This window comes from Pseudomonas sp. Irchel s3a10 (assembly GCF_900187525.1).
Lineage (GTDB): Bacteria > Pseudomonadota > Gammaproteobacteria > Pseudomonadales > Pseudomonadaceae > Aquipseudomonas > Aquipseudomonas koreensis_G.
Window position 1 is genome coordinate 1 of record NZ_FYDR01000001.1, and the last position, 55,737, is coordinate 55,737.

55 protein-coding genes and 1 tRNA gene (1 of these 56 only partly in view) are annotated in these 55,737 nt (G+C 60.0%); 29 read left to right on the plus strand and 27 right to left on the minus strand.

Annotated elements, in window-relative coordinates:
* Window positions 1–149: 149 nt before the first annotated feature.
* The 3 genes from CKW11_RS00005 to CKW11_RS00015 form a co-directional block, all read right to left on the minus strand.
* Window positions 150–1,079 carry an alpha/beta hydrolase fold domain-containing protein gene (locus tag CKW11_RS00005; RefSeq protein ID WP_095136735.1) on the minus strand — a complete coding sequence of 310 codons (930 nt, stop codon included), beginning with the start codon at window positions 1,077–1,079 and terminating at the stop codon, window positions 150–152.
* A 90-nt stretch (window positions 1,080–1,169) separates the two neighbouring features.
* The gene (locus tag CKW11_RS00010) at window positions 1,170–2,432 is read right to left on the minus strand and encodes an MFS transporter (protein WP_095135276.1); all 1,263 of its coding nucleotides are present in this window, start codon (window positions 2,430–2,432) and stop codon (window positions 1,170–1,172) included.
* Window positions 2,433–2,479: 47 nt separating this feature from the next.
* A complete protein-coding gene (locus tag CKW11_RS00015) occupies window positions 2,480–3,412 on the minus strand; it encodes a DMT family transporter (protein ID WP_256581998.1) in 933 nt (310 codons plus the stop codon).
* A gap of 99 nt (window positions 3,413–3,511) precedes the next feature.
* Between CKW11_RS00015 and CKW11_RS00020 the strand changes: the two genes are divergently transcribed.
* Complete coding sequence (locus CKW11_RS00020; protein WP_095135278.1) at window positions 3,512–4,378, plus strand: LysR substrate-binding domain-containing protein; 867 nt, start codon at window positions 3,512–3,514, stop codon at window positions 4,376–4,378.
* Between the two features lie 48 nt (window positions 4,379–4,426).
* On the opposite strand, the gene proP is transcribed toward CKW11_RS00020, so the two are convergent.
* On the minus strand, window positions 4,427–5,929 hold the full coding sequence (proP, locus tag CKW11_RS00025; RefSeq protein WP_095135280.1) for a glycine betaine/L-proline transporter ProP: 1,503 nt from the start codon (window positions 5,927–5,929) through the stop codon (window positions 4,427–4,429).
* 230 nt (window positions 5,930–6,159) lie between these two features.
* Here proP and CKW11_RS00030 point away from each other — a divergent pair, with 230 nt between their 5' ends.
* On the plus strand, window positions 6,160–8,364 hold the full coding sequence (locus CKW11_RS00030) for an OsmC domain/YcaO domain-containing protein (protein ID WP_095135282.1): 2,205 nt from the start codon (window positions 6,160–6,162) through the stop codon (window positions 8,362–8,364).
* A 174-nt stretch (window positions 8,365–8,538) separates the two neighbouring features.
* The gene (locus CKW11_RS00035) at window positions 8,539–8,979 is read left to right on the plus strand and encodes a hypothetical protein (protein ID WP_095135284.1); all 441 of its coding nucleotides are present in this window, start codon (window positions 8,539–8,541) and stop codon (window positions 8,977–8,979) included.
* Window positions 8,980–9,002: 23 nt separating this feature from the next.
* Here the strand turns inward: CKW11_RS00035 and CKW11_RS00040 are convergent, their stop codons facing one another.
* Window positions 9,003–9,893, minus strand: a complete 891-nt coding sequence (locus tag CKW11_RS00040) for a LysR family transcriptional regulator (RefSeq protein ID WP_095135296.1) — start codon at window positions 9,891–9,893, stop codon at window positions 9,003–9,005.
* Between the two features lie 110 nt (window positions 9,894–10,003).
* Between CKW11_RS00040 and CKW11_RS00045 the strand changes: the two genes are divergently transcribed.
* From CKW11_RS00045 to mdeB, 5 genes are all read left to right on the plus strand, one after another.
* Window positions 10,004–11,008 carry a zinc-binding alcohol dehydrogenase family protein gene (locus tag CKW11_RS00045; protein ID WP_095135298.1) on the plus strand — a complete coding sequence of 335 codons (1,005 nt, stop codon included), beginning with the start codon at window positions 10,004–10,006 and terminating at the stop codon, window positions 11,006–11,008.
* A 93-nt stretch (window positions 11,009–11,101) separates the two neighbouring features.
* A complete protein-coding gene (locus tag CKW11_RS00050; RefSeq protein ID WP_095135300.1) occupies window positions 11,102–12,109 on the plus strand; it encodes a zinc-binding alcohol dehydrogenase family protein in 1,008 nt (335 codons plus the stop codon).
* 57 nt (window positions 12,110–12,166) lie between these two features.
* Window positions 12,167–13,351 carry an L-dopachrome tautomerase-related protein gene (locus CKW11_RS00055; RefSeq protein WP_095135301.1) on the plus strand — a complete coding sequence of 395 codons (1,185 nt, stop codon included), beginning with the start codon at window positions 12,167–12,169 and terminating at the stop codon, window positions 13,349–13,351.
* A 29-nt stretch (window positions 13,352–13,380) separates the two neighbouring features.
* Window positions 13,381–13,689 (plus strand): putative quinol monooxygenase, encoded by a 309-nt coding sequence (locus tag CKW11_RS00060; RefSeq protein ID WP_095135303.1) that lies wholly within the window; start codon window positions 13,381–13,383, stop codon window positions 13,687–13,689.
* Window positions 13,690–13,738: 49 nt separating this feature from the next.
* Window positions 13,739–16,402: an alpha-ketoglutarate dehydrogenase gene (gene mdeB, locus CKW11_RS00065; RefSeq protein ID WP_095135305.1), complete on the plus strand. Its 2,664-nt coding sequence runs from the start codon at window positions 13,739–13,741 to the stop codon at window positions 16,400–16,402.
* Window positions 16,403–16,412: 10 nt separating this feature from the next.
* Here the strand turns inward: mdeB and CKW11_RS00070 are convergent, their stop codons facing one another.
* Both CKW11_RS00070 and CKW11_RS00075 read right to left on the minus strand, forming a co-directional pair.
* A complete protein-coding gene (locus CKW11_RS00070; protein ID WP_095135307.1) occupies window positions 16,413–17,063 on the minus strand; it encodes a hypothetical protein in 651 nt (216 codons plus the stop codon).
* Window positions 17,064–17,257: 194 nt separating this feature from the next.
* Entirely contained in the window at window positions 17,258–17,539 is a 282-nt protein-coding gene (locus CKW11_RS00075; RefSeq protein ID WP_095135309.1) for a hypothetical protein, read from the minus strand.
* An 88-nt stretch (window positions 17,540–17,627) separates the two neighbouring features.
* Between CKW11_RS00075 and CKW11_RS00080 the strand changes: the two genes are divergently transcribed.
* Entirely contained in the window at window positions 17,628–18,125 is a 498-nt protein-coding gene (locus CKW11_RS00080) for an ATP-binding protein (protein ID WP_095135311.1), read from the plus strand.
* On the opposite strand, the gene CKW11_RS00085 is transcribed toward CKW11_RS00080, so the two are convergent.
* Together CKW11_RS00085 and CKW11_RS00090 are read right to left on the minus strand one after the other, a co-directional pair.
* Window positions 18,097–18,612: an AAA family ATPase gene (locus CKW11_RS00085; protein WP_095135313.1), complete on the minus strand. Its 516-nt coding sequence runs from the start codon at window positions 18,610–18,612 to the stop codon at window positions 18,097–18,099. The genes CKW11_RS00080 and CKW11_RS00085 overlap by 29 nt on opposite strands.
* A 57-nt stretch (window positions 18,613–18,669) precedes the next feature.
* On the minus strand, window positions 18,670–19,146 hold the full coding sequence (locus CKW11_RS00090; protein WP_095135315.1) for a hypothetical protein: 477 nt from the start codon (window positions 19,144–19,146) through the stop codon (window positions 18,670–18,672).
* 320 nt (window positions 19,147–19,466) lie between these two features.
* On the opposite strand from CKW11_RS00090, the gene CKW11_RS00095 reads away from it, so the two are divergent.
* Window positions 19,467–21,386, plus strand: coding sequence for a tyrosine-protein phosphatase (locus tag CKW11_RS00095; RefSeq protein WP_095135317.1), 1,920 nt, complete (start codon window positions 19,467–19,469; stop codon window positions 21,384–21,386).
* Between the two features lie 1,073 nt (window positions 21,387–22,459).
* On the opposite strand, the gene CKW11_RS00100 is transcribed toward CKW11_RS00095, so the two are convergent.
* A complete protein-coding gene (locus tag CKW11_RS00100; protein WP_095135320.1) occupies window positions 22,460–23,431 on the minus strand; it encodes a helix-turn-helix transcriptional regulator in 972 nt (323 codons plus the stop codon).
* A gap of 315 nt (window positions 23,432–23,746) precedes the next feature.
* Here CKW11_RS00100 and CKW11_RS00105 point away from each other — a divergent pair, with 315 nt between their 5' ends.
* From CKW11_RS00105 to CKW11_RS00120, 4 genes are all read left to right on the plus strand, one after another.
* The gene (locus CKW11_RS00105; RefSeq protein WP_095135322.1) at window positions 23,747–24,643 is read left to right on the plus strand and encodes an EcsC family protein; all 897 of its coding nucleotides are present in this window, start codon (window positions 23,747–23,749) and stop codon (window positions 24,641–24,643) included.
* A 335-nt stretch (window positions 24,644–24,978) separates the two neighbouring features.
* Window positions 24,979–25,692 (plus strand): DUF5343 domain-containing protein, encoded by a 714-nt coding sequence (locus tag CKW11_RS00110; protein ID WP_095135324.1) that lies wholly within the window; start codon window positions 24,979–24,981, stop codon window positions 25,690–25,692.
* A gap of 4 nt (window positions 25,693–25,696) precedes the next feature.
* The gene (locus CKW11_RS00115; protein WP_095135326.1) at window positions 25,697–26,206 is read left to right on the plus strand and encodes a DUF4145 domain-containing protein; all 510 of its coding nucleotides are present in this window, start codon (window positions 25,697–25,699) and stop codon (window positions 26,204–26,206) included.
* Window positions 26,207–26,294: 88 nt separating this feature from the next.
* On the plus strand, window positions 26,295–26,672 hold the full coding sequence (locus CKW11_RS00120; protein WP_143499867.1) for a hypothetical protein: 378 nt from the start codon (window positions 26,295–26,297) through the stop codon (window positions 26,670–26,672).
* A gap of 583 nt (window positions 26,673–27,255) precedes the next feature.
* Here CKW11_RS00120 and CKW11_RS00125 read toward each other — a convergent pair.
* A complete protein-coding gene (locus tag CKW11_RS00125) occupies window positions 27,256–28,335 on the minus strand; it encodes a ParA family protein (protein WP_095135330.1) in 1,080 nt (359 codons plus the stop codon).
* Window positions 28,336–28,649: 314 nt separating this feature from the next.
* Window positions 28,650–29,012: a DUF6124 family protein gene (locus tag CKW11_RS00130; protein WP_095135332.1), complete on the minus strand. Its 363-nt coding sequence runs from the start codon at window positions 29,010–29,012 to the stop codon at window positions 28,650–28,652.
* A 458-nt stretch (window positions 29,013–29,470) separates the two neighbouring features.
* On the opposite strand from CKW11_RS00130, the gene CKW11_RS00135 reads away from it, so the two are divergent.
* The 3 genes from CKW11_RS00135 (at window position 29,471) to CKW11_RS00145 (ending at window position 32,183) form a co-directional block, all read left to right on the plus strand.
* Window positions 29,471–30,343 carry an AraC family transcriptional regulator gene (locus CKW11_RS00135; RefSeq protein ID WP_177439961.1) on the plus strand — a complete coding sequence of 291 codons (873 nt, stop codon included), beginning with the start codon at window positions 29,471–29,473 and terminating at the stop codon, window positions 30,341–30,343.
* Between the two features lie 116 nt (window positions 30,344–30,459).
* A complete protein-coding gene (locus tag CKW11_RS00140; protein ID WP_095135334.1) occupies window positions 30,460–31,728 on the plus strand; it encodes a DUF1479 domain-containing protein in 1,269 nt (422 codons plus the stop codon).
* Between the two features lie 107 nt (window positions 31,729–31,835).
* Window positions 31,836–32,183 (plus strand): hypothetical protein, encoded by a 348-nt coding sequence (locus CKW11_RS00145; protein WP_095135336.1) that lies wholly within the window; start codon window positions 31,836–31,838, stop codon window positions 32,181–32,183.
* Here the strand turns inward: CKW11_RS00145 and CKW11_RS28600 are convergent.
* Entirely contained in the window at window positions 32,180–32,506 is a 327-nt protein-coding gene (locus tag CKW11_RS28600; RefSeq protein ID WP_177439960.1) for a hypothetical protein, read from the minus strand. The genes CKW11_RS00145 and CKW11_RS28600 overlap by 4 nt on opposite strands.
* Before the next feature lie 36 nt (window positions 32,507–32,542).
* Here CKW11_RS28600 and CKW11_RS00150 point away from each other — a divergent pair, with 36 nt between their 5' ends.
* The 7 genes from CKW11_RS00150 to CKW11_RS00180 all read left to right on the plus strand — a co-directional run bounded on the left by CKW11_RS00150 (window position 32,543) and on the right by CKW11_RS00180 (window position 37,351).
* The gene (locus CKW11_RS00150; RefSeq protein WP_256582000.1) at window positions 32,543–32,956 is read left to right on the plus strand and encodes an SMI1/KNR4 family protein; all 414 of its coding nucleotides are present in this window, start codon (window positions 32,543–32,545) and stop codon (window positions 32,954–32,956) included.
* Between the two features lie 135 nt (window positions 32,957–33,091).
* Entirely contained in the window at window positions 33,092–33,355 is a 264-nt protein-coding gene (locus CKW11_RS00155; RefSeq protein ID WP_095135338.1) for a PAAR domain-containing protein, read from the plus strand.
* A gap of 221 nt (window positions 33,356–33,576) precedes the next feature.
* The gene (locus tag CKW11_RS00160; RefSeq protein WP_095135340.1) at window positions 33,577–33,972 is read left to right on the plus strand and encodes a hypothetical protein; all 396 of its coding nucleotides are present in this window, start codon (window positions 33,577–33,579) and stop codon (window positions 33,970–33,972) included.
* Window positions 33,973–33,996: 24 nt separating this feature from the next.
* On the plus strand, window positions 33,997–34,380 hold the full coding sequence (locus CKW11_RS00165; RefSeq protein ID WP_095135342.1) for a DUF1801 domain-containing protein: 384 nt from the start codon (window positions 33,997–33,999) through the stop codon (window positions 34,378–34,380).
* 137 nt (window positions 34,381–34,517) lie between these two features.
* A tRNA-Gln gene (locus CKW11_RS00170) sits at window positions 34,518–34,592 on the plus strand.
* A 172-nt stretch (window positions 34,593–34,764) separates the two neighbouring features.
* On the plus strand, window positions 34,765–35,145 hold the full coding sequence (locus tag CKW11_RS00175) for a RidA family protein (protein WP_003224376.1): 381 nt from the start codon (window positions 34,765–34,767) through the stop codon (window positions 35,143–35,145).
* Between the two features lie 217 nt (window positions 35,146–35,362).
* A complete protein-coding gene (locus CKW11_RS00180; RefSeq protein ID WP_047602089.1) occupies window positions 35,363–37,351 on the plus strand; it encodes a U32 family peptidase in 1,989 nt (662 codons plus the stop codon).
* Between the two features lie 27 nt (window positions 37,352–37,378).
* Here CKW11_RS00180 and CKW11_RS00185 read toward each other — a convergent pair whose 3' ends face one another.
* From CKW11_RS00185 to CKW11_RS00210, 6 genes are all read right to left on the minus strand, one after another.
* A complete protein-coding gene (locus CKW11_RS00185; protein ID WP_095135344.1) occupies window positions 37,379–38,347 on the minus strand; it encodes a Dyp-type peroxidase in 969 nt (322 codons plus the stop codon).
* Between the two features lie 68 nt (window positions 38,348–38,415).
* Complete coding sequence (locus CKW11_RS00190) at window positions 38,416–39,681, minus strand: FAD-dependent oxidoreductase (RefSeq protein ID WP_095135346.1); 1,266 nt, start codon at window positions 39,679–39,681, stop codon at window positions 38,416–38,418.
* Window positions 39,682–39,683: 2 nt separating this feature from the next.
* Window positions 39,684–41,261 carry an aldehyde dehydrogenase (NADP(+)) gene (locus CKW11_RS00195; protein WP_095135348.1) on the minus strand — a complete coding sequence of 526 codons (1,578 nt, stop codon included), beginning with the start codon at window positions 41,259–41,261 and terminating at the stop codon, window positions 39,684–39,686.
* Between the two features lie 58 nt (window positions 41,262–41,319).
* Window positions 41,320–42,267 carry a dihydrodipicolinate synthase family protein gene (locus CKW11_RS00200; RefSeq protein WP_095135350.1) on the minus strand — a complete coding sequence of 316 codons (948 nt, stop codon included), beginning with the start codon at window positions 42,265–42,267 and terminating at the stop codon, window positions 41,320–41,322.
* 50 nt (window positions 42,268–42,317) lie between these two features.
* Entirely contained in the window at window positions 42,318–43,244 is a 927-nt protein-coding gene (locus CKW11_RS00205; RefSeq protein ID WP_095135352.1) for a 4-hydroxyproline epimerase, read from the minus strand.
* 22 nt (window positions 43,245–43,266) lie between these two features.
* Window positions 43,267–44,895, minus strand: a complete 1,629-nt coding sequence (locus tag CKW11_RS00210) for an APC family permease (protein WP_095135354.1) — start codon at window positions 44,893–44,895, stop codon at window positions 43,267–43,269.
* A gap of 200 nt (window positions 44,896–45,095) precedes the next feature.
* Between CKW11_RS00210 and CKW11_RS00215 the strand changes: the two genes are divergently transcribed.
* Window positions 45,096–45,869, plus strand: a complete 774-nt coding sequence (locus tag CKW11_RS00215) for an AraC family transcriptional regulator (protein ID WP_095135356.1) — start codon at window positions 45,096–45,098, stop codon at window positions 45,867–45,869.
* 10 nt (window positions 45,870–45,879) lie between these two features.
* Here the strand turns inward: CKW11_RS00215 and phnE are convergent, their stop codons facing one another.
* The 7 genes from phnE to CKW11_RS00250 all read right to left on the minus strand — a co-directional run bounded on the left by phnE (window position 45,880) and on the right by CKW11_RS00250 (window position 51,012).
* The gene (gene phnE, locus CKW11_RS00220) at window positions 45,880–46,647 is read right to left on the minus strand and encodes a phosphonate ABC transporter, permease protein PhnE (protein WP_095135358.1); all 768 of its coding nucleotides are present in this window, start codon (window positions 46,645–46,647) and stop codon (window positions 45,880–45,882) included.
* Window positions 46,644–47,471: an ABC transporter permease gene (locus CKW11_RS00225; protein ID WP_095135360.1), complete on the minus strand. Its 828-nt coding sequence runs from the start codon at window positions 47,469–47,471 to the stop codon at window positions 46,644–46,646. The genes phnE and CKW11_RS00225 overlap by 4 nt, the downstream gene beginning before the upstream one ends.
* Entirely contained in the window at window positions 47,465–48,262 is a 798-nt protein-coding gene (locus CKW11_RS00230; protein ID WP_095135361.1) for a phosphonate ABC transporter ATP-binding protein, read from the minus strand. The genes CKW11_RS00225 and CKW11_RS00230 overlap by 7 nt, the downstream gene beginning before the upstream one ends.
* Entirely contained in the window at window positions 48,259–49,122 is an 864-nt protein-coding gene (locus CKW11_RS00235) for a putative selenate ABC transporter substrate-binding protein (RefSeq protein WP_095135363.1), read from the minus strand. Before CKW11_RS00235 ends, CKW11_RS00230 begins: the two co-directional genes overlap by 4 nt.
* Before the next feature lie 190 nt (window positions 49,123–49,312).
* Window positions 49,313–49,903, minus strand: coding sequence for an HD family hydrolase (locus CKW11_RS00240; protein ID WP_095135366.1), 591 nt, complete (start codon window positions 49,901–49,903; stop codon window positions 49,313–49,315).
* Window positions 49,904–49,980: 77 nt separating this feature from the next.
* On the minus strand, window positions 49,981–50,538 hold the full coding sequence (locus tag CKW11_RS00245; RefSeq protein ID WP_095135369.1) for a helix-turn-helix transcriptional regulator: 558 nt from the start codon (window positions 50,536–50,538) through the stop codon (window positions 49,981–49,983).
* A gap of 75 nt (window positions 50,539–50,613) precedes the next feature.
* On the minus strand, window positions 50,614–51,012 hold the full coding sequence (locus tag CKW11_RS00250) for a RidA family protein (RefSeq protein WP_095135371.1): 399 nt from the start codon (window positions 51,010–51,012) through the stop codon (window positions 50,614–50,616).
* A 122-nt stretch (window positions 51,013–51,134) separates the two neighbouring features.
* Here CKW11_RS00250 and CKW11_RS00255 point away from each other — a divergent pair, with 122 nt between their 5' ends.
* Together CKW11_RS00255 and CKW11_RS00260 are read left to right on the plus strand one after the other, a co-directional pair.
* Window positions 51,135–52,079 carry a LysR family transcriptional regulator gene (locus CKW11_RS00255; protein ID WP_095135373.1) on the plus strand — a complete coding sequence of 315 codons (945 nt, stop codon included), beginning with the start codon at window positions 51,135–51,137 and terminating at the stop codon, window positions 52,077–52,079.
* Between the two features lie 74 nt (window positions 52,080–52,153).
* On the plus strand, window positions 52,154–53,314 hold the full coding sequence (locus tag CKW11_RS00260) for a radical SAM protein (RefSeq protein WP_095135375.1): 1,161 nt from the start codon (window positions 52,154–52,156) through the stop codon (window positions 53,312–53,314).
* Here the strand turns inward: CKW11_RS00260 and CKW11_RS00265 are convergent.
* Window positions 53,296–54,183 carry a LysR substrate-binding domain-containing protein gene (locus tag CKW11_RS00265; RefSeq protein ID WP_095135377.1) on the minus strand — a complete coding sequence of 296 codons (888 nt, stop codon included), beginning with the start codon at window positions 54,181–54,183 and terminating at the stop codon, window positions 53,296–53,298. The two genes, CKW11_RS00260 and CKW11_RS00265, sit on opposite strands and share 19 nt — an antisense overlap.
* Window positions 54,184–54,318: 135 nt before the next feature.
* Here CKW11_RS00265 and CKW11_RS00270 point away from each other — a divergent pair, with 135 nt between their 5' ends.
* Complete coding sequence (locus CKW11_RS00270) at window positions 54,319–55,371, plus strand: agmatine/peptidylarginine deiminase (RefSeq protein WP_095135379.1); 1,053 nt, start codon at window positions 54,319–54,321, stop codon at window positions 55,369–55,371.
* Between the two features lie 3 nt (window positions 55,372–55,374).
* Window positions 55,375–55,737, plus strand: partial view of an N-carbamoylputrescine amidase gene (aguB, locus tag CKW11_RS00275; RefSeq protein WP_095135381.1) — the 5' portion only. The gene runs 546 nt beyond the window's last position; the window shows 363 of its 909 coding nt (coding positions 1–363); the start codon lies at window positions 55,375–55,377; the stop codon falls past the right edge of the window.

Genomic DNA, 55,737 nt, shown 5'->3' on the forward strand with positions numbered 1-55,737 from the left:
AAGTGAAACGATGCATCGCCGATGGTAGTGTGGGGTTTCCCCATGTGAGAGTAGGTCATCGTCAAGATTAAATTCCGAAACCCCAATTGCGAAAGCAGTTGGGGTTTTGTTTTGCCTGCAGGAAAGTGGTTTGCCTGCCAATACAGGCCCTAACTGCTTGTTTTTGCCCCGATCTGACGCGAAAGCCACACCCGGCTGTAGGTCAGAACACAGCTAGCCATGGTGGTCGGAAAATGGATAAAGCCATGGGCGGAAGAGGGCAGCAGATGGACTTCAACCGGTGCTGATTGTTGCCAGCGCTCAGCCAGTTCCAGCGTGTCGTCGCGCAGAGGATCCAGTTCACCGGTGAACATCAACGCCGGTGGCAATCCGCTCAAGTCGCCGTACAGCGGAGACAGTGGCGGCTGCCGGCGTTCATCATCGCTCAAACCTGGCGTCAGCAGGCGCAGCGCCTCGGCCATGCCCGGGCCGTCGAGTACCAGCGTTTCAGCAGAGGCCGAGTGCACGCTCGGGGTGCCCGCGAGATCGTAGACGCCGTAATAGAGCAGGGCACCGCTGACCCGCTGCAGCAAATCGGGTGATGCTTTGAGCGCTAACAGGGTGGCGGCTGCCAGATGCGCGCCCGCCGATTCTCCGACAACGATCACCGGCAGGCCGACGAACTCCGTGCAATCGTCGCTCAGCAGCCAGCGTGCGGCGCACAGACAATCCTCCATCAAATCCTCAACCGGCGTATTGACGGCCAACCGATAGTCGACGGATACCACCGCCACGTTGCATGCCTTGACCATGCCGATATTAAGGTCGTCGTTCATCCGCGCATTGCCGATCACCCAGCCGCCACCGTGGTAATCCAGCACCACACCTTGAGCCTTTCCCTGCGGGCGGATGATTCGGACGGGCACTGAAGCACCTTGCGAATACACCACAGTGTTTTGCGCACGCAGGTCATGTTTGAGCGGTTTGTCCGCGCTGACAAATTGACTGGCGCGCAGCAATGTCTGGATCAAGCGCGGCGTTAGCCGATTGCGGATGCGAAACCGCGGTAGCCAGGCGAGTTTGCGGTTGAAGCGCTGCATCTGTGCCAGATCACTTTCGCTGAACTCAAGCGTGTTATCAGCCAAATTCTTTCACCCTCATCAGCAATTCCCACTTAACAATACATGCCGTTACGGCGCAGCGCCGAAAGGCGCTTCGCGGTCAGGAACACTTGCATCATTCCCCACACGCTGCAATGTTTCCGGCACCGTCAGCCACAACAGCACAAGCGCCACCCCGGCAATCACGGCCAGGGTCAGAAACGCCGCGTTGTAACCGGCCTCCTGCAACACAATTCCCGCGACACTACTGCTCAACGCCGCCCCCAGACCGAAGACGGTCGAGAGGGCGCCAAGGCTGATATTGAAGTGGCCGGTGCCCAAGGTCAGGTCTTTGACCACCACCGGGAATAGCGCACCGAAGATCCCCGCACCGACGCCGTCGAGCATCTGTACGGCAACCAGCCAGTAAGGGTCGGCGGACAAGGTATAAAGCACGCCACGCAACGGCAGAATCAGGAAGCCTGCAAGCAGCAGCGGCTTGCGTCCCCACACATCGGCTTTGGCCCCGACCAGCAAGGCGACCGGCACCATGACCAGTTGCGCGGCGACGATACAGGCCGAAGTCAGTGGCGTCGCCATCTGCAAGTTGACTTGCGCGAGTTTCTGGCTCACCAGCGGCAGCATCGCCGCGTTGGCCAAGTGGAAGAGGGCACAACAGATGGCGAACATTAGCAGCGCCTTGTTGGTCAGCAACACTGCCAACCCGGAAGGCGCCTTGGCATGTGCGGCGTCGCTGGGGTCAAGGCCTCGTGCGAGATCATGGTTGATGGCGTCGCTGTCGACGAAGCTCACGGCGATAACACTGCACAGCGCCATGACCGCCATCAGATAGAACACCGCCACCGGCCCGAACAGGTAAGCGAATCCACCGGCCAGCAGTGCCGCGCAGGCATTGCCGGCGTGGTTGAAGGTCTCGTTGCGTCCGGTGCGCCGGGTGAATGCGCGTGGCCCGGTGATGCCCAGGGTGATCGCCGAAATGGCCGGAGCGAACACCGACGCGGCTGCGGCGCTCAGCGCTTGGGTGATCGCCACCAGACTGAAGGACGTAACGAAGGGCAACACCACGCAACTGCCGGTCACCAGTAAAGCGGCAATCGCGATCACCGATCGTTTACGGCGTGTGTTATCGACCAGGGCTCCGGCGGGTGTCTGGGTGACAAGGGCGGCGATGCCAGCGAGGGTCATCACCAGCCCGATGCTGGCTGGCTCCCAGTGATGAACCGCCAACAGATAAATCGCCAGATACGGCCCGAGTCCGTCGCGCACATCGGCGAGGAAGAAATTCAGGCTGTCCAGCGAGAGGTTGTTGCGACGATCGGTATGAGTGACCACGCTGGCATCTTCAATAAACGAGGTTCGGCGAAATGCCTCAACCTCCGCTAAGTCAGTGACTTGTGGCCTGCGGATTTAGTTTCCTGGCGGATGCCGACGGCACACACTTTTTCGCTCGGCGCTCGCCCCAGCAATGGCAACCCGACCAGGGTCAAACCGATACCGAGCAGCGCGCTGGCACTTAGCGGATCGCCAAACTGCATCCACGCCCACAACAGTGTCACCGGTGGCGTCAGAAACAGCGCGCCACTGATGCGCTGCATGCTGAAACGCTGCAGGCACAGCCAATAAAATCCGTAGCCGCCAAAAGTCGAGAAGATCACCAGCCACAGCACGCCACTGACGAAGTCTGCACTGATCGGCGGGCGCAATTCACCCTCAAGACCTGCCAGCAGCGCGAACACAGGAATCACCGCACACACCTGAATAAACAGCGCCGAGGTGGCCGGCATCGCAACGCCCGGCCGGGCTTTCTCAAACGAGGTCGCCGCCGCCAGCGACAATACCGCCAGTAACGGCAAGCAGTAGGTCCACAACCCCGCACCGGCCCACTCGACACTCGCAGCGCTGGCCAGCAGCATGCCGATCACGCACAGCGCCAAACCCAGCCATTGCCAGCCACATGTGCGCTGCCCCGGAACGCTGCCGGCCAGCAGCACAATTGTCAGTGGCAACAGATTGGCAAACAGCGACGCAGTGCCCGGCGTGACGCCAAGTTGAATCGAGGCGGCAATCGGTCCGATGTAGCCACCCATCGCGAACAGCCCAAGCAGTGCCTGATGCCACATGCCTTTACCGCGCAAACCACGTAGGCCAGCCCAGGCGAACGGCAGCAACAACAATGCCGCCAAAACAAAACGCCACAACGAGGCCAGGTACACGCTGCCTTGATCGGCGACGTAGCGATAGCCAATGAACCCGGAACTCCAGCTGACCACCATTGCCATCAGCAGTAAAAAACGAACAGGCATGACGTTCATCGCATGGCACCTGACAGAGAATTGAATTCGATGATATGAATCAGGCGCTGATGCATTCAAACGATACGATTCGCACCACTGATGCAGGAATCCTCAAGCATGGCCGAAGCCCTTGATATCGAACTGTTGCGCACCTTTCAGGCAATCGTGCGCTTCGGGCAATTTCTTGCCGCCGCGAGTTTCCTCAACAAGAGCCCGTCGGCGGTCAGCCTGCATGTTCGGCGTCTGGAAGCGCTGGCGGGCGGGCGCTTGCTGGAACGCGATAACCAGACGGTCAACCTCACCCCACTGGGTCGACGCTTCGCCCTGCAGAGCGCCGAATTGCTGCGTCACCACGATCAATTGCTGGCGAGCTTCAGCACGCCACTGGCCAGCGGGCGGATCCGTCTGGGGATTTCCGAGGAGTATGCCGGCGCAGTACTGGGCTGTACGTTGCCGCACTTGTCGGCAGATTTTCCGCACATCGAGCTGGAAGTCGAAACGGGTGCCAGCGGCCGTTTGAGTGCGCGTCTGGAGCGCGGGCAACTGGATCTGGCGTTGCTGGTGGTCGTCGCCAATGCACCACCATCGTCGCGTTGCGTAAGGATGCTGGGCCTGACCCAGCCAGTGTGGGTCGCCGCGCACAACTACACGCAGGATCTCACCCGGCCGGTACCGCTGGCCTTGCACGGCAAGGGTTGTCCCTATCGCAGCGTTGCCGTGGATGCATTGAGCGAGCAGGGACGCCGGTGGCGCGCGGTGATTGTCAGCGCCGGTGCCAGCGCGCTGGAAACAGCCATCGAGGCCGGACTGGCGGTGGGCATTGTTGATCGGGCGCAAGTGCGCCCCGGCATGCGCGTGTTGAGCAGTGAGGAGGGATTACCCGAGTTGCCGCTGCACGAGTTGCGCCTCATGCAGGCACCGGGTGAATTGAGTGAGGCGGGGGAGGTTCTGGTGCGCTTGATCGGTGACGGCTTCGTGTTGTGACGTGTTGATCGACGGCAGCCCCGGGCAGGGCCGCCGTCGGGCATCACATCAGTTAATGCGCGGATGCTGTTGCACCAACTCCTTGCGTTTGGCTTCCAGTTCGGCGATTTCGGCGTCGATGTCTTCGATTTTCTGCTCGATGTTGTCGTGGTGTTCCTTGAGCAGCTCTTTGGCTTCTTCGAGGTCCGACGCTGCCGGCGCAGCACCGCGCAGCGGCTTGTTGGCGGTCTCTTTCATGGTCACACCAGTAATCAGACCAACTACGGCAATCACCATCAGGTAGTAGGCCGGCATGTACAGATTGTTGGTGCTTTCCACCAGCCAGGCCACGGCAGTCGGGGTCAGGCCGGCAATCAGCACCGAGACGTTGAACGCGGCGGCCAGTGCGCTGTAGCGGATATGCGTGGGGAACATCGCCGGCAGGGTCGAAGCCATGACGCCGATGAAGAAGTTGAGCAATACCGCGAGCATCAGCAGGCCGGAGAAGATCAGGCCGATCTTGCCGCTGTTGATCAGCATGAACGCCGGAATCGCCAGCAGAAACAGACCGATGCTGCCGACCACAATGAAAGGCTTGCGGCCGATCTTGTCGCTGATAAAACCGATCGCCGGTTGCACGAACAGCATGCCGACCATGATTGCGATGATGATCAGCACGCCACGGTTTTCGCTGTAGTGCAGGTTGTGCGACAGGTAGCTCGGCATGTAGGTCAGCAGCATGTAATAGGTGACGTTGGTCACCGCCACTACGCCGATGCAGGTCATCAGGCTGCGCCAGTGTTTGGTCGCAACTTCCTTGAACGAGACCTTCGGCCCGCCCGCCAATCCTTCACGGTCGCCTTCTTCGAGTTTCTCGACGTGCTGTTGAAACGCCGGGGTTTCTTCCAGCGCATGCCGCAGATAGAGGCCGATCATGCCCAGCGGCAGGGCGAGGAAGAACGGCAGGCGCCAGCCCCATTCGAGGAATCTCTCTTCGCCGATGATCGTCGAGATCAGCACCACCACACCGGCACCGAGAACGAAACCGGCAATCGAGCCGAAGTCCAGCCAACTGCCGAGGAAGCCGCGTTTGCGGTCGGGGGCGTATTCGGCGACGAAGATCGACGCTCCGGTGTACTCGCCGCCGACCGAGAAACCCTGAGCCATTTTCGCCAGCAACAGCAGGATCGGCGCCCAGATGCCGATCGACTCGTAGGACGGTATCAAGCCGATAGCGAAGGTACTCAGCGACATGATCACGATGGTTGCGGCCAATACTTTCTGCCGCCCGTACTTGTCGCCCAGCGCACCGAAGAACAGCCCGCCCAACGGGCGGATCAGGAACGGCACCGAGAAGGTCGCCAGCGCTGCAATCATCTGCACGCCAGGATCGGCGCCGGGGAAGAAGATCTTGCCCAGTGCATAGGCGACGAAGCCGTAGACCCCGAAGTCGAACCATTCCATGGCGTTGCCCAGTGCGGCGGCGGTGATCGCCTTGCGCATCTTGGCGTCGTCGACAATCGTGATGTCTTTCAATCCGATGGGATTGACCTTGTTTTTCCTTGATTTCATGCGGGTCACTCATAGCTGAACGGATTCGATGCCATTGTTTTGGTGGCATGGGTTCTTTCCGTCAGATACAAGAAGACACGAAATAATTCACTGCTCGCGGCATTTTTGTCGTTCGCACCCGCGAAGACGCAGCAGAGCCCACCCGGCGGCGATTACGCAAAAGCACAAGACGTCAGGCTGAAAACCCGGATAATGGCCGCCAATTCGTTTTTGCTCTCTGGTAAACCCGCATGGAAATCAAGGTCAACTTTCTCGACAACCTTCGACTTGAAGCCAAGTTCGACGACTTCACGGTGATCGCCGATCAGCCTATCCGTTACAAGGGCGATGGCTCGGCACCGGGGCCGTTCGACTACTTCCTGGCGTCGTCGGCCTTGTGCGCGGCTTACTTCGTGAAGCTGTACTGCGAAACCCGCAACATCCCGACCGAGAATATTCGCCTGTCGCAGAACAACATCGTCGACCCGGAAAACCGCTACAACCAGATCTTCAAGATCCAGGTCGAATTGCCCGCGGACATTTCCGAGAAGGATCGTCTGGGCATCCTGCGTTCGATTGATCGCTGCACAGTGAAGAAGGTTGTGCAGACCGGTCCCGAGTTCGTGATCGAGGAAGTCGAGAACCTCGACGCCGATGCGCAGGCCTTGCTGATGCCGCATTCGACCTCTGAAGCGGGCACCTACATCGCCGGTAAAGATCTGCCGCTGGAGCAGACCATCGCCAACATGTCGGGAATCCTCGCCGATCTGGGGATGAAGATCGAAATCGCCTCGTGGCGCAACATCGTGCCGAACGTCTGGTCGCTGCACATCCGCGACGCGCACTCGCCAATGTGTTTCACCAACGGCAAGGGCGCGACCAAAGAGGGCGCACTGGCCTCGGCACTGGGCGAATTTATCGAGCGCCTGAACTGCAACTTCTTCTACAACGACCAGTTCTGGGGCGAGGACATCGCCACCGCCGAGTTCGTGCATTACCCGAACGAGCGCTGGTTCAAACCCGGCCCGAAAGACGAGCTGCCGCCAGAGATTCTCGATCAGTACTGCCTGGACATTTACAACCGCGACGGCGAGCTCAAAGGCTCGCACCTGTTCGACACAAACTCCGGCAACACCCAGCGTGGCATCTGCTCGCTGCCGTTCGTGCGCCAGTCGGATGGCGAGGTGGTGTACTTCCCGTCGAACCTGATCGAAAACCTGTTCCTGAGCAACGGCATGAGCGCCGGCAATACCCTGGCTGAAGCCCAGGTGCAATGCCTGTCGGAGATCTTCGAGCGTGCGGTCAAACGCGAAATCCTCGAAGGCGAAATGGCCTTGCCCGATGTGCCGCAGGAAGTGCTGGAGAAGTACCCGAGCATTCTCGCCGGGATCAAGGGTCTGGAAGAGCAGGGCTTCCCGGTGCTGGTCAAGGATGCGTCGCTGGGCGGCGAGTTTCCGGTGATGTGCGTGACCCTGATGAACCCGCGCACCGGCGGCGTGTTTGCCTCGTTCGGCGCGCACCCAAGCCTGGAGGTGGCGCTGGAACGCAGCCTGACCGAGTTGCTGCAGGGCCGCAGTTTTGAAGGTCTGAACGATTTGCCGCAGCCGACGTTCTCCGGCCAGGCAGTGACCGAACCGAACAACTTCGTCGAGCATTTCATTGACTCCAGCGGCGTGGTGTCGTGGCGCTTCTTCAGTGCCAAGTCTGACTTCGAATTCGTCGAGTGGGACTTCTCGGGTCAAGGCGAAAACTCCAACGCCGAAGAAGCCGCAACCCTGTTCGGCATCCTTGAAGACATGGGTAAAGAAGCCTACATGGCGGTCTACGACGACCTCGGCGCCAACGCCTGCCGGATCCTGGTGCCGGACTACTCGGAAATCTACCCGGTGGACGACCTGATCTGGGACAACACCAACAAGGCCCTGCAATTCCGCGCCGACATCCTCAACCTGCACAGCTTGAGCAAGGTCGGCCTGCGTAACCTCGCTCAAGGCCTGGAAAACAGCGAGCTGGACGATTACACCGACATCACCACGCTGATCGGCATCGAGTTCGACGACAACACGCCGTGGGGCAAGCTGACGATTCTGGAGCTGCGCCTGCTGATCTACCTCGCCCTGCAGAAATACGAACAGGCCAAGGATCTGGTCGAAGCCTTCCTGCAATACAACGACAACACCGTCGAACGCGGCTTGTTCTATCAGGCGGTGAACGTGTGCCTGGAAATGGAACTGGACGAGGATCTGGAACTGGCCGATTACGAAGCCAACTTCCGCCGCATGTTCGGTGACGAGCGCATGGACGCGGCGATTGGTTCGGTCAACGGCAGTGTGCGTTTCTATGGTCTGACACCGACCAGCATGAAACTCGAAGGACTGGATCGTCACCTGCGTCTGATCGACAGCTACAAGAAGCTGCATGCGGCGCGGGCTAATGCGGCGGCGTTGAATCGCTGATAGCCGACGGTCATTTTGCGCTGAGTGAATTTGTAGTGAGGGGATTCATCCCCGATGGCGCGCGAAGCGAGCCCGGCCTCTTCAACCAATAAAGAAGCGGGCCTGCTGCGCAGTCCATCGGGGGATAAATCCCCTCACCACGGGTGAATATTCTGGGGACATGGAGATTCAAGGATGGAAGAGAAGGTCGTGAAGTCGAAGCTGGTCAACTTTCTGGTGGCTGACGTCGAGGTGGATTACGAAGGTGTCGGCGATTTTTACGATGCTGCCGGCAGTGGTAATGTCGGCGCATTGGCCGGCGTGCTGGAAGGTTTCAAGGAGGTGTACGGCGGGCTGTGGGTCGGCGGCAAAATGACCCTGACCAACACCGCTGTGTACCTGAATGCCAACGCCATGAATCGCATGGTTCAGGACGGCACCCTGGACATCAGAGTGCCGCTGGGGATGATCCGCAAGGTCACCCTCGAAGGTGGCTTCATCACTAAAATTGTCTGTCTCGACACCGATGCAGGGAGCATTTTGTTCCGCTGCTACGGCGCCAGGGACGTCGTCGTATTGATCGAGAAGTCGATCCAGCCACGGGTTTCGACAGCGGTGCTCAAGCGGGCTCAGTAAGCAAACGCTGCCGGGCGCGACATTCAAACGCGCTCAAGCGCCGAAAACTGACCGCTCAACCACGTATACAGTTGAGACACCGCGGGCGATATCTGCTTGCGGTGCGGGCATACCATGCTCAGAGGGGAGGCGCTGCCGGGATGCTCGGGAAGTAACACGACCAGTCGACCGGCCAATACGTCCGCACTGACATCCAGCCAGGATTTGCAGGCAATTCCTTCGCCTTCCACGGCCCAGCGCCGGACGACATCGGCGTCGTCGCTGAACAGTGGTCCCGAGACTTGAATGGTTTGCTCGCCCAGACTCCACTTATCGAAAACCCGGCCATTTTGCAGATAGAGCAGGCAAGGATGCGCGCTCAGCTCTTGCGGTGTAGTCGGTTGTCCATGGCGCTCGATGTACTGCGGTGAGGCGACCAGTACACGACGGTTACCGGGAGCCAGAGGCAGCGCGACATAGTTGGCATCCGCGTTCGAGCCATAGCGGATGGCGACGTCCACCGGGTCGCGAAACAGGTCGGCGACCTGGTCGGACAGGACCAGACGCAAGGTCAGCTCCGGATGCTTGCGGCGGAATTCCGAAAGCCAGGGCAGCAGCACATTGCGCCCCAGGTCGGATGGCGCGGTCACCTGCAGTACACCGCGAAGTGGCGTGTTTTCGCCGCGCAGATTTTCCTTTCCCTGTTGGAGCGCTTCCAGCACCGCGTGAGCGGTGGGCAGGTATTGCTCGCCTTCGGCCGTCAAACGCAGGCTGCGCGTAGTGCGGGCGAACAGGCGCACGTCCAGTTCGCGCTCCAGGCGCTTGATGGCGGCGGCGACCTGCCCGGGCAACAGATCAGCCTCCAATGCGGCGGCGGTAAAACTGCCCAGCGCGGCACTGCGCGTGAACAGACCCAGATCATCAATGCGGATCATCTTCACTCCAGGGGTGAAAGAGTTGGCGGATTCTGACGGTTTTTCTTTGTGCTCGTGAGTTTGAAACTGTTTGCAAGTGTGTGCGTCATCCCTTCAAACAGTGAGTGTTCATGAAAGTCTTCACCTTTACGCCTCCGGCTCTGACTATCGAAGCAGCGAGTGCATTGCTCCACGCCGAAAAATCCGTTTCAACCCTCGGTTTCAGGGGGCTGCTGATAGAAATTGGCGCGATTTCGGTGGGGGCGGCCGATGTCGCTGCGCAGTCCCTGTCACTGAGCAAGGAACCGCCAATATTGGGCTGGGGAGCAGCGGGGACTGTCCGCGAAGTCGGTAGCGGCGTAAGTCTGTTCCAGCCGGGTGATGAGGTTTACTACATGCACGCCGGCTCCTTGGCCAGCCCCGGCGGATACCAGCGATTTCATCGGGTGGATGAGCGCACTGTGGGTCACAGGCCACGCTCGTTGAGTGCCACCGAGGCGGCGGCGCTGCCGTTCGCAGCGCTCATCGCCTGGGAGTTGCTGTTCGATCGCCTTGGCGTCGAACAGGATTCGGGCGACGGTGATTGTCTGTTGATCATTGGGGACGCCGCTGGCGCAGCTTCAATGCTGGTGCAACTGGCCCAGCAATTGACTCGCCTGACCGTGATTGCCAGTGCTACAAGTCCCGACCAGGCTGCGCGGCTGCGGCAGTGGGGGGCACACCATGTGATTGATTGCACACAACCGCTGATGGAGCAGTTGCAGGCAGTGGCCATTGCCGACGTCAGTCACGTCGTCAGCCTGGCCCGCACCGACCAGCACTTCTTGCAGTTGATTGAGGTGCTGCGGCCACAGGGACGCATCGGCGTGATCGACGATCCGCGCAACCTGGATGCGCTACTGCTCAAGAGCAAATCGTTGTCGCTGCACTGGGAAATGATCTTCACCCGGCCCCTGTACGCAACCGCCGATATGATCAACCAGCATTACCTGCTCAATCGCGTCTCCACGCTGTTCGACCAGGGGCTTCTGCAAACCTGCCCAGAGGCAGATGTCAGCGGCACAGCGGGCGATGACATGGATCGCGCACAGGCGCTGATTGAACGCTTCAAGGGTTCATTTTCATTTTTAAAGTGAAAGTGTTGGTGCGTTTTGCAGGTTTTTCTTTGCCAGGGGGCAGTTGAAGATGGCTGCAAGTGAGTGCCACAGCCCATCCGACAGCGAGTTCCCATGAAAGCCATCACGTTTACCCAACACGCCTTACCCATTGAAGATCCACAGTCATTGATCGATACCGACATCCCCGTGCCGACCCCGGGCCCGCGAGACCTGCTGGTCGAAGTGCGTGCGGTGTCGGTCAACCCGGTCGATACCAAGGTGCGCGCCGGTACTTTCACCAAGGAACCGAAAATCCTCGGCTGGGATGCTGCCGGCGTGGTGCGTTCGGTCGGTTCCGACGTGAGCCTGTTCCAGCCCGGTGATGAAGTGTTTTACGCCGGTTCGATTGCCCGCACCGGCAGTTACAGCGAGTACCACCTGGTGGATGAACGCATTGTCGGGCACAAACCGCGCTCGCTGAGTGCCGCCGACGCGGCGGCGCTGCCGCTGACTTCGATTACGGCGTGGGAGTTGTTATTCGATCGGCTCGGAGTCGCCGAGGGCACAGGGGAGGGCAAGTGCCTGCTGATCACCGGGGCCGCCGGAGGCGTGGGGTCGATGTTGGTGCAACTGGCTCGGCAATTGACCCGGCTGACCGTCATCGGCACCGCTTCACGGCAGGAGACGGCGGACTGGGTTCGCCAGTCAGGCGCGCATCATGTGATCGATCACAGCGCGCCACTGCTCGGTCAATTGCAGGCACTGGGCATCGACGAAGTCAGCTACGTCGCCAGCCTGACCCACACTGAGCAGCACTTCGCGCAGTTGATCGAAGTCCTGCGGCCACAGGGGCGTCTGGGCGTGATCGACGACCCGGACACCCTCGATGTGATGCCGCTCAAGCGCAAGTCGCTGTCGTTGCACTGGGAGCTGATGTTCACCCGCTCGTTGTACGAAACCCAGGACATGATCAATCAGCATGAATTGCTCAACCGCGTCTCGGACCTGATCGATTCGGGCGTGTTGCACACCACTGTGGGTGAGCACTTCGGTGCGATCAACGCGGCGAATATGCGCCGTGCCCATGCGCTGGTCGAGAGCGGCAAGGCCCGGGGCAAGATCGTTCTCGAAGGTTTCTGAGCTGCATCCACTCGAACATTCAGCCCGGCCCTGTTGCGGGCCGGTCAGGAGCACTTTATGCGTTTGAAAAAACTTCCCGCGGTGTTGGCGCTGACATCGGCGTGCGCCTTGGCCATGCCGTTCGCCCATGCTATCGACGCGGTTGCGGTGCCGGCCAACGCCCCAGCCGATAAGGCTTTCGGCAAACTGGAACAGGTGCACGCGTTCTACGATGCGATGCCCACCGGGGTGACGGTCAGCGAGACCGGGCGGATCTTCGTCAACTTCCCGCGGTGGGGCGATGACGTCCCGTTCACTGTCGGCGAGCTTCGCGACGGCAAGGTCGTGGCTTATCCCGATGCTGCGATCAACCGGGAAAACCCCCGTGATCCCAGTGATGGCCTGATCAGCGTGCAAAGCGTGGTCGCCGACGGTCAGGGCCGTGTCTGGCTGCTCGACACCGCGGCTCCGGGCTTCTCCGACCCCAAACCGCGCGGCGCGAAACTGGTGGCGGTGGATCTGGCAAGCAACCGCGTGGTCAAGCGTCTGGTGTTCCCGGACAACGTGATGCTGCCCAGCACCTATGTCAACGACATGCGTTTTGACTTTCGTACTGGCACGGAGGGAACTGTTTACCTGACCGATTCGTCGTTGCGTGGCCCCGGCGCCATTATCGTCATGGACATCGCCAGCGGCCGTGCCATGCGCCGCTTGAGCGGAGCGCCATCGACCTCGGTTGATCCGGCATTCGTGCCGGTGGTGGAGGGTTTGCCGGTCACGGTGGAAGCGGCGGATGGCAAGCGCAGACCGCTGGCAGTGGCTTCGGACGGCATCGCGCTGTCGGCGGACGGCCAGACGCTGTACTTCACGCCGCTGTCCAGTAGGCACCTGTATTCGGTTGCCACGGCGCTGCTGCGCGATGCCAGTGTCAGCGAAGCGCAACTGGCCGCCGCCGTGCAGGATCTGGGCGAGAAGGGCGCGTCCGATGGCATGGAGGCCGATGCTGCTGGTGCGTTGTACGCCGGTGACTACGAGCACAACTCGATCCGCAAACGCCTGCCCGATGGCCAATGGCAGACGCTGGTGCATGACCCGCGACTGCTCTGGCCCGACACTCTGTCCATCGGCCCGGATGGCTACCTGTATTTCACCGCTAACCAGCTGCATCGTCAGGCGGTGTTTCGCGGCGGCCAGGATCAACGGCAAAAACCCTACAGCCTGATGCGTCTGAAAATCGATGCGGCGCCTGCGCCTACCCGTTGAAAACTGTTTTCACTATTGGAGAAGTGACGATGAATGCGTCCACTGAAGTGTTGGTTTCGATTGCCGTGCTCAAGGCCAAGGCCGGTCAGGAGCAGGCATTGAAAGACGGGCTGTTGGCACTGGTTGAGCCGACACGCGCAGAGCCGGGCAATCTCGACTATGTATTGTTCGAGCTGCGCGACGCACGCGGGACGTTCTACATGCGCGAGGCTTTCAAGAATCAGGCGGCGCTGGATGCGCATTTCTCCATGCCGTATTTCCAGCGCTTTGCCGCCACGGCGGATGACCTGCTCGAAGAGCCGCTGCAATTGATCTTCCTTGAGCAAGTTTCGTCCTGAGAACGCTTTGACGTTCAACTGTTCATTCAATCTTTCGGGGTGTTCTGCAATGAAAGAGTCTGTGCCAGGGCCGAAACATTCACTGCCGGTGCCACAAGACAGCGACGAGGTCGAAACCCGCGAATGGCTGGAAGCCCTGGCCGGGGTCGCGCGGGTCGGTGGCAGGTCGCGAGTCAGATACTTGCTGCAACGTCTGGCCGAGCAGGCGGACCGGTTGGGCGTGCAGGGCGCCAGCAGTGCCTATTCGCTGTACCAGAACACCCTCGCGCGCGAGCAACAGGACGACTATCCCGGCGACCTGGTGATGGAGGAGCGGATCACCTCGATCATTCGCTGGAACGCCTTGGCGATGGTGGCAAAGGCCAACAAGGCTTACGGTGAGTTGGGTGGGCACATCGCGAGTTTTGCCTCGGCTGCCGAGATATTCGAAGTCGGCTTCAATCACTTCTTCCGGGCGGACAGCGAGGCCGGGCGCGGCGACCTGGTGTACTTCCAGGCGCATTCGGCACCGGGTGTTTACGCGCGGGCGTTTCTGGAAGGTCGCTTGCAGGAAGCGCAATTGCAGCGCTACCGGCAAGAGGTGGACGGCGGCGGTTTGTGTTCGTATCCGCACCCTTGGTTGATGCCCGATTTCTGGCAATTTCCCACCGGCTCGATGGGCATCGGCCCGATCAATGCGATTTACCAGGCGCGGTTCCTGCGCTATCTGCAACATCGTGAGATCGCGCCGACGCACGGGCGGCATGTCTGGGGGGTGTTCGGTGATGGCGAGATGGATGAGCCGGAATCGATTGCCGCGCTGTCGCTGGCCGGCCGGGAAAATCTCGATAACCTGACCTTCGTGATCAACTGCAATCTGCAGCGCCTCGATGGCCCGGTGCGCGGTAACGGGCAGATCGTCCAGGAGCTCGCCGCGTTGTTCAGCGGCGCCGGCTGGAACGTGATCAAGGTGCTCTGGGGTTCCGATTGGGATCCGTTGTTTGCCCGGGACGAGGGGCATGCGCTGTTACGCCATTTCGCCGCCATGGTCGATGGCGAGTATCAGAACCTGGGGGCCAATGACGGTGAATACAACCTCAGTCATTTCTTCAACCAGGATCCACAGCTGCGGGCGCTGGTGGCAAACATGAGCGCGCAGCAGATCGACGCGCTGCGCCGTGGCGGCCATGACTTTCGCAAACTGCACGCGGCGTTTGCAGCGGCGAAACAGCACAAGGGCAGGCCGACGGTCATTCTGGCGAAAACCAAGAAAGGCTTTGGCATGGGCCGGATCGGCGAGTCGCGCAACACCTCGCACCAGCAGAAGAAACTCGATGTCGAGGCACTCAAGGCGTTTCGTGATCGCTTTGGTTTGCCGCTGGATGATCAGGCCGTCGAAGAGCTGCGTTTCTATCGCCCGGCAGCCGACAGCGCCGAGCTGCAATACCTGCAGCAGCGGCGCCAGGCATTGGGCGGGTATTTGCCCAGGCGCAACAGTCAGGCGCCGGTCATCAATGTTCCGCCACTCGACAGTTACGCGCGTTTCGCGCTGACGCCGGATGCCCGGGAAAACTCCACGACCATGGCGGTGGTGCGGCTGTTCACCCAACTGATCAAGGACCCAGAGCTGGGGCCACGCATCGTTCCGATCGTCGCCGATGAGGCACGCACATTCGGCATGGCGAACCTGTTTCGGCAGATCGGCATCTACTCGTCCGTGGGGCAGTTGTACGAGCCGGAAGACGCTGGCGCCTTGCTCTACTACAAGGAATCCACCGACGGCCAATTGCTCGAAGAGGGCATCACCGAGGCCGGGGCGATTTCTTCCTGGGTCGCGGCAGCGACGTCCTACAGCGTCAGCGGCGAGCCGATGCTGCCGTTCTACATCTACTATTCGATGTTCGGCTTTCAGCGGGTTGGCGATCTGATCTGGGCGGCGGCCGATCAACGTGCCCGGGGCTTTTTGATCGGGGCGACGTCCGGGCGTACGACCCTTGCCGGCGAAGGGCTGCAGCATCAGGACGGCTCCAGCCAATTGATCGCCGCGACGGTGCCCAACTGCCGCGCCTACGACCCGGCCTTCGCCAGTGAGGCGGCGGTGATCATCGACCATGGCAGCCGGCGCATGCTGGAGCAGCAACAGGATGAGTTCTATTACCTGACCGTAACCAACGAAAACTACGTGCAGGCGCCGCTGGAACCCGAGCAGTACGACGACGTGATTCGCGGAATGCGCCTGTACGCCCGGCACGGGGATGGCTCAGCGGCAGTGCGCCTGCTGGGCTCGGGGGCGATTCTGCAGGAAGTGATTGTCGCCGCGCAGATGCTGGAGGACGACTGGCAGATCAGCAGCGAGGTCTGGAGTGTCAGCAGTTTTGCCGAGCTGGCCCGTGATGCCCGCGAGGTGCAGCGCCAACAGATGTTCGCCGCGCAGTGCGAAGCGCAAAGTCATCTGCAACGTTGTCTGCCCGGCAGCGCACCGATTGTGGCGGCGAGCGACTACGTTCGAGCCTATGCGCAACTGGTAGCGCCCTACCTGCAGGCACCGTACGTGGCGCTGGGCACCGATGGCTTCGGGCGCAGCGACACGCGCTCGGCACTGCGCCGGTTCTTCGAGGTGGATCGCCTGCACATTGTGTTGGCGGCACTGGCTTCGCTTGATCCGCAAGCTCACGTCCGGGCGCTGGAGAAGTACGGCATTGATGCGCGCGATCCGGCGCCGTGGAATCGCTGATGGCGGGCTATCAGGGAGCGAGTTCGCCGCTGTTTCCCGGAGCCATCGTGTGAAACGCGCCGTCTGCACCTTTGGCACAGAATTGTTTCGGGACTGGGGTTTCCACGGTGTTATTGCCGACGACAGAGAGCTTGTTCAATTCGACAATGCAGCCTGCGCTGAAGGTGCTGAGTTTGACGATCTTCAGCTGCATCTCATAATCCTGCCCCGGTTGCGGAATGAACGACACGGGTTTGGGCGAGCAGGCAATTGAACCCACCATGCCGAAAACCGCCAAAAACGGTTTATTGGCTTGCACCACGTATTCATCGAACTGTTTGGTGGTGCTGTTGATATTCCGGCTTGTCTGGCTGGCCGGCATGCCGACCACGCTGTTGCGATGGTCCGAGTCCCTGAATGGATAGACCCCCGAGGAGTCGCTATGCGCCATTTTCCAGCCGGACTCCTCAGGCGAACCACCCTTGAACGTTTCATTCATGAACTTTTCACAGCTTTGGCCGTTGAAGTACGCGCCGTGGGCGTTATCGCCCGTGATCAATCGCACCCGGGCACTGGTGGCCGGATCGTACCTGGCAGCCTCGGCCTCATTGCGGACATCGACTTTACTGGTGGCGCAGCCGATCAGAGTCAAGCTGAGGGCGAGGGGGAGAAGTTGACGCATGGATGACCTTTCTGCTGTGAAGATGTTGAGCGCTGCATCCGCAGGCCTCGGGAAGACACCGGATACGTGATGGTCGCCCGGGTTATAGCGGCCTGATGGCGCGAAGGTTTAGAAGAAAGGGCACTGATGCGCTGTTGACGCAATTTTGACTGGCCTGCTCAGGGAGCCAGGCAGCTTGGTGCAGTGTGCGGCGATCAACGTTTGCACTGCGCCTGCACCACTTGGCAGGTGTTCGGTGTTCCGCCGGAGCGGCCCGCATAACGCATGCAGTTATTCATCGATTTCTTGCGCGCCATGCTCAAGGTGTCGCCCCAGGCCAGACCACCTTCGCCGGAAGTGGGCACGGCTTTGGCGTAGCAGTTCGAGCCAATGGTGGCGTAGCGTTTGCTCGAACAGCCGGCCGTCAGCGCCAGGGTGGTGGCGAGCAGGGTGAGTAGCAGCCAGGACGAGCATTGGCGTGCGGTGATTGTGGTCATCTGGGGTCCTCGTTGGGGCATGCGCCTCAATTGCCTCGCTGACAGGTGTTGGGCATTATCCAGCAATCGACATAAGGAAACGTCCTCAATGCGTGCACCCACACTACACCTGATGTGCGGCAAGATCGCCTCGGGCAAATCGACACTGGCCAAATCACTGGCTGAGGAGCACGGCGCGCTTGTGTTCAGTGAGGATCAGTGGCTGTCGCGGCTGTATCCGGAGCAGATCAAATCCGTGGCCGATTACGTTCAATGTGCGCGGCAGATTCGCGGAGTGCTGGGGCCGTTGGTGATAGATGTGCTTAGCGCGGGGGTGAGTGTGGTGCTGGATTTTCCGGCCAATACCGTGGCGGATCGGCAATGGCTACGAGGGCTGGCGGATAGCGCGCGAGTGCCGCACTGCCTGCATTACCTGGAAGTGGATGACGCCACCTGCCGTGCTCGGCTGCATGCGCGTAATACGCTGGCGGAGCACGAGTTTGCCGCTTCGGATGCAGAGTTTGATTTGATCACCCGTTACTTTCAGGTGCCGGAGGCGGGTGAGGCACTGGAGATCGTCATGCACCGCAATCGCCAGCAGGGCTAGCTCCCACGATGATCTTCACCGCCTGATCCACGGAGAGACTCGCGGTGTCGAGCCGAAGGATCGGCTGCGTCCAGGCCTCATATTCGTGATTCACAACAGAAGACCAGCTCGGGGGAGTCAGCCCCGTTATATCTGATTGCCGATGTTCCACCCGGCGACGATGCTCATGCGGGTCTGAGCAAATCACTTCGATGTTGAGCAACGGCACACCTGAGCGAGCCGCGATATCGGCCCACGCTTGCCGGCTCTCAGCGACCGGATTCACGCAATCAACCACGACACTGTGGCCGGGACGCAAATTGTTTATGGCCAGCTCGTTGGCGACCCGGTAACCGCTGGTACCGACATCATTAGCCAGAACTCCTGCATTGCGGATGGCTTGTTCGATCGTGTCGATACGCAGGTAGGTCGCATCTAGCCGGGTCGCGAGTGATCTGGCAATCGTGGTCTTTCCGGTTCCCGGCAGGCCGCTGAAGACAATTAGCATTGGCAGTCCTTGTTCGCAGTGGCCCATGTCGCGTTCAGAAGTGGATGAAGACCTGACTTACAACGCCCACATCCGAACCAGGGCAAATTGCAGATCCACAGTGACGCATGTGCGGCCATCTACCCAGTCATCTTCGCGAAGACGGCGTCCGGTATTGGTTTCGCGCTCGCCTTTGGCGATGACCAGGACGAACAGGCGGGTGGGGCATTCGAAAGAGCGCAAGCGGTCGACATCGGCCCGCACCGACCAGTCGCCTTCCAGGCACTTGGCTTGCGAGACATCGCCCAGGCACTTGATTTCGGCGACCATCCTCGGAGCACCGTTGTCATCCAATGAGTACAGGTCTGCCTTGCGTCGGTCGCCTATCGGCAGATCCGTCCAGATCTCGATCTCATCTTCGAACCAGGCTTGCAGGCTGATTTGGGCTTGAATCCAATGCTCGCGGCAACTGTTGAGTTGCAGCACTTGCTCAAGATTCTTCTCCATGCCTTGAAAGGCGCGCTCGAACAATCCGAGCCATTGAGTGGTGTCCATTTCACATTTCCTGTGTCAGTCCATTTGGGGGAGGGATTATGGACGGAATCGCCTTCAACCGAAAACTCCACATTCATCACCGAACCCTGTAGGAGTGAGCCTGCTCGCGATAGCGGTATATCGCTGACATTTGCGTTGTCTGACACACCGCTATCGCGAGCAGGCTCACTCCTACAGTGGCTCTCCGGCAGATACGGACAAAAAACGCGGCCCACGGCCCGATCGCGCAGCCATTTCCTTGCGCAGTCGTTCTGTCATATTGGGTATCAGTTGATTGCAGATAGTAGCCAGCCCAACGCTAATTCCAATGAGGCTGCACTGTGTTTCAACGTCTTGTGTGTTCGCTGTCCGTTCTGAGCCTGTCCATCGCCGCTGCCCACGCCGCCGAACCTGTGGTGCTCGACACGCCGCGCCTGCAAAGCATCGACAACTTCCGCGATGTCGCCGGCCTGACCACCGCGTATTCCACGGCCCACGATGGCACCATGCGTGGCGGCGTGTTCTACCGCTCCAACGCGATCACGCCGTCGGCAGCGGATCTGGCGACCCTCAACAGCCTCGGCATTAAAGCCGTCTATGACCTGCGCACGCCGAGCGAAATCGCCGGTACGCCGGACACGATGCTGACCGGCGCGACCTACCAGAACATCGACATCATCGGCAGCACCACCTCGGGCGCGAATATCACCAGCGTGTCGTTCAAAAGCGCTGCCGACGCCATCGCCATGATGGAGCAGACCAACCGCGCCTTCGTCAGCGATGCGGGGATGCGCGGTCAGTTCGGCAAGCTGTTCAACGAGCTGGCCAGCACCGATGGCGCTCAACTGTTTCACTGCACCGCCGGCAAGGACCGTACCGGCTGGACCGCCGCCGTGCTGCAAAGCATCGCCGGGGTCGACAATGCGACCATCATGGCCAACTACCTGGCGACCAACGACTACACCGCCGCCCGCGTCGCCGCGACCCTCAAGGCGCTGCCGCCGAGCATGGCTTCGGTCTACGCGCCATTGCTTGGCGTGCAGGCCAGCTACTTGCAGGCCGGTCTCGACGAGGTCACCGCCGAATACGGCAGCATGGACAACTACCTCAAGCAAGGCCTCGGCCTGTCGCAGGAAACCATTTACGTGCTGCGCGGCAAACTGGTCGAGTACAACAGCCTGCCGGGTCAGGCCGGGCTGATCGGCAACGCCGCTGCCGGTGCCGAATTGCTCCGCGAATTGCAGAACAGCAACCTGTCCGGCACCTACAGCGCCTACAACTACTACCTGCAATCGGCGATCGACGCCGGCACCCTCGGCGGTGTCGAGTCCCAGGTCGGCGGCCAGGTTCACGCCGACGCCGCCAGCTACCTGCTGCGGCAGAACGCGTTGATCGAACAAGCCGCCGCGCCTTACGCCAGCGGCACCGATCTGAAAGTCGGGCAATACCGTTTGTGGACCACCGCGCTCGCCGGTTACCTCGGCACCGACGGCTCGTCCCACGCCGAGAGCAGCAACGAACACAGCCAAGGCCTGATGGTCGGCATCACCCAGCGCTTCTCCGAACAACTCAGCGCACGCGGCGGTTTCGGCTACAGCAAAGGCACCGTCGGCGGCGCGGGCGGCGAGGCCGATACCGATTTCACCTTCTTCAACCTCGGTGCGCGTTACGGCTTCACCAGTCTGGAACGCGGGCTCTTCGTCGACGCCAATGCCAGCGCCGGCTACGTCGATTACGACAGCAAACGCGACCTCGGCGGCGGCCTCGGCACGGCCAAGGGCGACACCCACGGCAACCTCACCGGCGCGACGCTGGCGCTGGGTTATCGCGCTCCGGTCAACGGCATGATCCTCGAACCGAGTCTCGGCGTGCGCATCAGCCACCTCGACCTCAAAGGCTTCCAAGAGAAGGGCAGCGAACTGTCACTCGACGTCGACGATAACACCGCCACCCGCCGCAGCGCCGTCGCCAACCTCAACGTGGCGTTCGGCCCGGTGGCGATAGGCGCGTGGCAACTGGTGCCGGGCGTACAAGTCGGCTACGAACGCACCCTGGGCAACAACGACGTCAACAGCCAAAGCCACCTGCTGGGCCTCGACATCGAACAACGCGCCGCCTTCGACAACCGCGACCAGTTCAGCGGCGGCGTCAACCTGATGGCCAGCCTCGGCGCCGTCAGCGTCGGCGCAGAAGCCGGTGCCAGCGGCGGCGGTGACAGCCACGGCTTCAGCGGCAGCCTCAAGGCCAGTTACGCGTTCTAAAGCAGGGACAACAGCGCAAGGTCAAGGATGACCACCATTGACAAAGCACCAGCAAAATATGGTGGAGCAGGGAACGGCCAACCCTGAGTCACCGCAAAAACCTGTGGGAGCGGGCTTGCTCGCGAAGAGGCCGTGTCAGTCACCATCACCTCGCCTGACCCACTGCATTCGCGAGCAAGCCCGCTCCCACATTCAGATCCCCGCCAGCCGCCAATCCTGAGCCCATCACATCAGCCATGGCACCGACCAGCGCCAGTCCTGAGCCCACCAACTAACCCTGTGGGAGCGAGCTTGCTCGCGAAGGCGCCATGTCAGTCACCATCACCTCGCTTGACCCACCGCATTCGCGAGCAAGCCCGCTCCCACATTTGGATCCCGGCCAGCCGCCAAACCTGAGTCCGCCACATAACCCCATGGCACCGACCAGCCGCCAATCCTGATTCCACCAACTAACCCTGTGGGAGCGGGCTTGCTCGCGAAGAGGCCATGTCAGTCACCATCACCTTGGCTGATCCACCGCATTCGCGAGCAGGCCCGCTCCCACATTTGGATCCCGGCCAGCCGCCAAACCTGAGTCCAGCACATCAGCCCTGTCACCGACCAGCGCCAGTCTTGAGTCCGCCAACTAACCCTGTGGGAGCGAGCTTGCTCGCGAAGGCGCCATGTCAGTCACCATCACCTCGCTTGACCCACCGCATTCGCGAGCAAGCCCGCTCCCACATTTGGATCCCGGCCAGCCGCCAAACCTGAGTCCGCCACATAACCCCATGGCACCGACCAGCCGCCAATCCTGATTCCACCAACTAACCCTGTGGGAGCGGGCTTGCTCGCGAAGGCGCCATGTCAGCCAACATCACCTCGCTTGACCCACCGCATTCGCGAGCAAGCCCGCTCCCACATTCAGATCCCGGCCAGCCGCCAAACCTGAGTCCGCCACATAACCCCATGGCACCGACCAGCCGCCAATCTTGAGTCCACCAACTAACCCCGTGGGAGCGGGCTTGCTCGCGAAGGCGCCATGTCAGCCAACATCACCATCAACTGATCCACCAGCATCCCCGCCGATAAACCAATCAACCCCGCCCCCTCAACTGCGCCGGACTCACCCCATACGCCTGCTGAAAATACTGACAAAACCGCCCGACATTACTGAACCCGAAGCGCAACGCCACCTCCGTCACCGACGCCGAATGCCGCTGCCCCAGCGCCTGGAAAGCCCGCTCCAGTCGCACCTGCCGCTGATACGCCACAATCGACATCCCGACAAACCGCCGAAAGCCCTCCTGCAAGGCGCGCTGACTGACATTGCTCAACCGCGCCAACTCCACGCCACTCACCAGTTGCTCTGGATGCGCCTGAATAAACTCCATCGCCAACTTCACATGCCGCGGCGCCACCCTCGGCGCCGGTTGGCACAACGCCTCGGTAAAATTGTGCGGCCACGCCTCCAGCACCGCATCGATCAACATCTCGCGCAATCGCGACGGCATCAGCGTGCCGCTATTGAGCAACAGATCAAACTCCGTCCCCGTCGCCAGATCAATCAACGCCTTGATCCCCTGAAACGCCGCCGTGTGCAGATCCACCACCGGCTCAAACACAATCTTCTGCACAATCGGCCGCCCCAACAACGCCGCCAACCGCTCCGTCAACTGCCCCCGATTCACCGAAATCCCGTGTTGCGCGTGATTGTCGAGAAACCGCATCGAACGGATATCCGCCTTATCAATCGCCAACCCCACCTGCGCCACACCGACGGACTCGGTGCGGTGGTTGAACACAATCTTGCCCGCCGTGGGAATCACAAAAGTGATCTCGTCCTGTGGGTCGGGGAAGGTGACGGTGAAATCACCGTGGTAATGCATGCGCCGGAAACTGACGCCGTCGTGCCGCCCGTAGACACCGCCGATGATGATGTTGGAGGGGATTGGTGGATTGTCGGCGTAGCGATTGCCGAAGAGCCGGGAGAAGAGGGCGCCGAAGTCTTCGGAGTGGAGGTTTTCGGAGCGGAGGATGATTTTTTGGCGAGGCGGGGGTGGGGACACCTTGGGGGCACCTTGGGTTGGGGGCTCTTGGAGGAGGCTGAAGGTTAGCAGTCTGTGGTGACAGATTCGTGATGGGGATTGAGTCGCTGGTGTTTCGTCCGCTTACTGCCAGAAGCGGACACTTCTTGATAAGTGGTCGGCAAACGTATCTTCTGTGCTCCAGCGTCAGGAACGATGCTTCTGCGTACTTTTAAACGCATGGAATTATGCTCATTGCGTAGCCGCAGTATCTGGAAAATAGGCAGCGGAAATTGAATCACGGCATAATGGCCTTTCGAGATCATTGATGATTGATTCACCATCCAAGGATTCAGAATGTCGAAGCTAAGCAAATATGAGCAACACGCACTCAAGGAAATTCACAGCTGGAAGGAGCCTGACATTGGCTGGTTCGGCCAAGCACTGAAGGTGATAAACCAGCCGCTGGACAAAGCAGGTGATCTTTTGTTCAAGGCTCCCGGTGTAGGCCCTGCGATCCAAGGCGCAATTGAGGGCTTGACGAGCGTTTGCCACGACGCAGCCCAGTGGAGCGTAAGACCAGAAGCAATTTTTGAAGAGTTTCGTGGCGACGGGCACAGCACGATTAAAGCTCATAAAGATATTCACGATCTGGATCTGGAGCAAATCGATAAGGTCGTCGGATTCCTTGGCGCTAAATATAAGGGTATCGCTCTGGTAGAAGGGGCAGGGGCAGGGGTCGTGGGCTTACCTGGTCTGGCAGTCGATATCCCGGCGTTGATCACACTCAACCTTCGGGCGATCGGCGAGTACGCTGCCTATTACGGTTTTGATACCTCACGTCAGGAGGAGCGACTGTTCGCCTTCAACGTGCTTGGCCTTGCTTCCTCTCCCACCGACAGTTCGAAGGCACTTGCCATGGCCCAACTGATCAAGATTTCTCAGGATGTAGCAAAGAAAGCGACTTGGAAGGAGCTGGAAAAAAGCGTTTTCGTGAAAATCATCCAAGAAATCGCCAAAGCTCTGGGCATACGTCTTACGAAAGCAAAGCTTGCACAAACAATTCCCGCTGTGGGCGCAGCTGTTGGCGGAGGTTTCAACGCGTACTTCACTATGAAAGTCTGTGATGCAGCCTTCTACCTTTATCGGGAACGCTTCCTGGCGAACAAGTATGGCCCAGAGGTGATTGAGGTGACCGTAAAACCTGCCAAGGATTATGACCCGCACTACACCGAAGCCTCCCAAGCCGTGTGAGAACTCTAGCAATGTCTGACCGAAAGCTTTCGCGCATAAGCGGCTGCTTTCGGCCAAAAGCAGCCCCTGATGAGCGTGAGCGTTTATTTGAATCATAGCGATGGAACAGTCGTGATGAGTTCGGTAAAGCTAAGCTCGAATTACATCAAGGTCGCAGGCCGTAAGACAGGGAATTTACGCTATCCGAAAATATTGTGGCGATACTCAGTTGGCTGGTCTCAGTCCCACGCCGAGACGCCGTCGCGCTTAACGATTCTGTGGTCTACATTGGATCGATGAAGGAAGCCACCTTAGCGCATGGGAGGGCTTCGTCTACTCACGTGGTGGAGAGTGTTATGGCTGACGAAAAAAAGAAGGGCTATCCGAAGATCCCGATGAATAATTGGTTTCTTCTACGGGACAAGTTCAAGCAGCGCACTCCAGAAAAGGTAACGCCAAGTTATATCGCATCAGCGCTTGGTATGGGCGAGAGATCAGCCAGCGCTAATATTATTCCACCTCTTCGCGTCTTTGGCCTGATTGATGACTCAGGAAAGCCAACTGACCTTGCTTATGAGTGGCGGGACGACAATAAGTATCCAGCAGTTTGCAAGGCCATTCTCGAAGCAGCATATCCGCGGGAACTGCTCGACCTATTTTCAGATTTGAATGCACCTCTGAAGGATATAGCCGCTTGGTTTGCCCGAGATGCCAAGGTGGGAGAGTCTGCGGCTAGAGCCTACAGTGCGACGTACATGATGCTACTTGAGGCGGATCTAACGCGCGCGAAGGAAAAAACTACGCCGCCAAAATCAAGCAATGGGGCGGTAAAGACTGCGAAAACTTCAACACGCTCTTCCAATGCAGTCGGCAAGCCAGCAACGAGCGTGCCTTCGGCAAAAATACAAGACTTCGCAGAAGTAGCGGGTGTTAATGATCGGAGAGAGGCGCGCAGTTTTAGTCCTAAGCTGCACGTAGACATTCAGATCCACATTTCACCTGATAGCAGCCCTGAACAGATCGACAAGATCTTCGAGAGCATGGCTAAGCATCTGCCACTTATGGGCTAATTGAATGAGTATCGAGCGTGCACTTCAAAGTGTCAGGGAGCTTAGAGAGAGCGTTAGGGCAAAAAATCCTCCTCCCGAGGAAGGAGCGCCAAGCCCTGAAGAACCAGTTATTTATTTTTCCCTCGTACGTAATAGTCGGGGATATCTTGAACGCTTGGTGCATCAGATCAACGGTTCATACGAGCACGGTTGGTATGACGCTTCGGCGGTAATGATACGTCGTCTAGTGGAAACACTGATCATCGAGGTCTATGAAAAGTATGGCTTGGCTGACCATATAAAGACCGTCCAGGGCGACTTTTTTTATTTGCGCGATCTAATATCTTCGCTTACTGCGCAAAAAGAGTGGAATCTTAGCAAGAATGCTAAATCCGCACTTCCACGACTTAAAGATGTTGGAGATATGTCAGCGCACAGCCGTCGGTTCATTGCTCAGCGGCAGGATATCGACAGGATGATGGCTGATTTACGAGTGATAGTACAAGAGCTAATGACACTAGCTGAGCTAAAATAATTAACCGTAACTGCCGACTATAGAAGAGATCGCTAGATGGCTTTCAGGAAATGGCTTAGGGCGTGTCGCCGATAACGCACTAGTGGCCATGGAAACCCTGGGTACGAATGCCAAAGCGAATACAGATGCGATTACGCGGCTACGGCAGTCCTATGAAGTCGCTCCTTTAGGCGCCATGAAGGGTTGGCACAACATGAAAGATTATATTCGGTTCGACCGTTTTATTGATCTGGAAACTTCGCTCGAGCTACTTCTTGTTCAGATACAGGGGGTGCCAATGACTGCGACCTGTTGGAAGTGGGCCGTCATCGCTGCTCATTCTGCCCTGCAAAGTTCTGTATGCATCGCTCTTCGAGGCAGTGCAAGTTTTGATACGTTGAAACCGAAGAGCCGCGATAAGTGGTTAGAAGCGTACGAAAAAAACAAAGACTTACCCAATACCCAGATCGACAACTTTATGGCGTGATTCGACAGGCTATTTGATAAAGAATCCGGAATAGAGAGGGAGTTGATAAGCAAGCTAAATGGATATAGGAACAATTTTATTCATTTTAATAACGATGCATGGTCAATAGCTCCCAAAGATATTATTGATGCAATTGGTGAGTCAGTATCTGCGATGATTGCGGCACCGACACGCAGCGAGGGGATTTTTTTCTATGAGGAGCGGCAGTCACATCGGTTTAACGTGCTCTGCCAGACCACACGTGAGAAGCTTAAGGAGTTAGTAAATAACTAACAATAGGTTTCAGTCGATGTCACCTGCTTCGCTGCTAGTTCCTTAGACGCGCGATAACCTATTGCTGCCCTACGCGAAAGGCAGCTTTGGGCCAAAAGGAGCTTCTCGCCAGCTCAGAAATACATTTATTAAATACCGCTACATTAAATTTAAGGCATTCTGTTTCTTAATAATTGCAGTAATTTTAAATTCCACTGATTATAAGAGGCAAGGCCACCAGCTAAAATTGGCTTTCCAGTAGCTTGCCCCATCCATCAGCTGCAGGTGCCTAAAGCACCCACAATTTATCTCGATAGTTTCTAATCGATCATTAAGCGAGCTTTTGTACGAAGGCCGTCAGGTGATCCAAGGATTCCTTATAGTTTTTTGGGGGCAGCCCAATATTCTGCCCGTTAGGCATCAGATAGCTACTTTGCGATGGAAGGCGATGTAGTGGAATGCCCAAACTTGCAGAAACTTTACCAGCTGTATGAAAGTCCTTGATATTTGAAGTGTATAAATTTTCCCACTGCGCTAGATTTGCTGGAGCTGTTGTTACAGTCGCAAAAATAGAGGGGTCTGCTTGGTATTGCGACCATGCATAATTAATCAACTCCAATCTAACCGACTCGTATGCGCTAGCAACACCAGAATTTACCGTGAAATTATTAAATGGTAATTCATAAAGCGTCGGAAGCTTCAAGCCAAAGCTACTAACTTGACTATTAAACGTTATTACATTGGATGCGTATTTTTGCGCGGCAGAAGATGGGTATTTGCCGTAAAGCAGCATGAGTATGCCTTTAATTCCTTCGAGCGAACTGAAATCAGCCATCATTGGAACGATTAAAGATGTTGATGAAACCAAAGCCATTTGTGTATAAATTGAAAAGCTAGGATTGCAATCAATAAAAACAGTCATATCGCTGTATTCAGATTTCTGAAGCTCTAGCGCGCATAGTCTCTCAATCGCAGTCACGTACTCTTTCCAGGCATGTATATTGCCAGGATTCATAGTTTGAAAATTGAGCGCAAGCGTTTGCGACTCAAGGAAAGAGTCACCCGCAATCAAATGTAAATTCGGAGTTACATGAGCGTTGTATTGAGAGACCTGAGTCATATAGCTAGTTGGCAGGCTGGTGAATCCTGAATTCCCCTTAATCAGCCAATCCATAAAGCCTACCACGTTCCGCCTAGTTGCCTGTGATTGCAGCCTTTGATTAGCTGCATATCCGACATGAGCTCCGCCAAGGAAGAATTGAGATATGTTGGCTTGGGGGCACAAATCTATAACTAGGACTAATTGATCCGGATTATTCTCAGCGTATAGACTGGCTGCGTTCTGACACAGTGTAGTTTTACCAACGCCACCTTTATTATTATAGAAAGCAAATATATTTCGTACTGCCATGTTGTGATCTCCTTAATTTGAGCCATTTCGGCAAGGCGATGATGATGGCTTAACGCTATGCCCGCAAGTCGTTCCGATGCGCTCATGAGAACAGAGGGTGAAGATAATCGCCCGCAAATGAGTAGCAAGGTGCGTAAGCTCGACTTTTCTGGAGACGTCGATACCTTACGATGAGCCTTTTGTTATGTCTGGAAATCTGAGAGCAATCCGCCTAGAACGGCCGCTATTGGCCGAAAGCAGACGAATCAGGCATTTCTGTTTCTGACTGATCCCTCCTTGGCCCTCACAATAGAGCGCCAAGGAGGGAGCGTTCGCTACGCCGTCGGCACAACATTATCCAACGCCTGATTCACCGCCAGTTCCCCGAGCATCACCACCTGCGCAATGCCCAGTAGCGTCTTGCGAATCGGCCCCTCTACCAACGCCGCCACATCCCCCAACATCACCGTCGCCGAACCCAGTGATTCACTGGCGTTCGCCAGCAATTCCTCGGTGGCGATTTTGGGGTTGGCGAGGAACATGGTGTTGGGTGTGTAGGGCGTGGCCATGATCTGGCTGGCGGGGTTGAGGTAGTGGTCGAGGGCGCGTTCGGCGGCTTCGCTGAGTTTTCGGGAATCGGGGGATTCGTAGGGGGAGACCGTTTCGGTTTCGGGTGGATTGGGCGTGACTTTGAACATAGGTGAAGCTCCAGGATGAATAAGGTGGAGCCATCACCTTCGCTACCAAACGAAGGGTGGTGGCCAAACGCAGGTTGGTAGACCGGTCACCTGGATACCCGGCGCATCCGAAGATGCCCTACGCATGGCCACCATAAAAACAGCGGACGAAACCGTCCCTGCAAATAGGATTGCTATGCGACAGGTAAGCCGGGCTACCAAACCCGATCGCTGCTTTTCAGCGACCGACCCACGATAGAACCCGCACCCTGGGCGCACAAGCCGGCGGATTCTGGCGTAGTCGTAGGCAATGGCGCAAGGCGTTGTAGCCTGGGATGACGTAACACTGGGTGTCTTTAAACGGCTCTGGCAAAACCTTAAACACCAGCGAGAAAATTGCCGATTCGCGGCTTGAGCGTTTCGATGACGGTGATACGATCATGGCGAGCCACCCACGCCAAAGAGCAGAATCGTTCACCATGAAACCCAGTTTCGAAAAAATCCCCACCGAAACCACTGCCTCCTGGACGCTGCTGAACCGCCGTTTGCCGGAGGCGATTCCGTTCGAATGGCATCACCATCCCGAGTACGAGCTGACGCTGACGTTGAACAGCCGTGGCCATCGCTATATCGGCAATGACGTCGCGCCTTACGATGACGGCGATCTGATTCTGGTCGGGCCGAATGTGCCGCATAGCTGGTCGTCGGCGGAGCGGGTCGACCATGGGCAACCGCATGTGGCGCTGGTGATCTGGTTTTCGACGGAGTGGGCGGAGTCGTTGGTGACGTTGTTTCCGGAAATGGGATCGGTTCGGCAATTGCTCGCGGCGGCGCGGCAGGCGTTGAGTTTCAGTGCGGTGGCGTCGTGGGAGATTCGGCCGCTGATCGAGGCGATGGTCGAGCAGGAGCCGTCCGAGCGTTTGATCGCGCTGTTGACCGTGTTGAGCAAACTGACGCGGGACGTCGATGCCAGGCGAATCCCCTCTGCGTCGAGCTCGCAGGCTGGCAGTCAGATTGTCGAAGACCCGCGAATCCATCGGGTTCTCGATTACGTGCACGGTCACTACACCGAGGCCATCAGCATTCCCGCGTTGGCCGAGATGGCGTGCGTGAGTGTGTCGGCGTTCCATCGGATGTTCCGCCGTCATACGCGCTGCACGGCGCTGGACTACATCGTGCGCCTGAGAGTCGGACACGCCTGTGCGCTGTTGATGCAGGGGCATTCGACGGTTTCGTTGATTGCCGAGGCAGTGGGGTATTCGTCGCTGGCGCTGTTCAATCGGCAGTTCAAGGCGTTGAAGGGGCTTACACCTTCAGAGTTTCGCCGTCAGCACGGTCATCACTTTCTGTAAGCGGCGCGCTGCTAAACGCCACAATCGTATTAGCCGACGCGGCAAATCAGGCTGCCGTCGCCACCCTCGGAAGTGATCCCATACCTGCACCAACAACAAGGTCTGCAGGTCCCCCGATGAGCAAATACCAGGCATTCGAGAGCGCAACGCTGCCGGAGAATTACCGCGACAGCATCGTCACAATGAAACGCACCTTGCGCGCGCAGATCGGCGATGTGCAGGGGCTGTTCGCCGAGGTCAGTGAGTTTATTGCCGGCGAGATTGCGTCGATCAAAGCGCAGGAGGCACAGACCGGGTCGGGCTGGCCGGTGCTGGAGTTCGCCGACATCGCCGGCGGCACAGTGACTGCCGAGCAGTTGGCGTTGATCAAGCGTCGTGGTTGCGTGGTGATCCGCAATCACTTCCCCCGCGAGCAGGTGCTGCAGTGGGACCAAGGCTTGCTGGATTACCTCGACAGGAACCGGTTCGATGCGCTGTATCGCGGGCCGGTCGACCAGTTTTTCGGCAGCCTGGAGGCGTCGCGGCCGGAGATTTTTCCGATCTACTGGTCGGCGTCGCAAATGCAGTTGCGCCAGCATGAGCGGATGGGCACGGCGCAGGCGTTTCTCAATCGATTGTGGAAGACTCATTCGCACGGTCAGGACTGGTTCAATCCGGACATCAATGCGCTGTATCCGGATCGGGTGCGCCGGCGTCCGCCGGGTACACACTCAAAAGGCCTTGGGCCGCATACCGATTCCGGGGCGTTGGAGCGCTGGCTGCATCCGGCGTATCTGAAAGTCTTCGACAAAATCTACAGCAACGACTTCGCGGCCTACGACCCGTGGGACGCGGCGTTTCGTACCGAGGTGGACGAATACGCCTACAAGGACACGGTCAAGTGTTCGGCGTTTCGCACGTTTCAGGGCTGGACTGCGCTGTCGGATATGCAGGCCGAGCAAGGCGTGCTGCACACCTTGCCGATCCCCAAGGCGATGGCCTACCTGCTGCTGCGGCCGCTGCTCGATGACGTGTCCGAAGATGAGTTGTGTGGTGTGGCGCCGGGCAAGGTGCTGCCGGTATCGAGGCAATGGCATCCGCTGTTGGTGGAGGGCTTGAGTCCGATTCCGGACGTGCAGGCCGGTGATTCGGTGTGGTGGCATTGCGATGTAATCCATAGCGTCGCGCCGGTGCAGAACCAGCAAGGCTGGGGCAACGTGATGTACGTGCCGGCGGCGCCGATGTGTCCGAAGAATCTGCGTTATGCGCGGGATGTGTTCAGGGCATTCGAGCAGGGCGCTTCGCCGGATGATTTTCCGCGTGAGGATTATGAGCGGTCGTGGGTGGAGCGTTTTGCTGTGGAGAGTCTGAATTCGCTGGGGCGTGCGGGGCTTGGGCTGGCATGAGGGGGATTGCATCTTCGCTCGGCAAAGGCCGGGCGAAGATGCTTTGCGACGCGGTGGTGGGCGAAATGGTCGGGTTCACGCGCGGTGAGGCGGCGTGATGCGGGGCAGTGGTCAGCGCACAATTGGCCAGCGACTTGCCTGCGGTATGGGCCGACCGGGTCGAATTGCAGCAAGTCCTGCTCAACCTGATCATCAATGTCCGAAGCAATGGAGGTGATGGCGGCGGGCGAGCGCAGACTGCTGATGGCGGTCGTCTCGGGTTCTTTGTTGACTGGGCTGGCGCCTTCGCGAGCAAGCCCGCTCCCACATTGGGTTTTGCGGTGTTCGAGAATACTGTGGCGGACGCAAAACCTGTGGGAGCGGGCTTGCTCGCGAAGGAGCATCCACGCGATTCCCAGCACTTGGTGGATGCTTACCGTCCACTGCAATTGGCATCGTCAGTGCCGAAAATCTAAACACCGCAACTGCGCAAAAAGTTGCGCAGTTGCTTCGCCAATTTCACCCGAGAACTCCCTTCAAGCCTCTCTAAATCAAGCCCTCCAGCCAAGTGCGCAAGAAGTTGCACAGTACTGCGCAACTTTTTGCGCACTTTTTTCTGTTTATCGAAGTTTAAACCCCGGAACGCGAAGGTATTGCCGCCAACCCATTGATCCGAAATGGCTAGATGATGGCTGGCACGGAACTTGATATCCGAGCAGGTACCCGGGCAGGCAATGGTGCCTGTCGGTTGTGTTTTTTCAGGCAAGGAGAGCATCCCCATGGCAACACCAGCGTACATGTCCGTCACTGGCGAAAAACAAGGTCTAAGACACGTGTGATTGGTACAACGACAGACGCTATTCAGGAAGAAGAAAAGAAACTGGGCCGAACAATGCCAAAGTCCTTTTCCGATTGGCTTCTTTCAAATAACGGAAAGTCACTGGGATCGTTAACGATTTTCCCCGTTCTGGACGCTCGTGACCCAAGGAAGACCTGGGAATCGATCGATCATCACTTTAAAAAGGACTGGCAGGAGTGGCTGGAGAATTTTTCCGATATCTCTACTGACTTTTCAGGACTTCTGCCGTTCGCTGAGTTTGGCACGGGGGATTATTACTGCTTCAACTATGCGGTAAAGGGTCAGGCAGGAGGGCCGGTGGTGGTCTTGTGGTCTCACGAAACCGGTGAAATTGACCAGGTAGCGGAAAGCTTTGCCGCGTTTCTGGTCATGCCGGGGCGACCAGGCTGATGTTTTGATGCTGGCGCTAGTCATGAGTTGTCGCAGCCTGCCCACGTGCGAAATTGATGCTCGACCCCGAATGGTTTGAAGACAGCTGGATGGTGGAGTAACGCCACCCAGCTCAAAGGTCAAAGGAGTGACAACATGAAAGATGCCATTCGCCTGGGAGACTCCACCAGCCACGGTGGCAAGGTTCTCGAAGCCTTCTCTCAAACCGACCTCAACGGCAAGCCGATTGCCGGGCTCGGTCACAAGGTCAATTGCCCGCTGTGCAAAGGGATTTTCCCGATTGCCGAGGGTAGCAGCACCTACACCGTCGATGGCGTGCCCATCGCACTCGACGGCATGAAAACCGCCTGCGGTGCCGCACTGATTGCCAGTGGTCCGAAAGGGGCTGTTACCAGCTGAATCCATATCTTGTGGACCGATTGCCTTTTGCAGGGCGGCAGGTTCCTTGTTTGAAGGGTAGCTGAAGCATGAATGAAGTCGTTCTACTGCATCGCCTGAATATTGATGCCAACCAACAAACCGTTGGTTTTGCATGCTGGATCAAAGTCAGGCTGTACGAGTAGGTCGGGCATTGAAGTAACGATGGAACTCAAAACTCTCTGGATGTTAAAGGAATAAATATGAAAGCCACTTCTTTGATCCTCGCACTGACCGCCACTTTCGGCCTCTCCACTCTGGCCCGCGCAGAAGCGCCAGATCCCGCTACCCTGAAAGGCATGTACGACTCCGGTCGCAACATGTCGGGCCTGATCAAGCATTGCGTCGACAAGGGCTACCTGAAAGCGGACAGCACGGAAAACGCCAACAAGATGGTGGCGTTCGTTGCGAATATGCCGGGCGCGTTCGACAAGGCTGATGGCGACAAGAACGAAAGTTTCGGTCGCAAAGGCGAAGTGTTGGCCGACGGTCAATACAAGAGTCTGCAAGGCAACCTGCCGCCGGATCTGAGCCTCAAGCAATGGTGCGTGCAAGCGGATCAAGGGATGCGTGAGGGGTTCAAGCAAATTGGCTTGTAAACCACATCGAAGAGAACGCTCGCCATGAGACCTGAAAAACCACCCACCGACGCCTCGGCACTCATCGACGCACGAATCGCTGAACTGGACGATTGGCGCGGTGCCATCCTCGGCGAGATTCGCAAGGTCATTCATCAGGCCGATCCCGAGGTGGTGGAGGAGTGGAAGTGGCGGGGTGTTCCGGTGTGGTCGCGGGGCGGCATCATTTGCACCGGGGAGACCTACAAGGCGGCAGTCAAAATGACCTTCGCCAAGGGCGCGGCGCTGGCCGATCCTGCGCGGTTGTTCAACGCCAGTCTTGAGGGCAACACCCGCCGGGCGATAGATTTTCATGAGGGCGACCAGGTCGATGAGCCGGCCTTGAAAGCACTGATTCGCGAGGCGATTGCGCTGAATCTGTCGAAGTGAATCGTGGCGCTTGCCTTGGCTCAGAAATAACTGGCTGTTTTAAAACAAATTTTTTTGCACTCAGGGCTTCCCAGATCAAAAAAAGGTTGGTAAATTGCGGCCCATTCTCGCAGAGCTTGTTACAGAGCTTGAGATACAGGGGCGTCGCCAAGCGGTAAGGCAGCAGGTTTTGATCCTGCCATGCGTTGGTTCGAATCCAGCCGCCCCTGCCATATTCAGAAAAAACGCCAGTCCGAAAGGGCTGGCGTTTTTTTATGCGCGCGATTTGTGGCTGGGGCTGACAGTTGCCTGAGCCAAAGCGGGGGACTGTTGTAAACTCCCCGGCGAAAAGTCCCGGTGCGTTGCTGGCCGGCGCCCCTCAATCTCTCCAGACAAGAGACTTTCATGGCTAATCAAGACCTCAGCTTCACCCCTGATCCGGATGCGGATTCGATTTCCTCCGACGTTGTCGGTTTCAACGGCATTCTGGTTTCGACCCAGATCCCGACCCGCGCCGACGGCAGCCTGGAGCTGGGCGATATCACCCTGCAAAGCGAATGCACCCTGCAGGCGCTGAAAGTGGCGCTGGAGCGGGCGGGCAGTTCGATGGATCGCGTGATGCACCTGACCATCTACCTCACCGACATGGCCGATCGCGCGGCTTTCAACGAAGTCTACAAGCGCTTCTTCGCCAAGCCATGGCCGGTGCGCGCCGCGGTGGGCGTGGCGTCGCTGGCGGTGGAAGGCATGCGCGTGGAAGTCACGGCGATGGCCGCCAAGGCCTGACCGCCCCCTGTAGGAGTGAGCCTGCTCGCGATAGCGGTAAATCAGCCACCATCAACGTTGACTGTGCCACCATCATCGCGAGCAGGCTCACTCCTACGGGAGACTCTCGTGTCGGATTGGAGCGAGGTCATCTGCCACTTGGCAGCACAGGCGTGCCGCTCGGGCGTTTCGCGGCTACAATGCGCGCCTTAACCGTGACAGCCTGACTAAAAAAACTATGTCCTTGCCCAAGCATCATCTGGAATTGCTCAGCCCCGCCCGTGACGTGGCGATTGCCCGCGAGGCGATCCTGCACGGCGCCGACGCCGTGTACATCGGTGGCCCGAGCTTCGGCGCGCGCCATAACGCCTGCAACGAGGTGAGCGAAATCGCCGAGCTGGTGGAATTTGCCCGTCGTTATCACGCGCGCATTTTCACCACCATCAACACCATCCTGCACGACAACGAACTGGAGCCGGCGCGCAAGCTGATCCACCAGTTGTACGATGCCGGTGTCGACGCGCTGATCGTCCAGGACCTGGGCGTGATGGAACTGGACATTCCGCCGATCGAGCTGCATGCCAGTACCCAGACCGACATCCGCACGCTGGAGCGGGCGAAGTTCCTCGATCAGGCCGGTTTCTCGCAGCTGGTGCTGGCCCGTGAGCTGAACCTCAAAGAAATTCGCGCCATCGCCGACGAAACCGATGCCGCGATCGAATTCTTCATCCACGGCGCACTGTGCGTGGCGTTCTCCGGGCAGTGCAACATCTCTCACGCGCAGACCGGGCGCAGCGCCAACCGTGGCGACTGCTCCCAGGCCTGCCGTTTGCCGTACACCCTCAAAGACGAAAAGGGTGGGGTGATCGCCTACGAAAAACACCTGCTGTCGATGAAGGACAACAACCAGAGCGCCAACATCCGCGCGCTGGTCGAAGCCGGTGTGCGCTCGTTCAAGATCGAAGGTCGCTATAAGGACATGGGCTATGTGAAGAACATCACTGCCTACTACCGCCAGCGCCTCGACGACGTCCTTGAGGACCGCCCGGACCTGGCCCGCGCTTCCAGCGGCCGCACCGCGCACTTCTTCCTGCCGGACCCGGAAAAGACTTTCCACCGTGGCAGCACCGACTACTTCGTCACCGATCGCAAGATCGACATCGGCGCGTTCGACTCGCCGACCTTCACCGGCCTGCCGGTGGGCACGGTCGAGAAAGTCGGCAAGCGTGACCTGCAGGTGGTGACGCAAGAGCCGCTGTCCAACGGCGACGGCCTCAATGTGCTGGTCAAGCGTGAAGTCGTGGGTTTCCGCGCCAACATCGCCGAGCCCAAAGGCGAGTTCGAAGAAGACGGCGAGAAGCGCTATCGCTACCGCGTCGAGCCGAACGAAATGCCCGAAGGCCTGTACAAACTGCGGCCGAACCATCCGCTGAACCGCAACCTCGACCACAACTGGCAACAGGCGCTGCAGAAGACCTCTGCGGAGCGTCGTGTCGCATTGAGCTGGGTCGCGCGTCTGCGCGAAGAACAGCTGGAAGTGACCGCGACCAGTGAAGAGGGGATCAGCGCCAGCGTGACCCTGAACGGTCCGTTCGGTGTCGCCAACAAGCCGGAACAGGCGCTGGAGCAATTGCAAGATCTGCTCGGCCAGCTCGGTACCACCCAGTACCACGCCACCGACATCAAGCTCGATGCGCCGCAGGCGTTTTTCATTCCGAACTCGCAGCTCAAGGCCTTGCGCCGTGAAGTCATCGAAGCCCTGACCGCCGCCCGCGTCGCCGCGCATCCACGTGGCAGCCGCAAGGCCGAAACCACGCCGCCGCCGGTGTACCCGGAGTCGCACCTGTCGTTCCTGGCCAACGTCTACAACCAGAAGGCCCGCGACTTCTACCACCGTCATGGCGTGAAGCTGATCGATGCGGCCTACGAGGCGCACGAAGAGGCCGGTGAAGTGCCGGTGATGATCACCAAGCACTGCCTGCGTTTCTCGTTCAACCTGTGCCCGAAACAGGCCAAAGGCGTGACCGGCGTGCGCACCAAAGTCGCGCCGATGCAGCTGATTCACGGCGACGAAGTGCTGACCCTGAAGTTCGACTGCAAGCCCTGCGAGATGCACATCATCGGCAAGATGAAAGGCCACATCCTCAACATGCCGCAACCGGGCAGCGTGGTTGGCCACATCAGCCCGGAAGACCTGCTGAAAACCATCCCGCGCGCGCCACACTGAGTGACGGGCGGGCGTGGCGCTACGGTGTCACGCCTGCGCGGGCTCGCGCTCCGCGAGGTCTTCGAGCAAGTCGGCTGACGGCACAAAGAACAGCCCCCCGGTGACTGCCGTGCTGAAGTCCAGCAAACGGTCGTAGTTGCCGACGGGTTTGCCGACAAACATGTTCTCCAGCATCTGCTCGATCGGTTCCGGCGAGCGCGCATAACCGATGAAATAGGTGCCGAACTCGCCAGCGCCCGGGCGACCGAACGGCATGTTGTCGCGCAGGATTTTCTGCTCCTGACCGTCCTTGGTGATGGTGGTCAGGGCGCTGTGGGAGTTGCTCGGTTTCACCTCTTCACCGAGTTCGATGTCGGCCAGCTTGGTGCGGCCGATCACCTTCTCCTGAGCCTCGACGCTCAAGGCATTCCACGCCTCCATCTTGTGCAGGTACTTCTGCACCAGCACATAACTGCCGGATTCGAACGCCGGGTCTTCATTACCGACCAGGGTGAAGTGGTCTGCCTTGCGTCCCACCGGATTCTCGGTGCCATCGACGAAACCGATGATGCTGCGCATGTCGAAGTAGCGGAACCCCTGCACCTCATCCACCACGGTGATCGCGCCATTGAGTGCAGTGCACAACTGAGTCGCCAGTTCGAAACACAGGTCCATCTGGTCGGCACGGATGTGCAGCAAGATGTCGCCAGGGGTGGCTACGGCGCGGCGGCCCTCGACGCCGAACTCACGGAACGGATGCAGCGAGGCCGGGCGAGGGCTGCCGAACAGGGCGTCCCAGGCGCTGGCGCTGAAACCGCAGACACATGACAAGTTGCCGTTGGGCACACGTTTGCCGACCGAACGGGTGAGGGCGGCGATGTCGCCGCACCAGCCGCGCACCTGACTGGCGGCGTCGCTGCCGGGCAGCAGCGTGGCGACGATGAAAATCGCGCTGCTGGTGATCGGGTTGCAGATTGCTTGTGGCTCGGGTGTCTGGGTATCCATTGATGAAGTCATAGTCGGTTCCATATGCGCGGGGCCAAGGTCGGCGCTCAGTATGAAACCAAAAACGTTTCATCGATATCTCAGAAGCGATCCAGTCGATAGGCATCCAGTGTCGGCACGCCGGAATTGGCCGAGGGAGATGTCAACTGAGTAATCATCTGCGCAGTCACCGCCGCCTGCGTCAGCCCCAAATGCTGATGCCCAAACGCGAGCAGCACTTTGCCGCCGCAGACCTTATCGATGACCGGCAGCGAGTCCGGCAGCGACGGACGAAAACCCATCCACGGCGTCGCGTCCTCCACATTCAAATCATGGCGGAACAAGCCCTTGCTCAAGTGATGCAATTGCCAGGCGCGCTCCATGAACGCTGGGCGCTGCAGGCCGGCGAACTCCACCGTACCGGCCAGGCGCAGGCCGCCGGTCATTGGCGTCATGATGAACTTGCGCTCCAGCGAGGTGACGGCGAACGGCAGGCGTCCGTGCTCGTGCGGCAACATCAGGTGATAGCCGCGCTCGGTGTCCAGTGGCACGCGTTTACCGGTCAGCGCCGCGGTGAGCTTCGCCGAGTGCGCGCCACAGGCGATCAGCACCTGCCGCGCGGTGACGCGGCCCTGATCGGTGAGCAACGACACGCCATGCTCCTGCAACTGGCCGCCCTGAACTTCCTGCTGGAAGAACTGCACGCCGGCCGTTTTGGCGGCGCTCACCAGTTCACACACCACTTGATACGGATCGAGAAAATGCCCGGTGCGCGGGTAGAACAATCCGCCCTGAATCTGTTCACTGAGCTGCGGCGCGCGCTTCCTTACGGCGTTGGCCGACCACAACTCCACCGGCACCTGCTGCTGACGCATGCGCGCCTGCAAGGCATCGATCGCTGGCCGCGACTCGGCGCGCTCGAACACCAGCAGCGAGCCATCCTCCTTGAGCAGGTCGGGACGGGCGATGCTGTGCAGCAAGTGCTTCCACGCGTCGAGGCTGCTTTCATTCAGCGCGCGCAAACCGGCCACGGTGCGCTGAAACGGCGCGGGACGCAGGTTCAGCAGCAGGCGGGTGAACCACGGCACGGCGCGTGGCAGGTACTTCCAGTCCAGGCGCAGTGGTCCCATCGGGTCCATCAGCATCGCCGGCAGGCGCTTGAGGATCGACGCGTCGGCAATCGGAAACACCTGCTCGGTGGCCAGATGCCCGGCGTTGCCGAACGAGGCGCCATGACCGGGCGGCTGCCGGTCGATGACCACCACCCGTTTACCCTGACGTGCCAGTTGCAGGGCGCAGGCGACACCGATGATGCCGGCGCCGATCACCGCGATGTCGGCGTTGTCCGCTGTGAGGTTGTCGGGCATGTTCAGGCTTCCCTCTGACCGTCGAGCAAGCGCCGTAATTGCAGCGGATTCGCCTGTTTCAGCGGCTGCGGCAGCAGGCTGTCGGGAAAATCCTGATAACACACCGGACGCAGGAAACGCAGGATCGCCGCCGTGCCGACCGAGGTGCTGCGCGAATCCGACGTGGCCGGGAACGGCCCGCCATGCACCATCGCATCGCACACTTCGACCCCGGTCGGCCAGCCGTTGACCAGCAGACGTCCGGCCTTGCGTTCCAGTGTCGGCAACAAGGCCCGGGCGTGATCCAGATCGGCGTCATCCAGGTGCAGGGTGGCGGTCAATTGGCCTTCGAGGTGCTCGCAGACCTGACGGATTTCATCGTCGTTGGCGCACTGTACGATCAGCGACGCGGCGCCGAAGATTTCACCTTGCAGGCGTGCGTCAGCGAGGAAGTCCTGCGCCTGAGTGACGAACAATTGCGCCTGGCACTGGTTCGGTTCTTCAGTCGCGAGACCGCTCGCCACGCGGTGCGCCTGAGGATGTTCGGCCAACGCGGCGACCGCGCTTGAATAGGCGCGGAAAATCCCCGGCGTAAGCATGGTCTGCGCTGGGCTGCGCTGGACCCCTTCGGCGGCAGCGGCGATGAAAGCGTCCAGCGCCGCCCCTTGGCGAGCAATGACCAGCCCGGGATTGGTACAGAACTGCCCGGCACCCTGAGTCAGCGAGGTGACGAAGCCCTGCGCCAACGCCTCACCGCGAGTGGCTAGCGCTGCGGGAAACAGCAGCACCGGATTGATCGAACTCATTTCCGCATACACCGGAATCGGTTCCGGCCGCGCCTGCGCTGCTCGGCTCAGGGCGAGGCCGCCACTGCGCGAACCGGTGAAGCCCACCGCCTTGATGCGCCAATCGCTGACCAACGCAATGCCGACCTCGTTACCGGAGCCGAACAGCAGCGAAAACACGCCTTCAGGCAAACCGCATTTTTTCACCGCGCGAGCCAGCGCCTGGCCGACCAGTTCACTGGTGCCGGGATGCGCGCTGTGCGCCTTGACGATCACCGGGCAACCGGCGGCCAGCGCCGAAGCGCTGTCGCCGCCGGCTACCGAGAAGGCCAGCGGAAAGTTGCTGGCGCCGAACACGGCCACTGGCCCCAGCGCGATCTGCCGCTGGCGCAGATCCGCACGCGCAGCGGGTTGGCGTTCGGGCTGAGCGTGGTCGACCCGCACATCCAGCCATTCACCGGCACGCACGGTGCGGGCGAAGGTGCGCAGTTGCCCGCAGGTGCGCCCGCGTTCGCCTTGAATACGTGCGCGTGGCAGGCCGCTTTCGGCCACGGCACGGTCGATCAGCGCATCGCCAAGGGCTTCGATCTCATTGGCGATGGTTTCGAGAAATTCGGCGCGCGCCTCCAGGGAGGTCTCGCGATAACGATCAAACGCTTGCCACGCCAGTGCGCAGGCCTGTTCGACATGCTCAGCGCTGCCGCTGGCGTAAGCGGGTTTCAGCACCGTGTCAGTGGCGGGATTGATCGCGCGGATCGCTTCACGGCTGCCGGCGATGGCTTGGCCGCCGATCAGCATGTGGCCTGTCAGAGTCATGGCGCTTCCTTGATAAAAGAGGTGAAGCCCCGGCATCACACCGGGGCAGGGGCTGCGGTCAGGCGAGGTTCTGTTCGGCGGACCAGTTTTTGTACCACTGGCGGAACAGCGCGTACTGGGTCTCGGCGTAACGACGCTGGGCATCGCTGAGGGCGTCGGTTTCGTTGAAGTGCAGGGCGTACTCATGGTCGCCGTTGAGCACCATCAGGTGCTTGTAATACAGCACCAGATCGCAGCCTTCATCGAACGACGACAGCACTGCCAGCGCCGCTTCCAGTTCGCGCGCCAGGCGCCGGGCCTTGGCGTCGCCCTTGGCCGCTTGCTTGCTCAGCGCCACCAGTTGCAGCACTTCGCGCGGCAGGGCGTTGCCGATGCCGGTGATCGCGCCGGTGGCGTTGCAGTTGACGAAACCGTGCACCACTTGCGTATCAACACCGACCATCAGGGTCACGGCATCGTCCTGCGAGGTGATGTTTTCGGCGGCGTAGCGCAAGTCGGCGCCACCGCCGAACTCCTTGAAGCCGATCAGGTTCGGGTGTTCGCGGCGCAGTTCGAAGAACAGGTCGGCGCGGGTAGCGAAGCCGTAGTAAGGGCTGTTGTAGATCACCGCCGGCAGGTTCGGGGCGGCGTTGAGGATCGCGGCGAAGTGGGCTTTTTGTGCGGTGGCCGAGGCACCACGGGACAAGACACGTGGAATCACCATCAGGCCATGGGCGCCGACTTTCGCCGCATGCGCGGCATGGGACACCGCTTCACGGCTGTTGACTGCGCCAGTGCCGACGATGGTCGGCACCCCGGCGGCCACCAGACGCGCCACGCCTTCCTGACGCTCAGCCTCGGTCAGCAACGGCCAGTCGCCCATCGAGCCGCAGTAAACCACCGCGCTCATGCCGATATCGATCAGCTCGCGACCCTTGGCCACCAGTGCGTCGAAATCAGGTTTGCGCGCGGCGGTGCACGGGGTCATCAGCGCGGGAATGCAGCCAGTGAAGATGTTATCGCTCATTGTTGTAGCTCCTCGGGACATTCATTCAGATCGGTAGAAAGCGGGGGCACTCAGATGCCCCAGGCGAAAGGATCCTGCTCGTCGATCAGCAGGGTGGCGTCGGCGGTCATGTAGGCGCGGCCGGTAATGAACGGGCGCACGCGTTCGCCATGCCATTCGAAGCGCCCTTCGAACTGGCTGCCGGTGATGCTCGCTTGCGTCCAGACCTGGCCCTCGGCGAGTTTGCCGTCAGCGGCCAGGCAGGCGAGTTTGGCGCTGGTGCCGGTGCCGCAGGGCGAGCGGTCGTAGGCCTTGCCCGGGCACATGACGAAGTTGCGGCTATCGGCGTGGGCGTCATCGGCAAACAGTTCGACGTGGTCGATCAGCGCGCCGTCCTCACCGTGAATGCCCTGGGCCTCGAGAGCCTTGAGCATCGCCCAGGTGTAATCGGTGAGGGCTTCGACGTTGCTCATCTGCAGGTCCTGGCCGTGTTCGGAGACCAGGAAAAACCAGTTACCGCCCCAAGCGACGTCGCCGAACACGCGACCGTAGCCGGGCACGTCCACCGGCACCTGTTTGCGGTAGCGCCAGGCCGGGACGTTGCCCAGGGTCACCGTGCCGTTATCGTGCAGGGTGGCGCTGACCGGGCCGACCGGTGTGTCGATCTGGTGCTCGCCCGGTTCGATCAGCCCCAGGTAATGCAGCGAGTTGACCAGGCCGATGGTGCCGTGGCCGCACATGCCGAGGTAGCCAGCGTTGTTGAAGAAAATCACCCCGCAGGTGGCATCCGGCGACACCGGCGCGCAGTACAGCGCACCGACCAGCACGTCGTTGCCACGTGGTTCCAGCAGGCAGGCGCGGCGCCATTGATCGTGGCCCTCGCGCAAGGCATCGCGCTTCTCGGCCATGCTGTTGCCGGGCAGCTCGGGGAAGCCCTTCATCACCAGACGCGTGGGTTCGCCGCCGGTATGGGAATCGATGATGTGCAGTCGTTTCATGAACGCGTTCCTTCAGTGAACGTCAGGCGTGAGCCGGGCGTTGGCCCGCTGCCGAATGGGTGGAGGATTCAGCGGCTTCGTTTTCGTCGTCTTCGGTTTCCAGACGAATCAGGTGTGCCGGTACGCCGGTGGCCGCGCCCCAGTAGTAGATGCCCAGTGCGCAAACCGCGACGATCACCGTGTCGAACGGATGGCTGAGCACGCCGATACCACCGAAACTGCCGAGCTTGGAGAGGACGATGGTTAACGCGCAGAAGCCGATCAGCCACGCCGACGAGCGCACTTGCTGGCCGAGGTTGAGGTGCGCGGTCGGCACCATGCGCCCGCACAACAGGTAGATGACAAACATCAGGATTTGCAGGCCGAGCAACCACGACACGGTGTTCCAGCCCGACCAGTAGACGATCAGCGCGGCGATGATGAACGACAGCGGTCCAAGCACGCCCATGCCCTTGACCCGGAACGGACGCGGCATGTCTGGCGCGTTGCGGCGCAGTGCGGCGACCGTCACCGGGGCCACCGCGTAGCTCAATACCAGCGCGGCGGAGACTACGTTGATCAGCGCTTCCCACGACGGGAACGGCAGGGTCCAGAACACCGACAGGCCAAAGGTCAGCCACAGCGCCGGGCGCGGGATGCCGGATTTTTCATCGATGCGGGTGAAGATCTTGAAGAAGGTCCCGGTCTGCGCCCAGCCGTAGATCACCCGTGGCGTGGCGTTCATGTAGATGTTGCCGCAGCCGCTGGGCGAGATCACCGCATCGGCCACCACCAGATACGCCAGCCAGCCGACACCCAGTGCCAGGGCGATGTCACGGTACGGCAGGGCCAGTTCCTTGGCGACGCCGGCCCAGCCATTGGCGAGCATTTCAGTCGGAATGCCACCGAGGAAAGCAGTCTGCAGCAGCACGTAGATCGCGGTGGACAGCAGCACCGACAGGATCAGCGCAATCGGGATCGTGCGTTGCGGGTTCTTCACTTCACTGGCCACGGAAATGATCGGCGTCAGGCCCAGATAAGCGAAGATCACCCCGCCGGCCGACACGGCCATTTCGATGCCGGACAGACCGAACGGCGCAAAGCCATGCACCTCGAAATTTGCTGGTTTGAAGAAGGTGAACAGCACGCCAATCACCAGCAGCGGCACGATGAACTTGAACACGCTGACCAGATTGTTGGCCATGGCGAAGGTCTTCACGCTGCGGTAATTGAGCAGGAAAAACAGGCACAACAGCCCGAACTGCACGAACCAGCCGAGCACGGTCGGGTCGCTGGAGCCGACCTTGGTCAACTCGGGAAACCACGCCGCCGCATATTGCCGCGAGGCGACCACTTCGATCGCCACCAGGCTGGAAAACGCGATCAGCGTAATGAAGCCCATCAAGTAGCCGAGCAGCGGGCCGTGGGAGTAAACCGGGTAACGCACCACACCGCCGGCACGGGGCAACGCGGCGCCCAATTCGCAGTAGACGATGCCCAGCAGCAACACGGCGAAACCACCGAGCAGCCAGGAAAAGATCCCCGCCGGGCCGGCGATGGCTGACACGTGACTGGCGGCGAACAACCAGCCCGAACCGAAGATCGCCCCCAGCCCGATGAACGTGAGGTCTATCAGTGAAAGTTGTTTCTTGAACTTGCCTTGGCCTGTCATAGCGTCGCCTTCTTGTTGGTTGTTGGAGGGGCGTGCAGTGGCGCTACAGTGAACTGATCAGGCGATGGGCGATTGATGTTTTTTGCCGGTGACGATGACGAAATCAGCACAATGGCCAACGGCAAAGGCCCGGCTCGACAGGCTGTCGGCCATGGGGCAATCTGCGTGCAAGTGATAAAGCCGAGTGGGGAATGAGAGGCATGCCGCAGAACGCGTTTGCGATCCTGAGCCAGCACAACGAAGCGAGCCGACCGCAGAGCCTCGACGATCTGCTCGCCGGCGTGGCGCTGCTGTTGCCGATGCTCGACGTGATTCCCAACGCGGCGATTTTCATCAAGGATCTGCAGGCGCGCTACGTCATGGCCAACCGCACGCTGGTGCAGCGCTGCGGTTTGAAAGACCTGCGACCGTTACTGGGCAAGACCAGCGCCGAGGTGTTTCCGGCGCAACTGGGCCCGGGCTACACCGAGCAGGATCGGCGCGTGCTGGAAGAGGGATTTGTGCTGGAAGATCAGTTGGAGCTGCATCTGTACGGCAGCCGCGAACCGGGTTGGTGCCTGACCCACAAGCGTCCGCTGTACGACCGCGACAACCGGATCATCGGCCTGGCGGGAATTTCCGTCGACCTGCAAACCGCTAGCGAAACCCATCCGGCGTATCAGCGACTGGCGGCGGTGGACGAGTACATCCGGGCGAATTTCGCCAGCCGCGTCAGCCTCGGCGAACTGACGCGCATCGCCGGGATTTCCGTGGCGCAACTGGAGCGTTACTGCAAGCGCGTGTTCCACCTGACGCCGCGGCAGATGATCCAGAAAGTCCGTCTTGAGCATGCGCATCGGCTGTTGCACGGCGAGTTGCCGATCACCGAAGTGGCGCTGCAGTGCGGCTATACCGACCACAGCGCGTTCACCCGGCAGTTCAAGGCTTCGACCGGATTTACCCCGCGCCAGTATCGCTTGGCGACAACGCCCTGAGGCTTGCGCGTCAGGCCTTGACCCAGCGCTGCCGGCTCCAGGCACTCAGCGAATCCACGCCCAGCACCAGAATCAGCATCGCCAGAATCACCGTGCTCGCCTGCGCTTCCTGAAACAGGCTGAGGCTGACATACAGCATCTGCCCCAAACCCCCGGCACCGACGAAGCCCAGCACGCTGGCCATGCGGATGTTGTTTTCCCAGCGATACAGGCAATACGCGAGCAATTGTGGGGCAAGGTTGGGCAGGGTGCCGTAGCAGAACGCCAGCACCGGGTTGCCGCCCTGCAAACGGATCGCTTCGGCCGGTTCCGGCGGGGTGTTTTCCAGCGCTTCGGCGAACAACCGGCCGAGCACGCCGGTGGTGTGCAAGGCCAGCGCCAGGGTGCCGGCGTTCGGGCCGAGGCCGGCGGCGAGCACCATCAGTGCCGCCCACACCAGTTCCGGAATCGCTCGCAGGCCGTTGAGCAGCAGGCGCGAAGCGCTTTGCAGCGGCCAGCCGAAACGCCCGGCGGCGGGCAGCGCGAGGAGGATGCCGAACACCGCTGCGAGCAGGGTGCCGAGGGCCGACATGGCGAGGGTTTCCAGCGCGCCCTTGAGGATCGCCTGAAAATGCGTGGCGCTCAGGTCCGGGCTGAGAAAGCGCTGCGCATAGGCACCCATCTGCTTGAGGCTGGTGGCGCTGCCGAGTTCACCGAGGTCGAGTTCGAGGTAGCCGAACGAGGCGATGACCGCGACGCCAATGCCGACAATCAGCAACAGATTGATCAGGCGATTCATGTCAGCCTCCAGCGCAGCAGGCGGCTGAGTTGGTCGGCGCCGAGCACCAGAATCAGGAACGTCAGCAACATGCTCGCCACTTCACCGCCGGCGAACATGCGCAGCGACAGGTCGATCTGCTGGCCGAGGCCACCAGCGCCGACAAACCCCATCACCACCGAGGCACGAATCGCGCACTCCCAGCGATACACCGTGTACGACAGCAGCTCCGCCGCGACATTCGGCAGAATCCCGTAGGTGAACGCCGCGAGCCGTCCGCTGCCGGCCTGCATCAAGGCATGCGCCGGACGCTGGTCGGTGGACTCGAAAATCTCCGCGTAGACCTTGCCGAGCATGCCGCTGTAGGTGATGGCGATCGCCAGTACACCCGCCGCCGGGCCGAGGCCCACGGCCCGTACAAACAGCAGCGCCCAGACAATCTCGGGCACGCTGCGCAAGAAGATCAGCAGGCCGCGTACCGGCCAGCGCAACAAGCGCCCGAGCCGACTGGGAATGCCGCTGCGGGACGCGGCAGACAATGACAGTGCGCGGCTGGCAATCAGGCTGGCCGGCACCGCCAGCAGCAGCGCCAGGGCCATGCCGGCAGTGGCGATGGCCAGGGTTTGCAGGGTGGCCTTGAGCAGTAATTGAAGAAAATCGTGGTCATGCGCGGGTGGCCAGAATCCGGAGATGAAACGACCCATTTCGGTCTGGCTGTCGCTGTGCAGCAGCACGCCAAGGTTCAGTTCGCTGAGCTGGATGCCCGGCCACAGCAAGGCGATCGCCAGCAGGGTCAGCAACAATCGCGGCGCGGCGGCCGGGTCGCGTGAATCGGCCCTCAGCATCGCGGGATCTGCACAATCAACGGTGCACTGGGCGTCGTCGGGCTTTGCAATTGCTCGTTGGCGTACAGCGTATCGAGCATCTCGCGGCTGACCTGTTCGGCCGGGCTGTCGAACAGGATCTGGCCGTCGCGCAAACCGATGATGCGCGGAAAGTGCGCCAGCGCCAGTTCCACCGCATGCAGGCTCGCCACCAGCGTGACGTTATGTGCCCGGGCGTGCTGCGAGAGGATCGACAGGGTGTGCCCGGCGAGTACCGGGTCCATCGCCGACACCGGTTCGTCCGCCAGCAGAATCTCCGGTGCCTGATACAGCACCCGGGCAATGCCCACGCGCTGCAATTGGCCACCGGACAATTGCTGGCAGTAAGCGAAGAGTTTGTCGCTCAGATCCAGCCGGGCGAGGGCCGCACGGGCGCCGGGAATATCCGTGGGATGCAGCAGATTAAGCAGACTCTTGGCTAAACTCCACTGGCCGAGTTTGCCGGCCAGCACCGCCGTCACCACGCGCTGGCGCGGCGGCAGCGGCGGTGCCTGATGCACCAGGCCAATACGTGCGCGCAGGCGTTGCCGTTGACGGGCGGAGAGGTGCCAAGGGCGTTCGCCCAGCACCTCGATTTCACCGCTGCTGGGGCGCAATGCGGTGGCCAGCAAGTTCAACAGACTGGATTTGCCGGCCCCGGACGGGCCGATGATCGCCACCTGTTCACCAGCGCCAATCTGCAGGTCGACGCCACGCAGCGCATCGACTCCGTTGGCGTGGTGCAGACGGGCTTGTGTGAGGCTCAGGGTCATTTCAACAGTTCGGCAGCGCGAGCAGCTTCCTCGATACCCTTGTAGTTTTCGGGCTTGGTGTCGATGAAGCGGCTGGCCGCCTGCAGATCAAGAATCTTCTTCTGCTCGGGGTTGGCCGGGTCGAGGTCGAGGAAGGCTTTTTTGATCTTTGCCGCCAGCGCCGGGTCGAGGGTGCCGCGCACGGTCCAGTTGTAATCGAAGTAGGCCGGGGTGGTGGCGAAAACCTTGACCTTGCTGGTGTCGACCTTGCCGGCGTCCACCAGTTTCTGCCAGACGCTGGCGTTCAGCACACCGGCATCGACCTTGCCGGCCTGAACCCAGGCGACAGTGGCGTCATGCGCGCCGGAATAGGCGACGCGGCTGAAATAGGCTTCAGGTTTGATGTTGTCGTTCTTCAGCATGAAGTAACGCGGCATCAGGCTGCCGGAGGTGGACGACACCGAGCCGAAGGCAAAGGTCTTGCCTTTGAGGTCGGCCAGGCTCTTCACGTTCGGGTCGGCGGTGATGAATTTGCTGGTGAACTGCGCGTCCTGCTCGCGCTGCACCAGCGGGATCACCGGGGTGGTGGCGTCGGTCTTCAGGCGTGCCTGAACAAAGGTGAAACCGCCCAGCCAGGCCATGTCGAGGCGGTCGGTCGCCAGCGCTTCGACCACCGCCGGATAGTCGGCCACCGGCACGAACTGCACTTTCATGCCCAACTGCTGCTCCAGGTACGCACCGAGCGGCTCGAACTTGCGCAGCAATTCGGTCGGGGCTTCGTCGGGAATCGCGCTGACCCGCAACACATCGGCGGCATGCGCCACCAGAGCGGAAAAAGACAGGGCCAGACCAGCAGTCAGTGCCAGGGTTCGTTTGAGCATGGAAATCTCCGTTTCATGAGCGTCGCATTCTAAGCGCCACCGGGCGCGGTGTCGCGCGCGGGCGCTCAATCAGGTTAGACGAAACGGCGAGGTTATACGCAGCCGCGTAGCCAAAGACCAGCGCGGGTATCGGGTGATGTTTTGCTCCGCGTTTCTTGCCAGTGGATTGATCCGGGATAAAACAGCTGATTCAGGATCGCTCGTTGCCGTTTTGGCCGTCGCTGATGCGCTGTCGCGTGTCTTGATCGATCAGCTCACGCAGGGTGGCGAAGACCGGGTCGGCGCTGGTGTACTTCTTGCCGTAGCCCAGATTGAAGCCGTAATCGAAATCCGCCGGGTTCAGCCCCTGGTTGTGTTGCAGCAGCGTTTCCAGTTTATCCAGTGCCTTGACCGCTTTGGCTTCGGCGGACTGCGCATTTTCGTAGTCGTCCCACAGCGCCAGAATTTCGCTGCGCAGCGCCTCATCGAGCGCACCGGTCAGCAGCAGAAGATCGTTGCGTTCCTGTTCACCCTTGTCGGGGAACGCGGCCTGATTGACCGCTGGAATGTCACCATTGATGGCTTCGCCCAAATCGTGAATCACGCACATCTTCAGGACTTTGAGCAGGTCGAGGCCGGCCAGTTGATCGGCGAAAACAATCGCCATCAGGCACAGGCGCCAGCTGTGTTCGGCGGTGCTTTCGGTGCGGCCGCTGGAGGTGTGCGCGCTGCGCAGCACGTCCTTGAGTTTTTCTGCTTCGCGCAGGAATTCGAGGCGGCCCTTGATCATTTCGAGGTTCACGTGTCTGCCTGGCTGATTACGCCGAAAAGCTCAGCCTAGAACCGCAGGGGCTTGGCGTCCACGCATAAAATATGCGTTCAGAGTGTTTCCACCAGCCGCGCGGCGCTGCCGTCGGACAGCGCAATGCGCGTCCAGCGGCACCGGCCGGGGCGGATCGGCACGAGGTCGGAGGCATTGCTGCCGGTGCTGAATTCCACGGCTGGCGGCGCCTGAATCTCGTGCCAACCGCTGGTTGCCAGGGCCGACTCTCTGAGCACAATTTCCGGCGTTGCGAAGCGCCACAGCGACTGCCCCAGCAACGTACTCAAGGGTCGGGTGAACTCGGCAGCACGCGCAGGGGAACAGGCGAGCAGACGATGGGTGAGGTCGCAGATCAGGTGCATCGGCCGCTGACTTTCCCCGACCAGACGCGCCAATACCTGATCGGCGGCGCTGTCCAGGCGCGCAGCCAGCAAGCGCTCCAGCTGTTGCTGCGCGGCAGGTTCCATCGCCTGCACACCACTTTCCCAGCGGGAAATGGTCGACTGGGTGACGTTGAACAACTGCGCCGCGTGAGTCTGTTTGACGCGATGCAGCAGGCGCCAGCGTCGCAGGGCGATACCGGGCAGGGCGGGCTTCAATAACAGGTCTGACATGGCGGTTGTCGAGCAAAGGCAAGCGGGCCGGACAGTCTGAAGACTGCCGACCCCTGGTGCAAATCCGCCGGACGATCAGGCCGTTTCGCGCAGCTTGGCAATCACCTTGATCTCGAACTGAAACCCGGCCAGCCAGGTCACGCCCACCGCAGTAATCGTCGGATACGGTGCGCTGCCCCAGAACTCCGGCACCACTTCCCAGATGGTTTCGAAGGTCGATTGCGGATCGATCATGAACACCGTGACGTCCACCGCGTCGGCGAAGCTGCAACCGGCGGCATCGAGGATCGCATTGAGATTGTTGAAGGCCAGGCGCACCTGGTCCTGCAGCTCCGGCTCGGGTGAACCATCTTCACGGCTGCCGACTTGCCCCGAGACGAACAGAAAACCGTTGGAACGAATCGCCGGCGAATAGCGATGGCGCTCGTAAAGCGCATGGCGGGCTGGCGGGAAAACGACGTCGCGCTGGGTCATGGGTGTCTCCATCATTGTTTGGTGGTTGTTGATGGAGTGACTGTAGGGACTTGCGCAGTGGCGATAAACGCGCAAGCTTGGCGTTCACTGTTTGCAGATTCCAAACAATCCGAGGGCGCAAAGTGGACCGTTTCGATGCAATGCAGGCGTTCGCCCGGGTGGTCGAGGCGGGCAGTTTCACCAAGGCGGCCGAGACCTTGCACATGAGCAAGACCACCGTCACTCAGCTCGTCCAGCAGCTGGAAGCCCGGCTGCGGGTCAGGTTGCTCAACCGCACCACGCGCAAGGTCAACGTCACTGCCGATGGCGCGATCTATTACGAGCGGGTCATCAGGTTGTTGGCCGATATGGACGACGCCGAAACCAGTCTGTCCGGCGCCTCGGCATTGCCCAGAGGACGCTTGCGCGTAGATGTGCCGAGCCCGCTGGCGAGGCTGATTCTGGTGCCGGCATTGCCTGAGTTTCATGCGCGTTATCCGGATATTCAGATCGACATGGGCGTCAGCGACCGCATCGTCGACATCATCGATGAAAACGTTGACTGCGTGGTGCGCGGCGGCGAATTGCTCGACCAGTCACTGATGGCGCGGCGGGTGGCCGATCTTCAACTCGGGGTCTTCGCCGCGCCGAGTTACCTGGCCCGCGCCGGCACGCCGCAGCATCCACGCGAGCTGGAAGACTCGCATCATCGGGTGGTCGGTTTTCTCTGGGCGCGCACCGGCAAACCGGTGCCTTACGCCTTGCACAATGGCAGCGAACACCTGCACATCAAGGGCCGCCACGTGCTCGCCGTCGATGACGGCAACGCCTACCTTGCGGCAGGTCTGGCCGGCATGGGCGTGCTGTGGTTACCCAGGTACATGTCGCATGCGCATCAGGCCCGGGGCGAGTTGGTGCCGCTGTTCGAGGATTGGCAACTTGAGCCGATGCCGCTCTATGTGGCGTACCCGCCGAACCGGCATATCAGCCAAAAGCTAAGGGTATTTATCAATTGGATCGTGGAATTGATGGCGCACCATGGCAATGGCCCGGAACTTGCTGAGCCGCGCTCCGGGACTGTCAAATAACTAACGAATAATGCCAACCATGACAGTCGCCAGCTGTGGATGCACCGCTATTCACTCAAGGAGCGTCACCCGTCATGAACATGTACATCGATATTGTCGGCGCGTGCAATTTAAGCTGCCCTTCGTGCCCGATGGGCAACTCGGAAAACGTCAACTTCAAGAAAGCCATGCAAGTCGACATGTTCCGCAAGATCGTCGAGAAGGCCCGCAACGAAGGGGTCGAGACGATCTTTCTGTACAACTGGACCGAGCCGTTGATCCATCCGCGAATCGGTGAGTTTGTCGAGATCATCAATGCCGCTGGTTTACAGAGCGGTATCAGCTCCAACTTGAACCTGGCCAAGAACATGGAAACCGCCATGCTGGCCAACCCGTGGTTCTTCCGTATTTCGTTGTCCGGGTTTTACCAGGAGACTTACCGGCAGGGGCACGTGGGCGGCGACATTGAAGTGGTCAAAGCCAACATGATCAAACTGCATGAACTCAAGCAGCAACATGGCTTGAGTACGCGCATCGAGGTTTACTACCACCGTTATCTGGACAACATGGAAGAAGAAGGGCTGATGCGCGAATTCAGCCAGAGTCTGGGTTTCGAGTTCTCCACCGGGTATTCAGTGATGATGCCGCTGGAGAAAACGCTGGCGCTGATCGAACGCGACCCTTCGGTGACGGATACCGATCATGAAACCCTGAAAAGGCTGGCGCTGCCGCCCTTCGACGATCTGGTCAATCTGGTCCGTCAGTATCCCAAGCAGGCGTGCTCGCTCAAGGATGACTGGCTGGTGCTTGACTGCAACGGCAATACCGTTTTGTGCTGTTCCGTTTTCAATCAGACCGAATACCAGGTCGGCAAGTATCTGGATATGCCTCTGGCGCAATTGACCGGCCTGAAGTCCACCCAGAAAAATTGCGTCGACATGTGCAATCGCTGCGCAAAAAACGGCTTGCACATCTACTCGACGCAATCCAATCGGGGGCCGCTGGAAAGTCACGCCGTCAACCGCATTATCGACTTCCAGCGGCGCACGATCATGGGGATGCCGGTCGAAAGCGAAAAGCTTGGGCGAACCGGTGAAGTCAGTGCGGATAACTTCGACGAAGCGCAATACCTGCATATGAACCAGGACGTCAAAAACGCGATTTCCACGGGTGCGTTCACCAGTGGATATCAGCATTACGTGCTGTTCGGTCGTCTGGAAGGCCGGCTCGGTGCGGGTTATCTCACGGTCGTCTGATCGTGCGGATCAGGTCCCGCCAGTTGGCTTGAAAGCCATTCACTGAAGCATCGCGCCATCGGGTCATTCTCGCTGTCGCGATGGGTCAGCAGCGCCCAGTTCGGGCCACGAATAGTTTGCTCCACCAAGGGCTGCAACAGCCCGTTTTCCTGCGCCTGACGGCTGAGCAACTGACTGACCAGCGCTATCCCCAGCCCCGCCGCAGCGGCATCGAGCAGCAGGCCTGGATCGGAAAAATTCAGCCCCTGATCCTGCTGCCCGACATCGACGCCGGCCTCCACCGCCCAGTGGCTCCAGTCCATTTCCCGCTCACCGTGAAGGGTGGTGCGCTGCGCAGCGGGCTGCGCCAAAACGCTGGGATGACACGCCGGAAACAGGCGGTCGGCATGCAGCACCTTGAAGCTGCATTCAGCCTGGGAGCTGATGTCGTCGCGCACCGCCAGATCGATGGTTTGCGTGGCCATGTCCGGCACTTCATCGGTGCTGAAAATCCACAGATCGACCTGTGGATGCTGGCGCCGAAAATCCGCCAGACGCGGCACCAACCAGTGCCGGGCGAACGCCGGCGTGGTGTTGAGCACCAGTTGGTTGGGCTTCTGATATTGCCCCAAACGCCGGATCCCGACCGCCAGTTGCTGCAGCATCGCCTGGGTGGTGCTGAGCAGATCGTGGCCGGCGTCGGTCAGCGCGACGCTGCGGCCGCTACGAAAAAACAGAGGTTGTTCGAGGTACGCTTCGAGACTGCGAATCTGCTGGCTGATCGCCGATTGAGTGAGGCTCAACTCATCGGCCGCCTTGTGAAAACTGCCAAGGCGCGCAGCCGCTTCGAAGCCGCGCAGGGAACTGAGCGGCGGCCAGTGCTTGAGCATATCGATAAGTTCCTCTAATCAGTTGTGCGCTAAATCCATCGTTTGTTGCTGCGATTTCAGCGCCGTAGCATTCACCTCACGCCAAATCCCGGCAATTTCCATTGAACACAATGGCTTTATCGAGAGGTGCTTGTCATGCCGCGCAACGAGAATAACAGCAACGCTTGGATGATGCCTGCCGAATGGGTGACGCACGCGGCGACGTGGATGGTCTGGCCGCATAACCAGGCGCTGTGGGAGTCGGGGTGGCGCGTGACTTTGCCTCTGGTGCAGGAAGATTTCGCCCGAGTCGCCAACGCCATCGCGCGCTTCGAACCGGTGAAAATGGTCGTGGACCCTTCGGCGCTAGCGAGCGCCAAAGCCCTGTGCGGGCCGAACATCGAGCTGATCCCGCTGGCGGTCAACGACAGCTGGTGCCGCGACTCTGGCCCAAGCTTCGTCTGCCACCCACAACAAGGGCTGGCCGGTGTCAGCTGGCGCTTCAACGCCTGGGGCGGCAAGTCGGCGCATGAGCTGGACGAAAGCCTCGCGCGGCGCGCACTCAATCATCTGGGGCTGGAATGTTTCGGCACGCCGCTGAGCAACGAGGGCGGGGCGATTCACGTTGATGGCGAGGGCACGCTGATCACCACCGAGTCGGTGTTGCTCAATCCCAATCGCAACCCGGGCATCGGCAAGGCTGAGATGGAAGAAATCTTCGGCCGCCTGCTCGGTGTGAAGAAAACCATCTGGCTGCCGGGCGATCCGGATTACGTCACCGGCGACATGACTGACGGCCACGTCGATGGCGTCTGCGCCTTCGCCCGTGCCGGGGTATTGCTGGTGGATGCGACGCATGACCAAAGCTCGGTGTACGCCGAAGTGGTGCGCGAAAACCGTCGTGCACTGGAACTGGCCACCGACGCACAGGGCCGCAAATTCGAGCTGATCGAACTCTACGAAGCCAGCGAAGCGGTGGACAGCGACGCCGAAGTGTTCTGCGCCTCGTACACCAATTTCTACATCGCCAACGGCGCGATCATCATGCCGGCCTACGGCATCGAGGCCGACGAGGCGGCGGCCAAGGTGCTGGTGCAGGCATTCCCCGGACGCGAAGTGGTGCCGGTGCGCATCAATCATCTGGCCCATGGCGGAGGCGGGGTGCATTGCATCACCCAGCAGCAACCCGCCTGGCCAGTGGAGGGTTGAGTGATGAGCCATCTGACCATCGCCACCACCCAGATGCCGTGCACCTGGGATCTGCCGCGCAACCTCGATCAGGCCGAGCAACTGGTGCGTGAGGCCGCCGAGAAGGGCGCACAGGTGATCCTGTTGCAGGAGCTGTTCGCCACGCCGTATTTCTGCATCGAACAGAGCCACAAACATCTGGCGCTGGCCGAGGAGTATCGCGAAAGCCGCGTGCTGCAGCGCTTCGCCGCGCTGGCCAAAGAGCTGGGCGTGGTGCTGCCGCTGAGCTGGTTCGAGAGGGCCGGCAACGCCTTCTTCAATTCGTTGAGCGTGGCCGATGCCGACGGGCGCCTGTCGGGGGTGTACCGCAAGACCCACATCCCCAAC

What these genes read in the sequence shown, in the direction of transcription:
- CKW11_RS00005 (WP_095136735.1), bottom strand. Translation starts at nt 1,079, where the DNA reads ATGCAGCGCTTCAACCGCAAACTCGCCTGGCTACCGCGGTTTCGCATC.
- CKW11_RS00015 (WP_256581998.1), bottom strand. Translation starts at nt 3,412, where the DNA reads ATGAACGTCATGCCTGTTCGTTTTTTACTGCTGATGGCAATGGTGGTC.
- CKW11_RS00020 (WP_095135278.1), top strand. Translation starts at nt 3,512, where the DNA reads ATGGCCGAAGCCCTTGATATCGAACTGTTGCGCACCTTTCAGGCAATC.
- proP (WP_095135280.1), bottom strand. Translation starts at nt 5,929, where the DNA reads ATGAAATCAAGGAAAAACAAGGTCAATCCCATCGGATTGAAAGACATC.
- CKW11_RS00030 (WP_095135282.1), top strand. Translation starts at nt 6,160, where the DNA reads ATGGAAATCAAGGTCAACTTTCTCGACAACCTTCGACTTGAAGCCAAG.
- CKW11_RS00035 (WP_095135284.1), top strand. Translation starts at nt 8,539, where the DNA reads ATGGAAGAGAAGGTCGTGAAGTCGAAGCTGGTCAACTTTCTGGTGGCT.
- CKW11_RS00040 (WP_095135296.1), bottom strand. Translation starts at nt 9,893, where the DNA reads ATGATCCGCATTGATGATCTGGGTCTGTTCACGCGCAGTGCCGCGCTG.
- CKW11_RS00045 (WP_095135298.1), top strand. Translation starts at nt 10,004, where the DNA reads ATGAAAGTCTTCACCTTTACGCCTCCGGCTCTGACTATCGAAGCAGCG.
- CKW11_RS00050 (WP_095135300.1), top strand. Translation starts at nt 11,102, where the DNA reads ATGAAAGCCATCACGTTTACCCAACACGCCTTACCCATTGAAGATCCA.
- CKW11_RS00055 (WP_095135301.1), top strand. Translation starts at nt 12,167, where the DNA reads ATGCGTTTGAAAAAACTTCCCGCGGTGTTGGCGCTGACATCGGCGTGC.
- CKW11_RS00060 (WP_095135303.1), top strand. Translation starts at nt 13,381, where the DNA reads ATGAATGCGTCCACTGAAGTGTTGGTTTCGATTGCCGTGCTCAAGGCC.
- mdeB (WP_095135305.1), top strand. Translation starts at nt 13,739, where the DNA reads ATGAAAGAGTCTGTGCCAGGGCCGAAACATTCACTGCCGGTGCCACAA.
- CKW11_RS00070 (WP_095135307.1), bottom strand. Translation starts at nt 17,063, where the DNA reads ATGCGTCAACTTCTCCCCCTCGCCCTCAGCTTGACTCTGATCGGCTGC.
- CKW11_RS00075 (WP_095135309.1), bottom strand. Translation starts at nt 17,539, where the DNA reads ATGACCACAATCACCGCACGCCAATGCTCGTCCTGGCTGCTACTCACC.
- CKW11_RS00080 (WP_095135311.1), top strand. Translation starts at nt 17,628, where the DNA reads ATGCGTGCACCCACACTACACCTGATGTGCGGCAAGATCGCCTCGGGC.
- CKW11_RS00085 (WP_095135313.1), bottom strand. Translation starts at nt 18,612, where the DNA reads ATGCTAATTGTCTTCAGCGGCCTGCCGGGAACCGGAAAGACCACGATT.
- CKW11_RS00090 (WP_095135315.1), bottom strand. Translation starts at nt 19,146, where the DNA reads ATGGACACCACTCAATGGCTCGGATTGTTCGAGCGCGCCTTTCAAGGC.
- CKW11_RS00105 (WP_095135322.1), top strand. Translation starts at nt 23,747, where the DNA reads ATGTCGAAGCTAAGCAAATATGAGCAACACGCACTCAAGGAAATTCAC.
- CKW11_RS00110 (WP_095135324.1), top strand. Translation starts at nt 24,979, where the DNA reads ATGGCTGACGAAAAAAAGAAGGGCTATCCGAAGATCCCGATGAATAAT.
- CKW11_RS00115 (WP_095135326.1), top strand. Translation starts at nt 25,697, where the DNA reads ATGAGTATCGAGCGTGCACTTCAAAGTGTCAGGGAGCTTAGAGAGAGC.
- CKW11_RS00120 (WP_143499867.1), top strand. Translation starts at nt 26,295, where the DNA reads ATGGAAACCCTGGGTACGAATGCCAAAGCGAATACAGATGCGATTACG.
- CKW11_RS00125 (WP_095135330.1), bottom strand. Translation starts at nt 28,335, where the DNA reads ATGGCAGTACGAAATATATTTGCTTTCTATAATAATAAAGGTGGCGTT.
- CKW11_RS00130 (WP_095135332.1), bottom strand. Translation starts at nt 29,012, where the DNA reads ATGTTCAAAGTCACGCCCAATCCACCCGAAACCGAAACGGTCTCCCCC.
- CKW11_RS00135 (WP_177439961.1), top strand. Translation starts at nt 29,471, where the DNA reads ATGAAACCCAGTTTCGAAAAAATCCCCACCGAAACCACTGCCTCCTGG.
- CKW11_RS00140 (WP_095135334.1), top strand. Translation starts at nt 30,460, where the DNA reads ATGAGCAAATACCAGGCATTCGAGAGCGCAACGCTGCCGGAGAATTAC.
- CKW11_RS28600 (WP_177439960.1), bottom strand. Translation starts at nt 32,506, where the DNA reads ATGTACGCTGGTGTTGCCATGGGGATGCTCTCCTTGCCTGAAAAAACA.
- CKW11_RS00155 (WP_095135338.1), top strand. Translation starts at nt 33,092, where the DNA reads ATGAAAGATGCCATTCGCCTGGGAGACTCCACCAGCCACGGTGGCAAG.
- CKW11_RS00160 (WP_095135340.1), top strand. Translation starts at nt 33,577, where the DNA reads ATGAAAGCCACTTCTTTGATCCTCGCACTGACCGCCACTTTCGGCCTC.
- CKW11_RS00165 (WP_095135342.1), top strand. Translation starts at nt 33,997, where the DNA reads ATGAGACCTGAAAAACCACCCACCGACGCCTCGGCACTCATCGACGCA.
- CKW11_RS00175 (WP_003224376.1), top strand. Translation starts at nt 34,765, where the DNA reads ATGGCTAATCAAGACCTCAGCTTCACCCCTGATCCGGATGCGGATTCG.
- CKW11_RS00180 (WP_047602089.1), top strand. Translation starts at nt 35,363, where the DNA reads ATGTCCTTGCCCAAGCATCATCTGGAATTGCTCAGCCCCGCCCGTGAC.
- CKW11_RS00185 (WP_095135344.1), bottom strand. Translation starts at nt 38,347, where the DNA reads ATGACTTCATCAATGGATACCCAGACACCCGAGCCACAAGCAATCTGC.
- CKW11_RS00190 (WP_095135346.1), bottom strand. Translation starts at nt 39,681, where the DNA reads ATGCCCGACAACCTCACAGCGGACAACGCCGACATCGCGGTGATCGGC.
- CKW11_RS00195 (WP_095135348.1), bottom strand. Translation starts at nt 41,261, where the DNA reads ATGACTCTGACAGGCCACATGCTGATCGGCGGCCAAGCCATCGCCGGC.
- CKW11_RS00200 (WP_095135350.1), bottom strand. Translation starts at nt 42,267, where the DNA reads ATGAGCGATAACATCTTCACTGGCTGCATTCCCGCGCTGATGACCCCG.
- CKW11_RS00205 (WP_095135352.1), bottom strand. Translation starts at nt 43,244, where the DNA reads ATGAAACGACTGCACATCATCGATTCCCATACCGGCGGCGAACCCACG.
- CKW11_RS00210 (WP_095135354.1), bottom strand. Translation starts at nt 44,895, where the DNA reads ATGACAGGCCAAGGCAAGTTCAAGAAACAACTTTCACTGATAGACCTC.
- CKW11_RS00215 (WP_095135356.1), top strand. Translation starts at nt 45,096, where the DNA reads ATGCCGCAGAACGCGTTTGCGATCCTGAGCCAGCACAACGAAGCGAGC.
- phnE (WP_095135358.1), bottom strand. Translation starts at nt 46,647, where the DNA reads ATGAATCGCCTGATCAATCTGTTGCTGATTGTCGGCATTGGCGTCGCG.
- CKW11_RS00225 (WP_095135360.1), bottom strand. Translation starts at nt 47,471, where the DNA reads ATGCTGAGGGCCGATTCACGCGACCCGGCCGCCGCGCCGCGATTGTTG.
- CKW11_RS00230 (WP_095135361.1), bottom strand. Translation starts at nt 48,262, where the DNA reads ATGACCCTGAGCCTCACACAAGCCCGTCTGCACCACGCCAACGGAGTC.
- CKW11_RS00235 (WP_095135363.1), bottom strand. Translation starts at nt 49,122, where the DNA reads ATGCTCAAACGAACCCTGGCACTGACTGCTGGTCTGGCCCTGTCTTTT.
- CKW11_RS00245 (WP_095135369.1), bottom strand. Translation starts at nt 50,538, where the DNA reads ATGTCAGACCTGTTATTGAAGCCCGCCCTGCCCGGTATCGCCCTGCGA.
- CKW11_RS00250 (WP_095135371.1), bottom strand. Translation starts at nt 51,012, where the DNA reads ATGACCCAGCGCGACGTCGTTTTCCCGCCAGCCCGCCATGCGCTTTAC.
- CKW11_RS00260 (WP_095135375.1), top strand. Translation starts at nt 52,154, where the DNA reads ATGAACATGTACATCGATATTGTCGGCGCGTGCAATTTAAGCTGCCCT.
- CKW11_RS00265 (WP_095135377.1), bottom strand. Translation starts at nt 54,183, where the DNA reads ATGCTCAAGCACTGGCCGCCGCTCAGTTCCCTGCGCGGCTTCGAAGCG.
- CKW11_RS00270 (WP_095135379.1), top strand. Translation starts at nt 54,319, where the DNA reads ATGCCGCGCAACGAGAATAACAGCAACGCTTGGATGATGCCTGCCGAA.